The 55,859-nt window shown below is 73.0% G+C and carries 52 protein-coding genes (2 of these 52 running past the window's edge); 15 read left to right on the forward strand and 37 right to left on the reverse strand.

Annotation, left to right across the window (positions count from 1 at the left end):
* Positions 1-703 carry the 3' end of a hypothetical protein gene (locus tag QSK31_RS29650; RefSeq protein WP_285687779.1) on the forward strand. The gene continues 1,433 nt to the left of window position 1, outside the view, so 703 of the gene's 2,136 nt are visible here — the last part of the coding sequence; its start codon lies off the left edge, out of view; its stop codon occupies positions 701-703.
* A 21-nt stretch (positions 704-724) separates the two neighbouring features.
* On the opposite strand, the gene QSK31_RS29655 is transcribed toward QSK31_RS29650, so the two are convergent.
* Complete coding sequence (locus QSK31_RS29655; RefSeq protein ID WP_285687780.1) at positions 725-1,618, reverse strand: glycosyltransferase family 2 protein; 894 nt, start codon at positions 1,616-1,618, stop codon at positions 725-727.
* 120 nt (positions 1,619-1,738) lie between these two features.
* On the opposite strand from QSK31_RS29655, the gene QSK31_RS29660 reads away from it, so the two are divergent.
* The gene (locus tag QSK31_RS29660; RefSeq protein ID WP_285687781.1) at positions 1,739-2,248 is read left to right on the forward strand and encodes a hypothetical protein; all 510 of its coding nucleotides are present in this window, start codon (positions 1,739-1,741) and stop codon (positions 2,246-2,248) included.
* Positions 2,249-2,255: 7 nt separating this feature from the next.
* Here QSK31_RS29660 and QSK31_RS29665 read toward each other — a convergent pair whose 3' ends face one another.
* Together QSK31_RS29665 and QSK31_RS29670 are read right to left on the reverse strand one after the other, a co-directional pair.
* Entirely contained in the window at positions 2,256-2,948 is a 693-nt protein-coding gene (locus QSK31_RS29665; protein ID WP_285687782.1) for a response regulator transcription factor, read from the reverse strand.
* Positions 2,949-3,018: 70 nt separating this feature from the next.
* Entirely contained in the window at positions 3,019-3,747 is a 729-nt protein-coding gene (locus tag QSK31_RS29670; RefSeq protein ID WP_285687783.1) for an EAL domain-containing protein, read from the reverse strand.
* Between the two features lie 103 nt (positions 3,748-3,850).
* On the opposite strand from QSK31_RS29670, the gene QSK31_RS29675 reads away from it, so the two are divergent.
* The 3 genes from QSK31_RS29675 (at position 3,851) to QSK31_RS29685 (ending at position 6,653) form a co-directional block, all read left to right on the forward strand.
* The gene (locus QSK31_RS29675; protein WP_285687784.1) at positions 3,851-5,341 is read left to right on the forward strand and encodes a GGDEF domain-containing protein; all 1,491 of its coding nucleotides are present in this window, start codon (positions 3,851-3,853) and stop codon (positions 5,339-5,341) included.
* Between the two features lie 43 nt (positions 5,342-5,384).
* Positions 5,385-5,921, forward strand: a complete 537-nt coding sequence (locus QSK31_RS29680) for a GNAT family N-acetyltransferase (protein WP_285687785.1) — start codon at positions 5,385-5,387, stop codon at positions 5,919-5,921.
* A gap of 99 nt (positions 5,922-6,020) precedes the next feature.
* Positions 6,021-6,653, forward strand: a complete 633-nt coding sequence (locus QSK31_RS29685; protein WP_285687786.1) for an META domain-containing protein — start codon at positions 6,021-6,023, stop codon at positions 6,651-6,653.
* Between the two features lie 834 nt (positions 6,654-7,487).
* On the opposite strand, the gene QSK31_RS29690 is transcribed toward QSK31_RS29685, so the two are convergent.
* The 8 genes from QSK31_RS29690 to QSK31_RS29725 are packed head-to-tail and all read right to left on the reverse strand — an operon-like array spanning position 7,488 to position 14,181.
* A complete protein-coding gene (locus QSK31_RS29690) occupies positions 7,488-8,399 on the reverse strand; it encodes an amidohydrolase family protein (protein ID WP_285687787.1) in 912 nt (303 codons plus the stop codon).
* Positions 8,396-9,484, reverse strand: a complete 1,089-nt coding sequence (locus tag QSK31_RS29695; protein ID WP_502873028.1) for a vWA domain-containing protein — start codon at positions 9,482-9,484, stop codon at positions 8,396-8,398. Before QSK31_RS29695 ends, QSK31_RS29690 begins: the two co-directional genes overlap by 4 nt.
* Positions 9,477-10,322, reverse strand: a complete 846-nt coding sequence (locus QSK31_RS29700; RefSeq protein WP_285687790.1) for an AAA family ATPase — start codon at positions 10,320-10,322, stop codon at positions 9,477-9,479. Before QSK31_RS29700 ends, QSK31_RS29695 begins: the two co-directional genes overlap by 8 nt.
* A complete protein-coding gene (locus QSK31_RS29705) occupies positions 10,322-10,624 on the reverse strand; it encodes an EthD family reductase (protein ID WP_285687791.1) in 303 nt (100 codons plus the stop codon). Before QSK31_RS29705 ends, QSK31_RS29700 begins: the two co-directional genes overlap by 1 nt.
* Positions 10,624-11,631: a xanthine dehydrogenase family protein molybdopterin-binding subunit gene (locus QSK31_RS29710; protein WP_285687792.1), complete on the reverse strand. Its 1,008-nt coding sequence runs from the start codon at positions 11,629-11,631 to the stop codon at positions 10,624-10,626. The genes QSK31_RS29705 and QSK31_RS29710 overlap by 1 nt, the downstream gene beginning before the upstream one ends.
* Positions 11,619-12,944, reverse strand: coding sequence for a xanthine dehydrogenase family protein molybdopterin-binding subunit (locus QSK31_RS29715; protein WP_285687793.1), 1,326 nt, complete (start codon positions 12,942-12,944; stop codon positions 11,619-11,621). The genes QSK31_RS29710 and QSK31_RS29715 overlap by 13 nt, the downstream gene beginning before the upstream one ends.
* On the reverse strand, positions 12,941-13,411 hold the full coding sequence (locus QSK31_RS29720) for a (2Fe-2S)-binding protein (RefSeq protein ID WP_285687794.1): 471 nt from the start codon (positions 13,409-13,411) through the stop codon (positions 12,941-12,943). The genes QSK31_RS29715 and QSK31_RS29720 overlap by 4 nt, the downstream gene beginning before the upstream one ends.
* Positions 13,411-14,181: an FAD binding domain-containing protein gene (locus QSK31_RS29725; RefSeq protein ID WP_285687795.1), complete on the reverse strand. Its 771-nt coding sequence runs from the start codon at positions 14,179-14,181 to the stop codon at positions 13,411-13,413. Before QSK31_RS29725 ends, QSK31_RS29720 begins: the two co-directional genes overlap by 1 nt.
* Before the next feature lie 89 nt (positions 14,182-14,270).
* On the opposite strand from QSK31_RS29725, the gene QSK31_RS29730 reads away from it, so the two are divergent.
* Both QSK31_RS29730 and QSK31_RS29735 read left to right on the forward strand, forming a co-directional pair.
* Positions 14,271-14,936 (forward strand): GntR family transcriptional regulator, encoded by a 666-nt coding sequence (locus tag QSK31_RS29730; RefSeq protein ID WP_285687796.1) that lies wholly within the window; start codon positions 14,271-14,273, stop codon positions 14,934-14,936.
* Between the two features lie 258 nt (positions 14,937-15,194).
* Positions 15,195-15,863 (forward strand): NADPH-dependent F420 reductase, encoded by a 669-nt coding sequence (locus QSK31_RS29735; RefSeq protein ID WP_285687797.1) that lies wholly within the window; start codon positions 15,195-15,197, stop codon positions 15,861-15,863.
* Here QSK31_RS29735 and QSK31_RS29740 read toward each other — a convergent pair.
* Complete coding sequence (locus QSK31_RS29740) at positions 15,860-16,603, reverse strand: SDR family NAD(P)-dependent oxidoreductase (protein ID WP_285687798.1); 744 nt, start codon at positions 16,601-16,603, stop codon at positions 15,860-15,862. The two genes, QSK31_RS29735 and QSK31_RS29740, sit on opposite strands and share 4 nt — an antisense overlap.
* 100 nt (positions 16,604-16,703) lie before the next feature.
* On the opposite strand from QSK31_RS29740, the gene QSK31_RS29745 reads away from it, so the two are divergent.
* A complete protein-coding gene (locus tag QSK31_RS29745; protein WP_285687799.1) occupies positions 16,704-17,543 on the forward strand; it encodes a helix-turn-helix transcriptional regulator in 840 nt (279 codons plus the stop codon).
* Here the strand turns inward: QSK31_RS29745 and QSK31_RS29750 are convergent.
* Positions 17,527-18,300 carry an alpha/beta fold hydrolase gene (locus QSK31_RS29750; protein ID WP_285687800.1) on the reverse strand — a complete coding sequence of 258 codons (774 nt, stop codon included), beginning with the start codon at positions 18,298-18,300 and terminating at the stop codon, positions 17,527-17,529. The genes QSK31_RS29745 and QSK31_RS29750 overlap by 17 nt on opposite strands.
* 54 nt (positions 18,301-18,354) lie before the next feature.
* On the opposite strand from QSK31_RS29750, the gene QSK31_RS29755 reads away from it, so the two are divergent.
* Positions 18,355-18,756: a winged helix-turn-helix transcriptional regulator gene (locus QSK31_RS29755; RefSeq protein WP_285687801.1), complete on the forward strand. Its 402-nt coding sequence runs from the start codon at positions 18,355-18,357 to the stop codon at positions 18,754-18,756.
* Here the strand turns inward: QSK31_RS29755 and QSK31_RS29760 are convergent.
* Genes QSK31_RS29760 through QSK31_RS29800 form a run of 9 tightly spaced genes read right to left on the reverse strand, consistent with a single transcriptional unit; the run spans position 18,749 to position 29,566 of the window.
* On the reverse strand, positions 18,749-19,159 hold the full coding sequence (locus QSK31_RS29760) for an RpiB/LacA/LacB family sugar-phosphate isomerase (protein ID WP_285687802.1): 411 nt from the start codon (positions 19,157-19,159) through the stop codon (positions 18,749-18,751). The two genes, QSK31_RS29755 and QSK31_RS29760, sit on opposite strands and share 8 nt — an antisense overlap.
* A gap of 4 nt (positions 19,160-19,163) precedes the next feature.
* On the reverse strand, positions 19,164-19,856 hold the full coding sequence (locus tag QSK31_RS29765; protein WP_285687803.1) for a glycosyltransferase family 2 protein: 693 nt from the start codon (positions 19,854-19,856) through the stop codon (positions 19,164-19,166).
* Positions 19,853-20,464: a methyltransferase domain-containing protein gene (locus QSK31_RS29770; protein ID WP_285687804.1), complete on the reverse strand. Its 612-nt coding sequence runs from the start codon at positions 20,462-20,464 to the stop codon at positions 19,853-19,855. The genes QSK31_RS29765 and QSK31_RS29770 overlap by 4 nt, the downstream gene beginning before the upstream one ends.
* Complete coding sequence (locus QSK31_RS29775; protein WP_285687805.1) at positions 20,461-21,183, reverse strand: PIG-L deacetylase family protein; 723 nt, start codon at positions 21,181-21,183, stop codon at positions 20,461-20,463. Before QSK31_RS29775 ends, QSK31_RS29770 begins: the two co-directional genes overlap by 4 nt.
* Positions 21,177-22,079 carry an acyl-CoA dehydrogenase family protein gene (locus QSK31_RS29780; protein ID WP_285687835.1) on the reverse strand — a complete coding sequence of 301 codons (903 nt, stop codon included), beginning with the start codon at positions 22,077-22,079 and terminating at the stop codon, positions 21,177-21,179. Before QSK31_RS29780 ends, QSK31_RS29775 begins: the two co-directional genes overlap by 7 nt.
* A 51-nt stretch (positions 22,080-22,130) precedes the next feature.
* Positions 22,131-24,875, reverse strand: a complete 2,745-nt coding sequence (locus tag QSK31_RS29785; RefSeq protein WP_285687806.1) for an FtsX-like permease family protein — start codon at positions 24,873-24,875, stop codon at positions 22,131-22,133.
* A complete protein-coding gene (locus QSK31_RS29790) occupies positions 24,872-28,036 on the reverse strand; it encodes an FtsX-like permease family protein (protein ID WP_285687807.1) in 3,165 nt (1,054 codons plus the stop codon). The genes QSK31_RS29785 and QSK31_RS29790 overlap by 4 nt, the downstream gene beginning before the upstream one ends.
* A gap of 4 nt (positions 28,037-28,040) precedes the next feature.
* Entirely contained in the window at positions 28,041-28,706 is a 666-nt protein-coding gene (locus tag QSK31_RS29795) for an ABC transporter ATP-binding protein (RefSeq protein WP_285687836.1), read from the reverse strand.
* A 5-nt stretch (positions 28,707-28,711) separates the two neighbouring features.
* Entirely contained in the window at positions 28,712-29,566 is an 855-nt protein-coding gene (locus tag QSK31_RS29800; protein ID WP_285687808.1) for an ABC transporter ATP-binding protein, read from the reverse strand.
* Positions 29,567-29,600: 34 nt separating this feature from the next.
* Here QSK31_RS29800 and QSK31_RS29805 point away from each other — a divergent pair, with 34 nt between their 5' ends.
* Positions 29,601-29,780: a hypothetical protein gene (locus QSK31_RS29805; protein WP_285687809.1), complete on the forward strand. Its 180-nt coding sequence runs from the start codon at positions 29,601-29,603 to the stop codon at positions 29,778-29,780.
* On the opposite strand, the gene QSK31_RS29810 is transcribed toward QSK31_RS29805, so the two are convergent.
* A complete protein-coding gene (locus QSK31_RS29810; protein WP_285687810.1) occupies positions 29,758-31,248 on the reverse strand; it encodes a serine/threonine-protein kinase in 1,491 nt (496 codons plus the stop codon). The two genes, QSK31_RS29805 and QSK31_RS29810, sit on opposite strands and share 23 nt — an antisense overlap.
* Before the next feature lie 396 nt (positions 31,249-31,644).
* Here QSK31_RS29810 and QSK31_RS29815 point away from each other — a divergent pair, with 396 nt between their 5' ends.
* The gene (locus tag QSK31_RS29815) at positions 31,645-34,998 is read left to right on the forward strand and encodes a 3-keto-alpha-glucoside-1,2-lyase-like domain-containing protein (protein WP_285687811.1); all 3,354 of its coding nucleotides are present in this window, start codon (positions 31,645-31,647) and stop codon (positions 34,996-34,998) included.
* Between the two features lie 755 nt (positions 34,999-35,753).
* Here the strand turns inward: QSK31_RS29815 and QSK31_RS29820 are convergent.
* Positions 35,754-36,938: a hypothetical protein gene (locus QSK31_RS29820; protein WP_285687812.1), complete on the reverse strand. Its 1,185-nt coding sequence runs from the start codon at positions 36,936-36,938 to the stop codon at positions 35,754-35,756.
* The gene (locus QSK31_RS29825) at positions 36,910-37,440 is read right to left on the reverse strand and encodes a SigE family RNA polymerase sigma factor (protein ID WP_285687813.1); all 531 of its coding nucleotides are present in this window, start codon (positions 37,438-37,440) and stop codon (positions 36,910-36,912) included. The genes QSK31_RS29820 and QSK31_RS29825 overlap by 29 nt, the downstream gene beginning before the upstream one ends.
* 161 nt (positions 37,441-37,601) lie before the next feature.
* Here QSK31_RS29825 and QSK31_RS29830 point away from each other — a divergent pair, with 161 nt between their 5' ends.
* A complete protein-coding gene (locus QSK31_RS29830) occupies positions 37,602-38,129 on the forward strand; it encodes a sigma-70 family RNA polymerase sigma factor (protein ID WP_285687814.1) in 528 nt (175 codons plus the stop codon).
* A gap of 59 nt (positions 38,130-38,188) precedes the next feature.
* Here the strand turns inward: QSK31_RS29830 and QSK31_RS29835 are convergent, their stop codons facing one another.
* From QSK31_RS29835 to QSK31_RS29845, 3 genes are read right to left on the reverse strand one after another with little or no spacing between them, the layout of a single operon-like run.
* Positions 38,189-39,391: a hypothetical protein gene (locus QSK31_RS29835; RefSeq protein ID WP_285687815.1), complete on the reverse strand. Its 1,203-nt coding sequence runs from the start codon at positions 39,389-39,391 to the stop codon at positions 38,189-38,191.
* 9 nt (positions 39,392-39,400) lie between these two features.
* Positions 39,401-42,226: an AfsR/SARP family transcriptional regulator gene (locus tag QSK31_RS29840; protein ID WP_285687837.1), complete on the reverse strand. Its 2,826-nt coding sequence runs from the start codon at positions 42,224-42,226 to the stop codon at positions 39,401-39,403.
* 2 nt (positions 42,227-42,228) lie between these two features.
* Positions 42,229-43,140, reverse strand: a complete 912-nt coding sequence (locus tag QSK31_RS29845; RefSeq protein ID WP_285687816.1) for a methyltransferase — start codon at positions 43,138-43,140, stop codon at positions 42,229-42,231.
* A gap of 59 nt (positions 43,141-43,199) precedes the next feature.
* Here QSK31_RS29845 and QSK31_RS29850 point away from each other — a divergent pair, with 59 nt between their 5' ends.
* A complete protein-coding gene (locus QSK31_RS29850; protein WP_285687817.1) occupies positions 43,200-43,928 on the forward strand; it encodes a (2Fe-2S)-binding protein in 729 nt (242 codons plus the stop codon).
* 34 nt (positions 43,929-43,962) lie between these two features.
* Positions 43,963-46,326, forward strand: coding sequence for a glycoside hydrolase family 65 protein (locus QSK31_RS29855; RefSeq protein ID WP_285687818.1), 2,364 nt, complete (start codon positions 43,963-43,965; stop codon positions 46,324-46,326).
* Here QSK31_RS29855 and QSK31_RS29860 read toward each other — a convergent pair.
* From QSK31_RS29860 to QSK31_RS29880, 5 genes are all read right to left on the reverse strand, one after another.
* Positions 46,294-47,430, reverse strand: coding sequence for a S8 family peptidase (locus tag QSK31_RS29860; protein WP_285687819.1), 1,137 nt, complete (start codon positions 47,428-47,430; stop codon positions 46,294-46,296). The two genes, QSK31_RS29855 and QSK31_RS29860, sit on opposite strands and share 33 nt — an antisense overlap.
* Positions 47,427-48,212 (reverse strand): hypothetical protein, encoded by a 786-nt coding sequence (locus tag QSK31_RS29865; RefSeq protein ID WP_285687820.1) that lies wholly within the window; start codon positions 48,210-48,212, stop codon positions 47,427-47,429. The genes QSK31_RS29860 and QSK31_RS29865 overlap by 4 nt, the downstream gene beginning before the upstream one ends.
* Before the next feature lie 13 nt (positions 48,213-48,225).
* Positions 48,226-48,555 (reverse strand): hypothetical protein, encoded by a 330-nt coding sequence (locus QSK31_RS29870; RefSeq protein WP_285687821.1) that lies wholly within the window; start codon positions 48,553-48,555, stop codon positions 48,226-48,228.
* A gap of 56 nt (positions 48,556-48,611) precedes the next feature.
* Positions 48,612-49,274, reverse strand: coding sequence for a YbaB/EbfC family nucleoid-associated protein (locus QSK31_RS29875; protein ID WP_285687822.1), 663 nt, complete (start codon positions 49,272-49,274; stop codon positions 48,612-48,614).
* Positions 49,275-49,363: 89 nt separating this feature from the next.
* Positions 49,364-49,621 (reverse strand): hypothetical protein, encoded by a 258-nt coding sequence (locus QSK31_RS29880; protein WP_285687823.1) that lies wholly within the window; start codon positions 49,619-49,621, stop codon positions 49,364-49,366.
* 159 nt (positions 49,622-49,780) lie between these two features.
* On the opposite strand from QSK31_RS29880, the gene QSK31_RS29885 reads away from it, so the two are divergent.
* Positions 49,781-50,533 (forward strand): SDR family NAD(P)-dependent oxidoreductase, encoded by a 753-nt coding sequence (locus QSK31_RS29885; RefSeq protein ID WP_285687824.1) that lies wholly within the window; start codon positions 49,781-49,783, stop codon positions 50,531-50,533.
* A 10-nt stretch (positions 50,534-50,543) separates the two neighbouring features.
* Here the strand turns inward: QSK31_RS29885 and QSK31_RS29890 are convergent, their stop codons facing one another.
* The 4 genes from QSK31_RS29890 to QSK31_RS29905 form a co-directional block, all read right to left on the reverse strand.
* Positions 50,544-51,656, reverse strand: a complete 1,113-nt coding sequence (locus QSK31_RS29890; RefSeq protein WP_285687825.1) for a winged helix DNA-binding domain-containing protein — start codon at positions 51,654-51,656, stop codon at positions 50,544-50,546.
* 241 nt (positions 51,657-51,897) lie between these two features.
* Positions 51,898-54,174, reverse strand: a complete 2,277-nt coding sequence (locus QSK31_RS29895; protein ID WP_285687826.1) for a DUF4132 domain-containing protein — start codon at positions 54,172-54,174, stop codon at positions 51,898-51,900.
* Positions 54,174-54,470, reverse strand: a complete 297-nt coding sequence (locus tag QSK31_RS29900) for a hypothetical protein (protein WP_285687827.1) — start codon at positions 54,468-54,470, stop codon at positions 54,174-54,176. Before QSK31_RS29900 ends, QSK31_RS29895 begins: the two co-directional genes overlap by 1 nt.
* Positions 54,471-54,559: 89 nt before the next feature.
* Positions 54,560-55,859, reverse strand: partial view of a dihydrolipoyl dehydrogenase family protein gene (locus QSK31_RS29905; protein WP_285687828.1) — the 3' portion only. It continues 119 nt past the right edge of the window; the window shows 1,300 of its 1,419 coding nt (coding positions 120-1,419); its start codon lies off the right edge, out of view; its stop codon occupies positions 54,560-54,562.

The raw sequence follows: 55,859 nt of genomic DNA on the forward strand, positions 1-55,859 counted from the left end.
GCGCACCAACTCGGTGTCCCGCCGCACCGCGTACGTGCAGCGCCTGGTCGCGGCGGGCGGCGCGGGCCACTTCGGCCGGCTGGTCGCCCCGCTCGGGATCCGCTACGTGGTGCTCGCCCGGGACCGGGAGGCGGACGGCTACACGTGGCTGGGGCGGCAACCCGACCTCCGCCGGGTGATGCGGACCCCGAACCTGGACGTCTACCGGGTACAGCCGACCGGCACCGGCCGGGTCGTGTCCGCGCGGGTGGCCGGCCACGACGAGGCGGTGGCGCTGGCCGCGCGAGGCGAGCTGGGCACCGAGGCGCTGCTCCCGGACGACATGGCGGGCGCGGACGGCCAGGCGGCGGGCGTCGTGCCCTCGGCGGCGGCCGGCCGGATCCAGCGGATCAGCTCGACCCGCTGGCGGGTGGCGCCCGGCTCGCCGGGCTGGGTGGTGCTGCCGGAGGAGTGGTCGGCCGGCTGGACGGCGGGGGAGGCGCCGACCCGCCCCACGGTCGCGGGGACGGTCGCGGTGCGTGCGGGTCCGGGCGAGGTCACCGTCACGTACGAGCCGTGGCGCCGGCTGCGGATCGGCCTGGGCGTCTCGCTGCTCGCACTGGCGCTGCTGATCGCGGCCGGCCTCGTCGAGCACCGCCGCGACCTGCGCACGTGGTGGACCGACGACGGTGGTAGCTCAGCGCGCTATCCAGGCCCCGGATAGCGCGCTCAGCTACCACTTCGGTCAGGCGGCCTCGGCGACCTGGGTGGCGGTCCAGGCCGGGGCGGCGAACTGCGCCGGGCGGACCGCGACCGGGGCGACCGGGCTGTACTGCGCGCCCAGGTGCAGCCGGGCGAAGATGACGAAGGTGTCGCGGATGGTGCGCAGGATGGCCTTCGAGGTGACCGTGGAACCTGCCACGCGCTCCTCGAGCTGGACCGGCGCGGCGGCGAAGTCGCGGATCCCGGCGGCCTTCGCGGCGACGAAGAACTCCAGGTCGAAGGCGAAGCGGCGCTCGCGCAGCCGGGGCAGCAGGTCGGCCAGCACGTCGCGGCGCAGCACCTTGCAACCGGTCTGGGTGTCCCGGATGCCCAGGACGAAGAGCAGGCTGACCAGCGTCGAGTAGAACAGCGACACCAGCTTGCGGAACGCCGACGACGCGCTGACCGAGGCGGCGTGGCGCTTGTCCGCGTACACGCCGGCGTGGTTGCCCTCGCGCGCCTGGCGCAGGAACGTCGCCAGGTGCCGCGGGTCGATGTCGCCGTCGGCGTCGACGAACCCGATCCACGCGCCGCGGGCGGCGGCGAAGCCCAGGTGCAGCGCGGCGCCCTTGCCCTGGTTGACGGGGCTGACGATGACCCGTACGCGATCAAGGCCGTTGAGGGTGTCGGCCGAGCCGTCCGTGGAACCGTCCGACACCGCGACCACCTCGAACGCCACCTGCTCGGCGGTCAGGCTCGCGATCAGCTTCTCGACCGTCGGCCGCAGCGACGCGCCCGGGTTGTAGAACGGCACCACGACAGTCAGCTCGACGGTGGGGTCGGCGGCCGCCCACAGCCGGGAGACGTTCACGAGCTGGGCCTGGCGGGCCGGGAACGTCGTGGCCGGGCCGGTCGTCGAGTGCAGCGTGTCGGTCATGCCCGTGTCGATCGGCGGGCAACCTCAATGCAACCTCTAGCCCGCTTCAAGCCAGCGGCAAGGTTGCCGGCAGGTTGTGCACGGCGCTTTCAGCAACTTTCGGGTGTCACCATCGCAACCATGACCCGACGTCCCGCCGCAGCTCTCGTGCTCGCCGGCGCCGTGCTGGGCGCGGTGCTCGCGCCGGGCGCCGCGCTGGCCGACGGTCCCGGTTACGGCGGGACCGCCGACTCGCTCACCGTGGAATGGCAGGCCCAGAAGGCCAGGCCTGAGCTGGCGGTCTACGCCGTCGGTTTCAAGGGCGGGTCGCCGGTGCGGCTGCGCGTGGGTTCCGGCACGGAGGAGTCGATCGCCGCGGACACCGCGGGCGCGCTGAAGATGCTGGTGGCCCAGGCGGGTGGCCGGCTTGCTCCCGGCACGAGCGTGGTCGCGGTGGGCAAGACCCCGGCAGGAGCTTTGCGTACGCTCGTGGGCTCGGTCCCGCCACCTGCCGCGGGCACCGGGCTCTCGGACATGGCGCCCTGGACGGCCGCCGTGGCACTGGCCGGAGCGGCCGTCGCGGCAACGGTCACGCGATCGAAGCCGGGCAGGCACCGGCCCGGGAAGCACCGGGCGACGGCGGTGGCGTGAGAAGGGTCTACGGCTCGAAGCGGTAGCCGACGCCGCGCAGCGTCTTGATGTGCCGCGGCGTCGAGGCCGACTCGCCCAGCTTCTTGCGCAGGTTGCCGACGTGCACGTCGATGATGTGGTCGTCGCCGTACCAGTTGTCGCCCCACACGTCCTCGAGCAGCTGGCCGCGGGTGAACGTGCGGCGCGGCGCGGACGAGAGCAGGTCCAGGATGCCGAACTCGATCTTGGTCAGGTCCAGCACGACGCCGTCCCTGGTCACCTCGCGCACATCCGGGTCGATGCGCAGGCCGCCGTACTCGCGGACCTGCGAGGCACCGCCGGACGGAGTGCCACTGCGCGGCCGGCGGCGCATCGCCTGGATCCGGGCGGCCAGCTCACGCGGCGAGAACGGTTTGGTGACGTAGTCGTCGGCGCCCACCGACAGGCCCACGACCTTGTCCAGCTCGTCGGCGCGGCCGGTCACCATCACGATGTACGCGTCGGTGAAGAGCCGGATCTGCCGGCACACCTCGATACCGTCCAGGTCGGGCAGGCCGAGGTCGAGGATGGCGAGGTCCGGGCGGTCCTTCTGGGCCCGGTCCACCGCCTGCTTGCCATCGGTCGCCACGATGACGTCGAAGCCTTCCCGCTCCAGCAGATGCTGGCAGAGCAGGATGAACTCCGGCGAGTCCTCGACGACGAGAGCGCGCGGCCTGGTCATCGTTCCTCCTGTTGCGCTGCTCGTGCTCTGCGGGGCGGACGAGTCACATATCGGTCGCGCGTACGGGGAATCAAAGGTTCTGAGGAAGCGGCCCGGGCCGCGCCATGAAGTAGCCCTGACCCAGCTTGACCCCGAGCGACCGCAGCTTCTCGTGCTCGTCCTCGGTCTCGATGCCTTCGGCGATCAGGATGGCGCCGATGTCCTCCGCGAAGCCGACCAGCGAGCGGGCCAGCGCCATCCGCACCGGATCGGTGTCGATGCTGCGGGTGAGCGTGATGTCCAGCTTGATGATGTCGGGACGCAACTGAAGGATGTGGCTCAGGCTGGCGAACCCGGCGCCGGTGTCGTCCACGGCGATGAGCATCCCGGCCGCCCGCAGCTGATTGGTCACGTCCACCAGCGCGCGATAGTCGGTGACCTGGGCGTGCTCGGTCAGCTCGACGGCGACCCGGCTGCTGGCGTGCCGCAGCAGCGTCGCCGTGACCCGCGGCGTGAGGAGAGCCTCCACCGACAGGTTCGCGCTCATCCAGGTGTCGGCCGGGATCCGGTCCAGGCTCTCCAGCGCCCGGTCCAGGGCGACCAGCTCCAGGTCGACGCCGATGCCGGCCCGGGTGGCCGCGGCGAACGCCTCGGCCGGGCTGGGAAACTGCTCCTTGTCGAAGCGGGCGAGCGCCTCGTACGCCTCCACGCCGCCGTCCGAGAGCCGCACGACCGGCTGGAACGTCGGCCGGATCGCCTGCGAGTCGATGACCTCCTGGAGGTCGCGGACGGCGGGCGCGGTGGCCGAGGTGTTCGTCATGCCGTCACGTTCGGCTCGGTGTCTCAAGGCGGGCTCAGGCCGCGGTCAAGAGATCGGCAAGCCGTTTCCTCAACAGTGTGCCCCGGAAGCCGACAAGACCTCTGTGCCGTCCCCGCTGAGCCGTACCCGGATGATCGCCTACCTGGCCTCGTCCGCGGTCCTGGCCGCGCACGTCGTGCCGGTGCTGGCCTCGGACGCCCGGGTCGGCTGGACGGCGCTCGCCCTGACCGCGATCGCCGCGATGCTCGGCGTAGTGGCCTGGGCGACCTTCCGCGGCCGGCTGCTGCCCGGCGAGCCGGTGCTGACCCCGGTCCTGCTCGTCGTCGCCGGTGGCGGGCTCAGCGGCCCGGTCCGGATCATGACGATCGGCATCGCCGTGTTCGCCGTCCTGGCCCTGCACGGGTCCGTGCGCGCCTGGGCGGTCCGTTCCGTCCTCGGCCTGGCCGTGCTGCCCGGCGGCACCGCCCTGGCCGCGATCACCGGGGCGAACGACCTGTCGTGGCGATCGGCGGCCGTGCTCAGCCTGGTGCCGTTCGTGGTGCCGGTGGGCCTGGTGATGCGCAACATCAACCGGGTGCTCACCCAGCAGGAGACGGTTTCCGCCCGGGACGCCCTGCTCTCCTCGGCGGGCGGCCGGATCCTCGCCGCCCAGCAGGTCGACGAGGTGCACCGGATCGGCATCGACCTGGGCAACCGCATGATCGCGCTGGCCCCCGGCGTGGTCATGATCATCGTGAAGGCGCGCGGCGGACAGCTGACCGTGGCCCGGTCCATCGGCCTCGACGAGCAGCTCCACGGGCGCCTCCTGCCCGACAGGGTGCTGGACGATCCGGCGACCGTCTTCGCCGACATGGTCCCCGGCCATCGGTACTGGCACATGGAATATGTGGTGGACCGCCACCTGCTGCTCGGCGGAACCCGCCCGATCACGGACGCCGAGGTCGACGCCTACCGCAACCTGGTACACCAGGTCGTGCTCGGTGAACGCAACCTGATCAGCCGCGCCGAGCTGCTGCACCGCGCCCACCACGACTCGCTGACCCAGCTGGCCAACCGCGAGTACTTCTTCGACACCCTCACCGACGCGGTGACCAGCGCCGCCGCCGGCTCGGTCGCCGTGATGACCGTCGACCTGGACGACTTCAAACAGGTCAACGACACCCACGGCCACGGCGCGGGCGACGACCTGCTGGTCGAGGTCGCCCACCGGCTACGCGCCGGCGCCGGCCCGAACGGCGTGGCCGCCCGCCTCGGCGGCGACGAGTTCGCGGTGCTGCTGACCGGCCTCACCGACGCACACGAGGCGGAACGGATCGCCTGGGACCTGCGGGACCGCCTGATCGCCCCGATCCGCGTCGGCGGCGCCGTCGGCCACGTCCTGCACGTCGGCGCCAGCATCGGCATCAGCGGCGCCCGCCGCGACGCCGCCGAGCTCATCCACCTCGATGGCCCCGACGCCGACCTCGTTCGCGTCGGTGGCGCCGGCCCCGACGCCGCCGAGCTGATCCGCGAGGCCGACCTGGCCATGTACGCCGCCAAGGCGGCCGGCAAGAACCGCGTCGAACGGTTCACCCCGGTGCCGGCGCCCCGCTGATCCCGGGCCGGCCGGGTTGATCCGATCTGATGTGATGGCCGGCATGACCGAGCTCGGACCCGTCACGTGGCCACCCGATCCGATCCGGACCGAGAGACTCGTGCTCCGCCAGTCCGAGGCCCGGGACCGTCCGGCGTTCATCGAGCTGATGTCGTCGCCCGAGGTGAACACCTACCTGGGCGGCCCCCGGCCGCGCGCCGAGCTGGAACGCGAGCTGCCCGAGACGCCCGAGCGGTGGCCCGGCAGTTTCGTCGTCGATCTCGACGGGTCGATGATCGGCCAGATCCTGCTCAGGAGGCAGGCCAGGCACCGCCCGGCCGCCGTGGGGAAGGTCGACCTCGGCTACCTGTTCCTGCCGCGGGCGTGGGGATCCGGGTACGCTACCGAGGCATGCGCGGCGGCCCTCGACTGGTTCGACCGAGCCCTTCCCGGCGAGCCGGTGGTGCTCGCCACCCAGACCGCCAACACCGGATCGATGCGCCTCGCGGCGAAGCTGGGCTTCACCGAGGTGGAGCGGTTCCACGCCTGGGACGCCGACCAGTGGCTCGGCCTGCGGTCCCCGGTCACGCCGCCCGCTTGAGCCGATGGCTTGCGCGCGGCATCCTGTCGGAGCGGTCCTGCCGGTTGTCGAAGGAGCGCGGCGGCGCAACTCCGGACGCCGCGGACCCGTTCACCTGACGTGACTGATCCTTCTCCCGGGCGTGGCCGCCGGGCCGTCCCGCTCCTGGCCGCCGCCGGCGTCCTCGCCGTTGTCGTCGCCGGCGTCCTGCTGGCCGCCCACCAGCAGGACCGACCCGAACGCCCCGCCGTCACCCCGCTGCCACCGCCGTCGCCCGGTGTCGTCAGTGCCGGCTACGTGGGCAGCCATTGGCGTCTCACCGCCGTGGCCGACCGTCGCGGCACGACCGCGATCCCCGCGACTGTCGACGCGTGGCTGGAGCTGGCCGCCGACGGCGAGTTCCTCGCCTCCGACGACGTCAACACGATGAACGGTCGCTTCACCCCGACGAGCGCCGGCTTCGACGTCTCCGACACGATCACCACGCTTGCCGGGTACGACGGCAACGACCCCGTCCGGTCGGCCGCCATCACCGGGATCGGCTCGATGACCTTCGTCCCGCCGGCCCCGTCGAGCAGCCCTTCCGAGGCGCCGCCCGCACACGTCACCTTCCTGTCAGCGAACCGCGAACACCTGGTCGTGCAGGCCGCCGGCGTGCGTCTCACCTTCACCCGGAGCGGCCCGGCCGGCAGGCTCACCGCCGACCTGCCACCGGTCACCGGCTCGGCCGACGTCCCTGAACAGCACAACTAGAGATCTCGCGGTGGAGGTCTGGTGAGGGCCCGGGTCCGCCGGCGCGGTGAGGGTTCGCATTGCCGGGTTTTCTGGTGCGTGCCCTTGCTGCCGGCGCTTTCGCCGAGCGCGGGGCAGGCCGGGTTGCCAGGCGGCCGGGGTGCTCACTCACGGTGGTTGCCGCCGCTCTCGCGGTGTTCCGGTCACTCGAGGCGGTTGCGCCGCGCGCGGTGGTTCGGCCGCTTCCCGGCGGGGAGCCAGGCACGAGTGTGTAGCCCAAGGCGCCTCGTCCCACCACTCACGCGAGCGTTGGTAGCTCAGCGCGGCGTTGGTAGCTCAGCGCGGCGTTGGTAGCTCAGCGCGGCATTTCGGCCCGGATGCCGCCCTGGCCCACCACTACGTGCCCGCTCCTACCACCCGTGCCCGCTCCTACCACCCGTGCCCGCTCCTACCACCCGTGCCCGCTCCTACCACCCGTGCCCGCTCCTACCACCCGTGCCCGCTCCTACCACCCGTGCCCGCTCCTACCACCCGCGCCCGCTCCTACCACCGACCGCGCCCGGCCACGGCCGCGAGCGGCGGCAGCGACAGTGAGTGGGCACCCGGGGGCCTGGCGGACCCGGCCGAGCCCCGCGCTGGCCGCGAGTGGCGGTAGCGACGGTGAGTGGGCATCCGGGGGCCTGGCGGAGCCCCGAGCTGGCCGCGAGTGGCGGCAGCGACGGTGAGTGGGCATCCGGGGGCCTGGCGGAGCCCCGAGCTGGCCGCGAGCGGCGGCAGCGACGGCGAGTAAGCCCGGCCGCCTGGCGCACACCGGCCGAACTCGCACCGACCAGGAGCGACAGCGGTGACAGGGTGTCAGGCCGCGGGGAGGGAGTAGACGCGGCGGGCGGTACGGCCGAGGACGTCCTGGCGGATCTCCAAGGGGTGGCGGTCCAGGACGCGGCGCCAGGTGGTGAGCAGGGTGGGCAGGTCGGTCCAGAGTTTCTCGATCGGGAAGTTGCTTCCCCACATGCAGCGGCGGGAGCCGAACAGGGCCAGGCACTGCGAGGTGACCAGGTCGATCAGGGGTTCGTCGACGCGGTGCACGAAGGTGCCCTGGCCGGTCAGTTTGACGACCACGTTGGCCTGGTCGGCGAGCAGGCGCAGGCCTCGTTTCCACGCCGCCGTGTCCGAGGCGTCGACCAGCATGCCGGCGTGGACCAGGACGAAAATGGTGGACGGGAACGCGGCCACGAAATCGGCGGCGTCGACCATCTGCTCGGGGAAGACCTGGAGCTCGAAGAGCCAGCCCAGCTCCGCCAGGACCGCGATGTTGTCGCGGAAGACCGGGTCGTTCATCCGGGACGGGCCGGAGGCGAAGCGGAACTCGGGGCGGTCGTGCCAGTGCAGTTGGAGCCGTACGCCGCGGATCAGCGGGGACAGCGCCGCCTGGCGGCGCATCACGTCGGCGGCGCCGGGGGAGAAGAGGTCGGCCGAGGCGATCACCGCGGTGGGCCAGCCGGCCTCGGCGTGCACGTCGTTCAGCCAGCGGACCTCGTCCTCGCTGCGGTCGAGCGGCCAGTTCGTCTGGACGTACACGGAGGATCGGATGCCGCAGGCCGTCGCCTCGGCCACGTATTCGCCGATCGGGTAGTCGCGGCGGATCGGCTCGTAGGGGCCGAAGATGCGCGGGATCATCTCGCCGCTCAACCACGGCAGGTCGGCCCGGCGCCAGATGTGGTGGTGGGCGTCGACGATCTCCACGTCGGGAGCGGTCATGTCGGTCATGTCCAGTGTCTCCAAGCGGATCGGCGCGGGCCGGCGGTGACGGCCGGCAACATCAGAACCTGGTCAAGGGCAGAGCTTTCATCGCGTACGCCGCCCAGCTGGTCCAGGTGTCCGAGCACGGCGGCCATGCCCCGGGTCACCGGACGGTAGGAGGGCGCGCAGGCCAGCGGCGACCACCAGATCAGCCGGTGCCCGAGCCGCGCGAAGCGTTCGACGGCCTTGACCATCGGCGTGCAGTCGCCGCGTTCCAGCCCGTCGGAGATGACCACGATGAGCGCGCCGCGGGCGAGCGCCAGATATCGCGGGTTGTCCTGGAACTCCTGCATGGCAGCGCCGATCGCGGTGCCGCCGTCGGCATCCGGCACGGTCCGGGACACCGCCTGCAGCGCGCGCCCGGCGTCGGCGGTGGCGAGTTCGCGGGTGATCCGGGTGAGCCGTGTGCCGAACGTGAAGACCTCGGCCGGCGCGGCGTGCGCGATCCGGAGCAGCGACGGGGTGTGTTCCTTGAGCGACCCGGACACGTCCAGCAGGATCAGCATCCTCCAGGGACGCTGGGGGCGGGTGGTCCAGTGCAGGTCCACGATCTCGCCGTCGGTGCGCCGGGCCTGCCGCAGCGTGCGTCGCATGTCCAGCACCCGCCCGGACCTGGCGGGACGCCGCCGCCGTGACGGCACGGCCGGCAGGTTGGCGGCGAACGCGGCCCGCAACGCGTGGGCGGGCCCGGCGCCGCCGAAGTCCCGTCGTTTTCGCACGGACAGGGCGCTCGCCTCGATGCCGCCGCCCTCCCGGGGATCGCCCGAGGGAAGGTCCTGCCCGCCGGAGGAGGCCGCCGGCGCCGAGCCCTCATCGTCAGAGAGCGACGGCAGCTGGGCGCCGCCCCGGAACCACGCGTCGAAGACCCGATCGAACACCGGCAGACCGGCGACGTCGCCCAGCAGCGTGATCCGGGCGTACCAATAGAGCCGGTGAATGTCTGGGGGTGTCGAGGTCGCGACGGCGCGCAGGAAGTCGGCCTGCTTGCCGGGTGGGGCCCCGATGCCCGAGCGCCGCAGGTCGTCCAGGAAGCCCCGGATCAGGTCACGGATGGCCGAAGATCTCCTCCGAACGGGCGGCGAGCAGGCGGGTGTCCTCCTCGTCCTTGATGAGCAGGCCCAGCGACCGGCGCAGCGCCGCCGGCCACGCGCTGCCCTCCGCCGCCAGGGCAGCCGCCCCGCGGGCCCAGTCCACCGACTCCGCGATGCCGGGGCGCTTGAGCAGCGGCAGCGTACGGATGTCCTGCACCGCCCGGACCAGAGCGCCGGCCGCCGCGTCCTCGAGGCCGGGCACGTGCGCGTCGAGGATCGCCCGCTCGCGTTCGGCGGACGGGAACTCGATCCAGTGGTAGAGGCATCGCCGGCGCAGCGCGTCGTGCAGTTCCCGGGTGCGGTTCGAGGTGAGCACCACGACGGGGGTGTGCTTCGCCCGCAGGGTGCCGAGCTCGGGGACGGTGACCTGGAAGTCGCTGAGGAACTCCAGCAGGAACGCCTCGAACTCGCTGTCCGCCCGGTCGATCTCGTCGATCAGCAGGACCGCGCCGTGCTCCGAGCGGGTCGCCCGCAGCAGCGGGCGGGCGAGCAGGAACTCCTCCGCGTACAGGTCGCCGATGTCCTGGCCACGCGCCTCCGCCGTGCGTACCCGGAGAAGCTGTTTGGGGTAGTCCCACTCGTAGAGCGCCTGGCCGGAGTCCAGCCCCTCGAAACACTGCAGGCGGATCAGCTCGCGGCCGAGGACCCGCGACAGCACGGACGCCAGCTCGGTCTTGCCGACGCCCGGCTCGCCCTCGAGCAGCAGCGGCCGCCCGAGGAGCAGAGCCAGGTGTACGGCCGTGAGCAGCCCCTCGTCGGCGAAGTAGCCTTCGTCGCGCAGGGCCGGTGCGAGATCCACTACAGCTGCTGGTGCTCGGTGGTCAGCAGGTGCACCCGGTTGGAGGTGTGCGCACCGGCGTCGGCGGCGGCGGCCTTGCCGTGCTCCGACGCGAACGCCGCCACCCGCGCGTCGTCGTCGTCGAAGTAGAGCTCGTTCACCGCGTCGAACGCCGGATCGTCGCCGCCGCTCACGTTCACCACGTACTTGCGCAGCCCGGGCAGCTTTTTCGCGAACTCCAGGTGGTCCTCGACGACCCACTTCGCGAAGTCGTCCTGCGACAGACCCTCGGCCCGCTTCAGCAGCGAGATGACCTTCAACATCAGGTGGTTCCCTTCAAGGCGTCCAAATCCCGCAGCACTCGCTCGGGGGTGAAAGGCATGGTTTCCACGCGTACGCCGCACGCGTCGAAGATGGCGTTGGCGATCGCCGGGATCGGGGCGTTGGCGGTCATCTCGCCGATCCCCTTGGCGCCGAACGGCCCGTTGTCGGCCGGGCGTTCCAGGATCACGCTGTACTGCCGGGCGATGTCCGCGGGCCCGGGCATCAGGTACTCGGTGAAGTCGGCCGGACCGTGGTCGCGGGCCGGGTAGTACGGCTCGGTGGCCTCGAACAGCGCGTGCGACATGCCCATCCACGCGCCGCCCTCGACCTGCTGGGTGACCATGGCCGGGTTCAGGGCACGGCCGATCTCGTACGCGTTGTGCATCTCCAGCACCTCGACGACGCCGGTCTCGTCGTCCACCTCGACCACGGCGACCGTGCACGCGTGCGCCTGGCACGAGTCCGGGTCCATCTCGCCGGTCTCCGGCACCACGGTGCTCTGTTCCTTGAGGAAGATGCCCCGCCCCGAGATGGTCCGGCCGTGCTTGAAATGCGCGGCGAGAGCCAGGTCGGTGATGTGGATCCGCTTCTCCTCGGCGCCCTTGACCGCGATGAAGCCGGTGCCGTCGGTCTCCAGGTCACCGGGGTCGACTTCGAGCTCGTCGGCGGCCACCGCCAGCATCACCTCGCGGGCCTCGGCGGCCGCCATGATGACCGCGTTGCCGACCCGGTGCGTGCCCCGGCTGGCGAACGTGCCCATGCAGTGCGGCCCGGTGTCGGTGTCGGCGGTGTCGATCAGGATGTTCTCGAACGGCAGCCCGAGCACCTCCGCCGCGCACTGGGCGACCACCGTCTTGAGGCCCTGCCCCAGGTCCACCGAGGACAGGCTGACCACGAACGTGCCGGTGGTGGTGGAGTGGATCAGTGCTTGCGACGGGTCGCCGCCGAGGTTCATGCCGGTCGGGTAGTTGACCGACGCGTACCCGCGGCCCTTCAGCTTTGCCATGACGACATCTCCTGGAACTCCGCGGGCAGGTCGTGGCCGACCATCTCGGCCGCCTTCTGGATGACCTCGATCAGCGCGGTGCCCTCGGCCGGCTTGCGGTGCGCGGTCAGGTCGCCGTCGCGGTAGGCGTTGATCAGCCGCAGTTGCAACGGATCCATGTCCAGCGCGCGGGCGATGCGGTCCATCTGGGACTCCAGCGCGAAGTCGGCGATGGTCACCCCGAAGCCGCGCATCGCGCTCGACGGGGTGCGGTTGGTGAAGACGCAATGGCAGTCGGCCCAGACGTTCGGGATCGCGTACGGGCCGGGCAGGTGGGCGGCGGCCTTGGTCGTTCCGTACGGGCTGTGCCGCGCGTACGCCCCGGAATCGACGTAGAGGGTCACCTGGCGGCCGGTGATGCGCCCGCCGGACATCACGGCGTCCTTGATGATGATGCGTTCGGCCGCCCGCGGCGACGACACCTGCATCTCCTCGCGGCGGTTGTAGACGAACTTCACCGGCCGGCCGGTCAGCATCGCCGCCACGCAGGACACCGGCTCGACGACCACGTCCACCTTGCCGCCGAAACCGCCGCCGACCGTGCCGCCGACGATGCGGAGCTTGTTGAACGGCGTACCCAGGATCAGGGCGGTGTTGTCGAGGGTGAAGAAGCAGGCCTGGGTGTCCGAGTGGATGCGCAACCGGCCGTCGGCCTGCGGGACGACGATGCAGCCGGTGGTCTCGGTGGGGGCATGCTCGATCGGCGCCGACTGGTAGCGCCATTCGAAGACGTGATCCGCCTGTGCGAACGCCTGCTCGACGTCGCCGAACCGGATCCGGCGGCAGTGGTGTCCCTCGTACGTGAAGAAGTTCGTCCGCTGGTGCTCGTTGACGATCGGGGCGCCTTCCCGCAGCGCTTCCTCGACGTCGAACACCGCCGGCAGGTCCTCGTAGTCGACGACCACTTTCGCAGCGCCTTCATAGGCGGCCGCCTCGGTCTCGGCGATCACCGCGCAGATCGGCTCGCCCCGGTAGCGGACGGTGCCCTCGGCCAGGATCGGCTCGTCGTCGGGCTCCACGCCGATCAGCTTGAGCGGGGTGAAGAGGTTGTTCGGGATGTCGTCGGCGGTCAGGATGCGGACGACGCCCTTGGTCTTCTCCGCCTCGCTGGTGTCGATGCCGGCGAGGCGCGCGTGGTGGCGCTCGGAGCGGGCCATCTTCAGGTGCAGCAGGCCCGGCGGGTTGAGGTCCTCGAAGAACTCGGTGCGGCCGGTGACATGGCCGAGGGCGTCCGAGCGCTGGACGGCCGAGCCGATGACCTTGTAGCCGGTCATTTCCGCCTCCCTGCCGCGTCGAGGATCGCCGCGACGATCGCGCGGTAGCCGGTGCACCGGCAGACGTTGCCGGAGATGGCCTCGACCACCTCGTCGTGTGTGGGATCCGGGTTCTCCGCGAGCAGCGCCTCGGCCGTCATGATCATCCCGGCGGTGCAGAAGCCGCACTGCGTCGCGAAGCCGTCCAGGAACGCCTGCTGCACCTCGTCCAGGCGCTCACCGTCGGCCACGCCCTCCAGGGTGCGTACCTCGGCGGCCTCGATCGTCTCCACCGCGACCAGGCAGGACATGACCGGCTTGTCGTCGACCAGGACCGTGCACGTGCCGCAGCTGCCCTGGGCGCAGCCGCGCTTGGCGGCCATCAGGCCCAGCCGGTCGCGCAGGCTGGTCAGCAGGGACTCGGCGGGCCGGGCCAGGAACTCCTGCTCCCGGCCGTTGACGGTCAGGTTCACCACGCTCGACGGCATCAGGCCTCCTCGTTCTGGAACGCGCGGCGTACGTGGACCGGGAGCACGCGGCGGCGGTACCAGGCGCTGGCGTAGGCGTCGTCCCGGGGATCGATGTCGGCGAGGGCTGCTTCTCCGGCGGCGTCGAGCACGTCGCGGGTCAGCTCCTGTCCCCGCAGGACCCGTTCGGCCGCGGGGGAGCGGACCGGTCCGGGTGCGACGCCGCCCAGCGCGACGCGGACCGTGTCTCTGTCGACGACCGCGGCGACCGTGACGATGGCGGCCGAGTTGAGCTTGCGGCGCATGGCCTTGTGGTAGAACCACGTGCCCTCACGGGGGACGGCGAAGCGGACGGCCGTGACAATCTCGCCAGGCCTTCTGTTCCACTCGGCGATCGGTGTCTCCTGGCCTTCCGCGATCTCGACGGTCGCGTCCAGGGCGAGCAGGCAGACCGCGAAGTCGCCGTACGGCTGGGGAACGAAGAGGTTCCCGCCGACGGTGGCCAGGTTCCGGATCGTCGGCGAGGCGAGCGTCCTGATGGCCTCGCTCAGGAAGCCGAGCCCGCTCCGCAACTCGGCGAACGTCGTGGTCGCACCGACCCGGGCGACCCCTTCGTTCACGGTGATGCCGGACAGGCCCGCGTGGCGCAGGCTGATCAGCTCGGTGTCGGCGACCGGGCCGGTGTTCACCTCGGCCATGACGACCGTGCCACCGGCCATGACCCGCCCGCCCCGCGCGGCGGCCTCGGCGGCGGCCTCGGCGGACTCCGGCATGCGCACTGCGGTGATCATCGGCGCCTCCCGCGTGATCGACTATCGATAATTGATACTTGTCCGGGGTGGTCGCCGAGTCAACCCCGTCGCGTGACTACCATGGGCGGATGACCTCCCTGTCGCGGCTGACGCTGGCGCAGCAGATCCGCGACATGCTCGTGGTCGACATCGTGTCCGGCGACATCCCGCCCGGCGAGCGGCTCGTCGAGACCAAGCTGGCCGCCCGCTTCGGCACCAGCCAGGCGCCCGTGCGCGAGGCGCTGCGCGAGCTCGAGGCCATGCGGATGGTCGAGACCAGGCCCCGGCGCGGCACCTTCGTCCGGCACTTCGTCCAGCAGACGTTGCGCGAGAGCTACGTGGTGCGCGCCGCCCTGGAGGAGACGGCCACCCGCCTGGCCATGCTGGCCGGCACCGTGCCGGTCGCCGCCCTGCGGGCCACGGTCACGGAGATGCGGGCGGCGGCCCGCACCGGCGACGACGAGGCGGCGGCCAAGGCGAGCGTCGCCTTCCACCGGCACATCATCGAGGCCGCGCACAACGAGTTGCTGCGCCTGTCCTGGGAGGCCTTGCAGATCGAGGCTCGCACGGCGGTCACGATGGTCGCCGCCGAGGTCAAGCTGAAGGACGTCGTCCACGACCACGCCGCCCTGCTGGCCGCCATCGAGGCCGGCGACCTGGAGACGGCCTGCCGGCACGCCCGCGACCACCAGTGGCACTACGCCGACCTGCCCCACGACGCCCACGGGCGGCTCCGCGACGCCGCGGTCTCCTGAGGCCGCGCGATTCAGACCTCGCAAGGGCCTCCGTCGCTTCTGAGGCCGCGAGATTCAGACCTCGCAGGGGCCTCCGTCGCTCCTGAGACCCGGAAACTGCCGACTCGCACCATGTTGCCGCCGTCACACCCTCGGCGCGGCGGAAATGAGCGCCGGGGTGCGCGAGTTGTCGGCCAGTGGTAGGCAAAACCGGCATCCGCCGTATGAATGCCCGATTTGCCTACCACTATCTGATCCGACGGCGAGGACTGGTGGGGCATGACGACGGTGGGATTCATCGGGAGCGGATCGATCGGCGGGACCGTCGCGCGGCTGGCGGTGGCCGCCGGGCATGACGTGGTACTGAGCAACTCGCGCGGCCCGGAGACCTTGCGCGGACTGGTGACCGAGCTCGGCGACCCGGCCCGGGCGGCCACCCCGGCCGAGGTGGCCGCGGACGCCGACCTGATCGTGGTGAGCGTGCCGTTCCACGCCCACACGAAGCTGCCGGCCGAGCAGCTCGCCGGCAAGGTCGTCCTCGACACCGACAACTACTACGTGGCCCGCGACGGCAACGTCACCGAGCTCGACGAGGGCAAGCTGACCAGCTCGGAGCTCGAACAGCAGCACCTCGGCTCGGCGCGGCTGGTCAAGGTCTTCAACAACATCTACTTCCAGCACCTGCGCAACCTGGCCCGCCCGGCCGGCGCGGCGGACCGGACGACGCTGACCATCGCCGGGGACGACGCCGAGGCCAAGCGGGTGGCCACCGAGTTCCTCGACTCGATCGGCTACGACGCGTACGACATCGGCTCGCTCGCCGACTCGTGGCGGGTCGAGCCGGGCCAGCCCGCGTACGGCCCGCCCTACGGCACCCCTGACGACCAGGCCGGCACACCCGCCTCGGCCGACAAGGTCCGTGCGGCGGTCGAAGCGGCCGGCCGCTAACCCAGGCGGGTGGCGGTCATGCCGCCGTCGACATCCAGGGTGGCGCCGTGCACCATCGCGGCGCCGTCGGAGACCAGGAAGAGCACACCGGCCGCGACCTGTGACGGCTGGACGGGCACGCCCGCCGGGGTTCCGGACGCCATCTGAGCGACGGCCTCGGCGGCGTGCTCGTTGCCGGGAGTCGCGGTCGCGCCCGGCGCCACCGTGTTCACCCGGACGCCACTCGGACCGAACTCGGCCGCCCACGTGCGGGTCATCTGCTCGATCGCGGCCTTCGTCGCGGTGTACATCGCCGCGAACGGCACCCCGACCCGGGCCATCCACGAGCCAACGTTCACGATGGCCCCGGTGCCGCGTGCGGCCATCGCCGGAGCCAGTTCCGCGACCAGCACATGCGGCGCACGGACGTTCACGGCCAGCATGGCGTCGAGGTCGCCGTCGGGAAGGCCGGCCGTCGCGGTCGCCGGGTAGAGGCCCGCGTTGTTGACGAGAATGTCGACGTGCCCCGCTCTGGTGGTGAAGGCCCGCAGTTCCGCGTACGAGCCGGCCAGATCCACCGCGACGAAGTCCGCCGTACCCCCGGCCTCGCGGATCGCGCCGATCACCTTCTCGCCGCGGGTGGCGTCACGGCCGGCGACGACGACGCGCGCCCCGGCCCCGGCCAGGGTCTGTGCGATGGCGGCGCCGATTCCGCTGGTGGCGCCGGTGACGAGGGCGGTACGCCCGTGAAGTGAGGTCATGACCCCAGGCTGCGGCGGTCCCGGCGAGCGGGCCAATGCATGTGCTGCCTGGGCATGGCAGGACCACCCTGGCCGGGCCCGGCCCGCGTACGGTCGGTCCGTGGGGTCTGATCGAGCGGAGCTGGCAGCCTTCCTGCGGTCGCGGCGTGACCGGCTGACCCCGCACCAGGCCGGCATCGAGCCGTTCCCGGGCGCCCGCCGCGTGCCCGGCCTCCGCCGCGAGGAACTGGCCGTGCTCGCCGGCCTCAGCCCGGACTACTACAGCCGCCTCGAGCAGGGCCGGCAGGCGAACATCTCCCGCGAGGTCCTCGACGCCCTGGCCCGCGCGCTGCGCCTGGACGACGTGGAACGCGCCCACCTGCACGATCTCGCGGCGCCGGCCACCACCCGGCACGTCGCGGCGGCGGACGTGCCGCAGCGGGCCGATCCCGGCCTGCTGCGGGTCATGGGCGCCCTGGACCACGTACCCGTGGTGCTGCTCGGCCGGCGCGCGACGGTCCTGGCCAGCAACGCGCTGCTCCGCGCCGTGCTCGGGCACCCGATGGAACCGGGCACGTCCTTCGCCCGCTTCCTGCTGCTCGACCCGGAGGCACGGCGCCGCATCCTGAACTGGGCGGACTTCGCCCAGGCCATGGTCGCCGGGATGCGCCGGGAGGCCGGGCGGTACCCGCACGACCGCCGCCTGCACCGGGCCATCGCCGAGCTGCGCCGGGCCGACCCGGACGTGGCCCGCTGGTGGGACGATCACGCCGTCCGGGACTACGCGTCGGCGATCAAGCGCATCCGCCACCCGATCGCCGGTGACCTGGTCTTCAACATCGAACTGGTGGCCGCCCCGCAGCAGCCCGACCAGCACCTGATCATCTACACCGCCGAGCCGGGCTCCACGACCGCCGGAAACCTGCCTCTGCTGGCGTCCTGGGTCAGCGATCGTGGTTGACCAGGATCCGGGTCAGGGCGTCCGGGCGGTCCAGCGGCACGATGTGCCCGCAGCGTTCGAGGATCTCGCCGGTCAGGTCATCCGCGTGCGGCTCGAGCTGCCGGTGCAACCGCGACCCGACGACGCTGCCACCGAGTGCCACCACGGGCATCCTGAGCCGGTCGGCGGCGACTGCCGCGCGGATCAGCGAGGCGTTCTCCTCCATCGCCCGGTAGAAGCCGAACCCGGCCGCGAGCCGCCCCCGGTAGCCCGCCACGAACGCCGCCCGCAACGCCGGATCCTCGACGGCGCGCAGGAACCATCCCAGATAGACGTCCTCCCGTCCCTCGACGACGGCCTCGGCCAGGCCCGGCACGGCATGGAACCCGAACCACCACGGTGGCACGTCGAACCCGCCCGGCAGCCCCGGCAGCGTCCCCTCCATCAGCACCAGCCGCCGCACCCGCCAGGGATGCCCCATCGCCAGCAGGAACGCGACCGGCACCCCGGCGTCGACGGCCGCGACCTCGACGGCACCGACGCCCAGCGCGTCCAGCACCCCCAGGACGTCGGCCGCCTGGGTCGCCGCGTCGAAGCCGTCACTCGCCGGCGCGCTCTCACCGACCCCGCGCAGATCCGGCGCGATCACCCGCCGCCCCGGCAGCAGCACCTGCTCCCACACGCGCCGGGTGTGCGGCCAGCCGTGCAGCAGCACGACGGGCGGCCCCGACCCGGTCACGGTCACCGCCAGCTCGGTCCCGTTGCTCGCGATCCGCACGCCGGCCCTCCTCGGTAGGCTCGTTCCCCTGCACAGAACCCTGGAGCGCGCGCGATGGACGATCAAGAGAGCACTTCACGGGTACGCGGTGACCGCGAGGTAACCGCCGGCGACCTGTTCAGCCCGGAGTGCCCGACCCGGCAGCTGCTCGATCGCATCGGCGACAGGTGGACCTCGATGCTGGTGAAGGTGCTGGCCGAGGCGCATCCCGCCGAGCGTGGTTTCGCCGAGCTGCGGCGCGCGATGCCCGGCGTCTCGCACAAGATGCTGTCCCAGACGCTGCGCCGGATGATCGCCGACGGCCTGGTCACCCGCCGCGTCGAGCCGTCGGTGCCGCCGCGCACCTGGTACACGCTCACCTCGCTCGGCCTGACCCTGGACGCTCCGCTGGCGGCGGTGCGGGCCTGGGCGGAGGCCAACATGCCCGCCGTGCGGGAGGCCCGGAAGATCAGGTGAGCTTCGCGATGGTGGCGGCTTCGCCGGGGTCGGGCTCCGGAGTTTCCAGGTACGCCCGGAGCACCTCGACCGCCACGTCCGGCGCGAGCCGCTTGAGGCTCATGGCCAGCACGTTCGCGTCGTTCCAGAGCCGGGCGCCGCGGGCGACCCACGGATCCCAGGCGAGCGCCGCCCGGACACCGGGGACCTTGTTGGCGGCGATCGCCGTGCCGGTGCCGGTCCAGCACATCACCACGCCGTGGTCGGCGCGGCCGTCGACGACCGCCTGACCGACGAAGCGGCCGAGGTCCACCCAGTCCGGCGAACCGTCCGGCCGTAGGATCTCGTGCCCGTCGTCGTCGATGGCCTCGACCACGGCCCGGGTCGTGTCGTTCTCGTCGTCGCTGGCGAACGCGATCCGCATGCCGTCAGCCTATGCCGACCGATTCCACGGCCAGGGAACTCAGGTGGGCGGCGAAGCCGTTCGGGGCGCGGCCGCGGGGACGGGAGCTGGTGCGCACCGGGCAGGCCGGGTCGGCCACCACGCGGGCGCCGGCGGCCAGCGCCCGGGAGATCAGGTCGCGGTCCTCGTCGAACCGGCGGGCCGCGAAGCCACCGGCGGCCAGGTAGGCGTGCGCGGTCAGGCCGAGGTTCGCGCCGTGCACGTGGCGGTGCGACTGCGAGGAAACGCCCGCGCGGTAGCGCTGCTCGTAGGCCGCGGACAGCCCGGCCGGCCAGGCGGCCCAGTCGTCCACCTCGACCGTGCCGGCAAGCAGGTCCGCTCCGGACGCCTCGTGCCGCAACTGCCAGCGCAGCCAGCCGGGTGGGACCAGGCTGTCGGCGTCGGTCGTGGCCAGCCAGAGCCGGCCGGGACCGTGCCGCAGCGCATGAGCCATACCGGCGGCCCGGGCGGCCCCGACGCTGCGCGCGGCGACCGTCAGCACAGTCGCGCCCGCGGCGGCGGCGAGCGAGGCGGTGTCGTCCGTGCAGGCGTCGGCGACCACGATCCGTTCCACCGGCAGGGGCGCCACCTCGGCGGCCGCCACCGCGATCGCGGCCAGGCAGGCGGGCAGCAGTTCGCGCTCGTCGTGCGCGGGCACCACGACCGCGACCCGCCTCACGCGAGGCCCTCGCGCTGGGCGACGGAGAGCGCCGGTGGTGGCGTACGCGTGAAGACCTCCAGGAGGAAGTCGGCCTCCTCGTGGCGGGCCGTGCGGGTCAGGCCGGGCAGCGACGCGAGGGCGGCGTGCACCTCGTCGCCGGGGCGGGCGTGCTCGGTCACCGGCCAGCGCCAATGCACCGCGACCAGGTCGCCGCCCGGCTCGAGGGTGGCGACGGCGTGGTCGAGCAGGCGGGCCAGGTCCGCGTCGTCGAAGTAGTAGCCCAGCTCGGACAGGACGATCAGGTCGAAGGTCTCGCCGGCCGGCCACTCGTGGGGCATCGCCGCCCGGTGGACCCGCACGCCGGGACGGTCGGCGACCCGCTCGGCGGCCGTCGTGACCGCGGCGTCCACCGCGTCGACCGCCAGCAGACGGTCGCAGCGGGCGGCCAGGCGGGCCGTCAGCATCCCGGTCGAGCAGCCGGGCTCGAAACCGGAACGGTAGCGCCGCCGGGGCAGCGCCGCCACGGTCAGATCATGTTTCCGGGCGTCGTACCAGCGGGTGTCGAAGCTCCACGGGTCGGCGCTCTCGGCGTACATCCGCTCGAAGAAGTTGACCGGTGTCGTCATGCGAAGAGCACCTCGAACGGGCGGGCGAACCGGGCCAGCACGTGCGGCGGGAGGATCGCGGCGTCCGCCCCAGCGGGTCCGAGCGGCGCGATCTGGCTGGGGAAGGCGGAGATCGCGGCCGCCTTCGCCGCCTTCGCCGCGGGGGTCAGGTCGATCACGTGCGCCCGCTCCCAGGGGACGCGCGGGTCGTCCGGTTCGGCCCAGTGCCAGGCCCAGATCGGGTATTCGAGGAGGCGGGCCCCGGTGGCCGCGCAGGCGCGTGCCGCGGCCCGGCCGACCATCTCGTGGTCCGGGTGACCGTCCTCGCGCCACGTGGTCAGGCACCAGCGGCCCGGCGTGAGCAGCGGGACCAGCGCCCGGGCCACCGCCTGCTCGTCGATGCCGCCGTCGGGCTGGCCGAGCCGGTGGATCGTCGACGCGCCGAGGCCCAGCCGGGACATCGCCTCGTCCGTCTCGGCCCGGCGGATCGCGGCCAGCTCCTCCCGGGTGTGCACGGTGGACCCCGGGTGGGAGGCCTCGCCGTCGGTGACCGCGACCAGGTCGGCGGCGCCGAGCATGGCCATCAGACCGGCCACGCCGAGGATCTCGTCGTCCGGGTGCGGCGCCACCACCAGCGGCGGGCCCGGCGGGTCGAGCGGCAGCGCCGGCCAGGTCTTCATCGCGGGCCAGGTCGACCACGTGATCTCGTCGGTGCCCGCGCCCTCGATCGGTCTCACCATGTCGGCTCCTCCTCCGCCAGCAACCGGCCGAGCTGTTCCAGGTCGCCTTCGGCGTGGCTCTGCCTCAGATAGACGGTCAGGTCGGCGACCCGGCGCGCGTGGGCGGCGTCCCGGCAGAGGGGTCCGGCGCCGAGCGCCCGGCCGACCCGGTCGAGGACCTCGGTGGCGGTCGCCTCGGCGGTGGCGCGTACCCGCAGCGCCAGCCGGTGCGCGCCGGCCTCCGGCTCGGCGTCGATCGCGGCGGCCGCCTCGGCCAGCACGGCGCCGGCCGCGCCCAGGGCGACGTCGACCGCGCCCAGATGGGCGAAGGCGTGCGGGCCGAGGTCCTTGCGGCCGGCGGCGGCGCGGAGGGTGTCGGCGACGCCCAGCGCGCCGCCGTACCAGCAGGCGGCCACGCCGATGCCGCCGTGCCAGAAGCCGGGGCGGCCCACGTAGTCGCCGGGGCCGCCGACCGGCTGGGCGGGGGCGTCGGTGAAACGGATGGTGCGGCTGTCGCTGGCGGCCATGCCCACGGCCGGCCAGGTGTCGTCCAGCGGGGCCGCGTGCGGGACCTCGTTCGCCACCGCGAAGAGCCGGATGCCGCCCGGTGCGGCGGCCGTGACCAGGGCGTGGGTGCACCAGGCAGCTCCGGAGCACCACGGCCGGTCGCCGGTCAGACGCCAGCCGGCGGGGCCGTGCTCCGCGCGTACCGAAGAAGGAACCGCGGCCCAGACACCCCAGCGTTCGCCACCGCCGGGTTGATCGGCGCCGAGCTCGGCGCTGATCGCCACCGCGTCCAGATGGCCCTCGGCGAGCCGCGCCACCACCGGATCCCGGCGGCCCAGCTCGGTCAGCCCGCGCAGACGCTCGGCGGTGCGACCGTGCCCGGGCAGAGGCAGGTCGGGGATCTCGAACATGATCACGGGTGCCTGATGCCCGGGAAAGGGCGGCGTTATGCGCCCTTCCGGCTAGGTGCCGCCCACGCGGAGCAGCTCGCCCAGGCCCTGGCGGCGGCGCAGGGAGGCCTCGGCGGCCCCCGCCACCGGCACCGCGGCCAGGAAGACCACGGCCAGCGCGAGCAGCGTCCACCACGGCACCGTCAGCGGCGGGTCGCTGTCCCAGCCGACCAGCAGCCGCAGCGCCAGCGAGCCCGTGGTGAGGTGGGCCAGCAGCACGCCGAGCAGCGGACCGCCGACCGCGGCCATCAGCACCGGCGGCAGGAGCTCGCCTGCGGCGACCGTACGGGTGTCGCGCAGCCGCAGCCCGAGCGTCCGCAACCGCCCCATCGTCGCCCAGCGCTGCGGCGCTCCGGCGGACGCGCCGAGGGCGAACCCGAGCAGCCCCAGCGCACCGAGCATGATCGCGGAAACCCAGGTCAGGGCGAAGAGACCGGCGGTCACCGGGGCGGCACGCCGCTCCCCGGCCACCTCGGCGCGCAGCGTGACGCTGATGCCCTGCACGCCGTCGAGGGCCTTCGCCGCGCCGGGACCGGACACCCACAGGGTGGTCGGCTCGACCGGGACACCGGCGGCGGTCAGAGCGGCGGCGTCCACGTACATGGCGTCGCCGCTGTCGCCGAGGACGGGCGCCGCACCGACCGCCGTGAGCGCGATCGGGGTCGCCTCCTTGCGCGGGAACTGGAGCGCCATTCCCGGCAGCAGGCTGCCGTCGGCCGACCGGACCAGGGCCGGCACCCCGCCGGTGCCGCCCGCTGTCAGGTCGCCGAGCGCGGGCACGTCCGGCAACGGGGTGTCGCCGAGCACCCGCCGGTACGCCGCCGCGTCCAGGACGACCAGCCGCGCGGTGACCAGCTTGGACTGGTTCGCGATGCGGGCGCCCTCGGTGATCTGGCCGGTGGCGACGTGCTCGACGCCGGGGGCGGCGGCCACCTTCCGGGCCAGCGCCACCAGGTCGACGCCGGCGGCGGGCACGGTGTCCGCCCGGACGTCCGCGCCGACCGTCCGCCAGGAGGCGTCCTCGAGGCCGCGGCCGGCGGTGGCGCCGAGGCCGAGTGCGAAGGTCGCCAGCGCGGCCGCGGCGGTCATGACCAGGACCGGCAGCGTACGCGAGGCGCCGGAAGCCGCCTGGGCGGTGCCGAAGACGACCAGCGGGCGATCGGAGCGCAACGCCCGCCGCAGCACCAGCCGCAGCGCGGGAGGCAGCAGCCGCAGCAGGACCAGGGCCCCGGCGATGACGCCCAGCGAAGGTGCGCTCGCCGCCAGCGCGGAGGTGCTCTCCTGGCCGGTGAACGGGTCGAGCGCCCCGGAGGTCGGCCCGGCCGAGGCCGGCAGGATGCCGCGCTGCCGCAGCGCGATCACGGCCAGCGCCGCGGCCACCAGGACGGCGCCCTCCAGCGTCGCGCGGCGCAGCAGGGCGGCGCGGTGGATCCGGCGGCGTGCGGTGCGGTTGGCGGGCACGCGCCGGTCGCGGGTGGCCCGGGCGGCGACCACGACGCCGTACGCGGGACCGGCCAGGGCCGCCGCGACGACCACCGGTACGGCCCACCGCCAGGCGATCCCGGGCGTGACGACCCGGGCGGCCGCGAGACCGGCGGCGGCCGACACGAGCGCCACGGCCGCCGACTCGATCAGCAGCTCGGCGGCCAGGCCGGGCAGGCCCGCGCCGCGCTGCCGGGCGCCGATCAACGCCGGGGCGCGGCGGCGGGCGAGCAGCGCCGCGGCGAGCAGGAGCACCAGGACCGTGCCGGTCAGTACGCCGGCGAGCAGCACCGAGGCCTGGGCGGTCGCGGCGTTGACCCGCATCTGCACGGTGCGCAGCACGTTGTCGAGCTGGGTCTGCCACTGCAGCGAGGCGTCGCCCGCGGTGAAGGCGCTGGAGGTGGCCTGGAGCTTGACCAGCAAGGCGGCGATGTCGCCGGCGGTCGCCGAGGAGAGGGCCGCCGGGTCGGGCTCGAAGTAGACGGCGCGATCCATCTCCTCCTGGTCGACCGCGAGCCGGGCGTCGGGCAGCGACTCGGGCGAGAGCAGCCCGCCCAGCCGGGTGGTGCCGACGCCGTCCAGGCCGGGGGAGGGACGCAGCAGCCACGGGGCGAGACGCCAGGCGGGATCGGCCGGGTCGGTCGCCCGGAACACGCCGCTGATCGTGACGAGCTTGACGCGCAGGAACTGGTCCTTGAGCGGGATGCGGTCGCCCGGCTTCAGTTTCAGCGCGTCCGCGTCCGCCTCGGAGAGGCCGACCTGGACCGGCCAGGGCGGGCCGCTGCGCGGGACGACGGCCTCGGCCGCGGAGGCCCGCGGCGGGCCACCGGCCACCCAGGTGACCCGGCTCGCGCTGAACGGGCCGCGCTCGTCGGCGAGGTAGGTGAACTGGAAGGTCCGCAGGAGGCTGCCGTCGGTGATGTCGAGGCTGAGGCCGCTCGCGGTGGCGATCGGCGTGTTCAGCACGTCGCTCAGGTCGGGGTCGAGGGACGAGTCGGCGCGTTTGCGGAAGGCGTCGACGTCGTCGGCCAGCTTCGGTGCCCGGGACCTGCCGCCCAGCACGTCGTCGTACTCCCAGTTCGAGTGCGCGATGACCTGGGCGTCGTCGCCGGCGTCGCGGACGGCGTCGCGGATGGCGGCGTCGGTGGTCGAGCGCAGGAGTGCCGGGGTGGCGCCGGCCAGCATCGAGATGATCGCGACCACGACGGCGACCAGGGCGAGGAGGCCGGCGTCGGCGCGGGCTCGGCCGCGGACGCTGGGCCAGTGGAGGGTCATGTCGCCACCCGCAGGTGAGCGGCGTCCGCGCGGCGGGTCTGCGCGATCACCACGACGGTCAGCGCGAGCAGGCAGGAGACCACCACGACGCCGAGGAAGGCGGCTTCGGCGGCCCACGGCCAGATGCCGAACGCGGCCGGGATCGGCGCGGCGCCGGTCTCGGCGCGGACCATCGGCGGCGCCACGATCCGGGTGGCGAGGGCCCCGACGAGGACACCGGCGATCAGCAGGGGCAGCAGCACCCCGGCGTGCTGGCCGAGGAGCATGGCCCGGACCTCGCGGCGGGTCACGCCCAGGCCGCGCAGCCGGGCCACCTCGACCGCACGGACCCGCAGGTCGCTGCTGACGTGCAGGATCACGTCGGCGAGCAGCAGCAGCGCCGCCACCAGGACGAGCAGGCGCAGCGCGGGCGTCACCCCGGCGCGTGGCGGGCTGCCGATCAGCCGCGCGGCCGTGGCGTCGCGGGCGGTGACCTGGCCCAGATGCAGGGCGGTCACGCGTTCGGCGGCGCCGGCCCGCGCCGGGTGCGCGACCCACCAGGCATCCGCGGGATACCGGAGATCGCCTCGCAGGATCAGCGACCGGGACAGGGTGTCGATGTCGGCGAGGACCGCCGGGGTGCCCGGCGCGGCCGGGACCTCGGGCACGATCTCGGCGACCGCCATCGGCACCGGCGTGATGCCCATCGGCATGCTGAGCCGCGCGCCGCGACCGATCCCGAGCTCGTCGGCGACGCGGGCCGCGATGGCGACCGGCACCGGCCCGGGGTCGCCGAAGGTGCTGGCCATCAGCGTCCGCGCGGCGGCCTGCGAGCTGACCAGCTGGACACCGGCGGACATCGTGAGCCGGCTGCCGTCGGCCGTGACCTTCGGGTCGCTGAGCTGGCTCTCGAAGGGGGGCGTGGAGGTGGCCGTCCACGCCGGGCCGGTCGCCGGACCCGGCATCGTGACGGTGACCGCGACCGAGGTGGTGGCCGTCTCCGCGAGTTCCGCCGCCGGGTCGGGGGTGATCGGCAGCGCGATCGCGACGAGTTGCTGCCCGGCCGTGGTGGCGCAGTCCGGCAGCCGGTGCGTGGCGCCGTCCAGCAGCACCCGGTCGCCGATGCAGGTGCTGCGCAGGCCGGTGGTGGAGTCCTGCAGCACCAGGCGCGGCGAGACGAGGATCGGGACGTCGCCGGTCGCGGTCCCGCTGATGGTCAGCGCCGCACCGGCCGGCACGGCGACGCCGTCCACCCGGTCCCGTGGCGCCAGTGACGCACCCACCCGCGACCAGCTGCGGCCCTCGGGCAACCGGCCGCGCAGCAGGTCGCCGGCGCGTCCCATGTCGGTGGCGACCAGCCGTGGTGGCTGGGCCGCACCGCCGGTCCACTGGCCGATTCCGACGCCGCGGTCGGCGGCCGGGCTGACCGATCCGCCGGTGGCCGCGGCGATCGCGGGACCGTCCCCGGCGCTCGCCAGCCCGGTCACCGCGGCCCGGAGGTCGGTGCCCACCGCCAGATCGGCCTGATCGTGCTGCGAGCGTTCCCAGGTGGCCGAGAACGCGACCCCGAAGGTGCCCGCCGCGCAGGCCAGGCTGACCAGCAGACCGGCGGCGACCGCGTGCGGCCGGCGGGCGGCCTCGAAGGCGGCCAGCGGCAGCACCAGCCCGCGTGCCCGGCGGGCCAGCCGGTCGAGGCCGCGCAGGGCCGGCGGGACGACCCGCAGGGCGAGCGCCGCGCCGGCCGTCAGGATCAGCGCGGGCGCGGCGACCCGGACGACGTCGGTGCGGGTGGTGGCCACGTCGGGCTGCCCGGCCAGCTGCCACCAGCCGATCGCGGCGAACGCCACGAGCAGCAGGTCGACGCCGGACCGGGCGACGAGCTCGGCGCGGCGGTGGCGTTCGCCGGGCGCGACGACCGGGCGGATGGTCAGGACGGCGAGCACGACCGCGAGCGCCAGCGCGCCGCCCGCGACGGCGGCCAGCTGGGTGGCGGTCACCACCGGGCCGGTGGCCAGCCCGGCACCGGCCAGCGGCGGGAGATGGGTGAGGGCGGAGTGCAGCGCGGCGGAGGCCGGTACCGCGATCAGGGCGGCGATCACGGCCAGGACGGCGGTCTCCACGCCCGCGGCGGCGGCGAACTGGCCGCGGCTGACGCCCAGCGCCGACAGCAGCGCGGTCTCGTCGGCGCGTACCTCCGAGGTCAGCCGCCCGGCCAGGACCAGGGCGGCAGCGGCCAGCCCGCAGCCGAGCACGGCCACCGCGACGACCACCGCGGCGGCCACCCGGCGCTGTTCGCGAGCCTGCGCCATGGTCACCACCAGGCGGGCGTCGACGCGGTGGATGCTCACCCGGTCGCCGAGGCGGCGGGCGAGCAGCCGGTCGGCGTCGCCCAGCCGGCTCACGGCCGCGTTCAGTTCCCGGACGTCGGCGCCGCGCATGTCCGGCACGGCGACGACCTCCAGCCGGTCCATCAGCGACGCGGTGGCGAAGAGGTCGCTCAGGTCGACGATGAACGGCCCGTACGCGAGAACCGGCTGGTCACTGCTGCCGTCGGAGAAGAAGCCCACCTCGTAGCCGATGCCGCCGAGGGTGTCCCGCTCCCAGCCGGTCGCGGGGAGCGGCCGGACGGTGCCCACGACCGTGACCTCGACGGCGGGCGCCCCGTCGAAGGCCTTCTCCTGGCCGAGCAGCACCCGCTGGCCCACGCGGATGCCGAGCATCCGGGCGGTCGTCTCGAGCAGCACCGACTCGACAGGTGCGGCGCCGGCCCGCGGCCACCGCCCGGTGACCAGGGCGGCGCGGCTCTCCAGACCGTCCATGCCGGACAGATAGGTCTCGGCGGGCAGGCCGTTGGCCTGCGGCGCGGACTTCAGCACGCGGGTCCGGGACGACGCGCGCACCGACGTGCTGATCGGGAACGGCGCGAACGCCTCGGTGAGGACCGCCCGGGTGTCCGCGGCGACCGACGCGGACCGCGCCGGGGCGACCTGCACGGTGTACGCGGTCGCCTTCACCTCGTCGGCGGTGCCCTTGGTGGCCACCGACTCCAGCGCCTGCTCGCCGGTACGGGTGACCAGCAGCGCGCAGGCGCCGGCCACGGTCGCGCCGATCGCCAGCAGAGCCAGCAGCGCGGCGAGCACCGGCCACTGCGTGCGGACCCGCCGGACCAGGAGCGCTAGCACGCGATCACGCGTGGACCTGCCCGTCGTGCATCCGCAGCACCCGGTCGGCCAGCGCCATCATCACCGGGTCGTGGGTCGACAGCAGCACGGTGACGCCCTCGGACTCGACGACCCCGCGCAGCAGCGCCATCACGGCCAGGCCGGTCTCGGCGTCCAGCTGCCCGGTCGGCTCGTCGGCGATCAGCAGCTTGGGCGAGGCGGCGAGGGCCCGGGCGATGGCCACCCGCTGCTGCTGGCCGCCGGACATCTCATCCGGCCGGTGCCGGGCATGATCGGCCAGGCCGACCAGGTCGAGGAGCAGCTCGACGCGCCGCTCACGCTCTTTCAGGGGTACGCGCGCCATCCGCAACGGCACGCCCACGTTCTCGGCCGCCGACAGCACCGGGATCAGGCCGAACGTCTGGAACACGTACGTCGCCTTCTCCCGCCGAAGCTTCGACAGCCCGTCGTCGTCCAGCCCGGTCACCTCGGTGCCGTCCACGACCACGGTCCCGGTGTCCGGGCGGTCCAGCCCGCCGACCACGTTGAGCAGCGTGGTCTTGCCCGACCCGGACCGGCCGACCAGGGCGACCATGGTGCCCGCCTCGACGTCGAACGAGACGTCGCGCAGGGCGTGCACGGCCGCCGGGCCCTGACCGAAGGTGCGGTCGACGCCGCGGACGCTGAGCAGGGAGGTCACTGGTCGCTCCGGATCTCCACGCGGTCGGCCTCCAGCACGAGCCGCACCCGCCGGGTCAGCTCCAGGGCCGTGCGGTAGTCGCTCGGGATCTGCACCCGCCCGGCCCGGTCCATCACCGCGTACTCCTCGGCGATCACGTGTTCCTCGCCGTTCTCGTGGGAGGCCGTCCGGCGCAGGACCTCGGAGCTGGTCCGGCCGTCGCGGATGGCCACCGTCCGCTCGACCCGGCCGCTCACCTCGGGGTCGTGCGTGACGATCACGACGGTGACACCGAACTCGCGGTTGACCGTACGCAAGGCCTCGAAGACCTCTGCCGAGGTGGCGGTGTCCAGCTCGCCGGTCGGCTCGTCGGCCAGCAGCACCTGCGGCCGGTTGGCCAGAGCCACGGCGATCGCGACCCGCATCTGCTGGCCGCCGGAGAGCTGACCGGGCCGGCGGTCCGCGCACGCGCCGACGCCGAGGGTGTCCAGCAGCTCGGCGGCCCGCTCCCGCCGTTCCGAAGCCGGGGTCCGGGCCGCGGTCATCGGCAGGTCGACCATCTGCGCCGCGGTCAGGTAGGGCACCAGGTTGCTCGCGGTCTGCTGCCGGACGAAACCCACGGTGTGCCGCCGGTAGCGCACCCGGTCGGCGCGGGTCATCGCCAGCAGGTCCCACTCACCCACATGCGCCTTGCCCGCGGTCGGCGCGTCGATGCCGGCCAGGATGCTCAGCAGCGTCGACTTGCCCGACCCGGAGGCGCCCACCACCGCGATCATCTCGCCGCGGTCCACCGCGAGGTCCAGGCCCTGCAACGCCTGCACCTCGATCGAGCCGGTCTGGTAGATGCGCACCAGACTCTCGCAGACGATCATGGCTCTCCTTTATCGAGCCGGAATCCTCGTGCCGATGATCGCAGCCGTCAAGTCGAACCTCTTTACCGTTGATCATGATCACCCACGCCGGCGGCCGGATGCCGGCTACGCCTGTCTCCGCTCGGAGCGGCTGGGGGAGCGGTTCGCCCGGGAGTTCGCCGCAGGCGCCGCGCTGACCCCGGGGGAGGCGTTCACCGCGGCCGGAAGCTCCTGAAGATCAGGTCGAGGTCGTCGCGCGCGCCGGCCCAGGAGGAGTCGGAGGTCTGCCACCAGATGCCGTAGGCCTGCTTCTTCGAGGTGACGAAGCCGCGGTTGTTCACGTGCTGCCGGGTGCCCGAGCCGTTGAAGGTGAACTCCCAGTCGGCCGCCTTCTGGAAGTAGTCGACCTTCTGGATGTGGATCTGGCGGTAGCCCGGGAAGTCGCCGCGGCCCTTGCGGTACTCGGCCTTGCCTTTCCAGTCGGCGACCGGGTCGGGCTGCGGCGTGCGGGTCTGGCCGATGCCGAGCACCCGTCCGTCACCCCGGAAGTAGACCATCGTGCCCTCCTCCGAGCGGTTCCAGCCCTCGGGCACGTACACCCGGAAGCCGGTCGGGTCCTTGTAGTCGCGCCAGCCGGCGGGCAGCTTGGGCAGGGCGCTGCCGGTGGGGGCCGCCGAAGCGGGAGCGGAAGCAGGCGTCGAGGCGGGAGCCGAGCCGGGCGGGTCGGCGGGCGCGGAGGAAGGCGGCCCCGCTGACGGTACGAGCGCCGGTGCCGCGGCGGGGGGCTTCTGCGGCTGCCGGGGTGACGAGATCGCCCACATGGCCACGGCGGCCGCCGCGATGAGCACGACCGTCGCCGCCGCGAGCCAGAACGGCCATCGGCGCCGGGCCGGCCGGGCCAGCACCGCGCGCAGCCGGCGTCGCGCCTCGGCGGCGTCGATCCGCTTCTCCGGGTCCTTGCGCAGCAGCCCTTCGATCGCCGGGAGGAGCGCGCCGGCCTGCTGCATCGGCTCGGGTTCGTCGGCGGCGATCGCGGTGACGGTCTCCATGACCGAGGCCCTCTGGTACGGCGGACGCCCCTCGACCGCCGCGTACAGGGTGGCACCGAGCGACCACAGGTCGCAGGACTCCCCGGCATGACCGTCGCGGATCCGTTCCGGGGCCATGTACTGCGGCGATCCCACCACGAGGCCGGAGCTGGTGGCGATGCTCTCGCCGTCCACCGCGGCCACCCCGAAGTCGGTGAGCACGACCCGGCCGTCGTCGGCGAGGAGCACGTTGGCCGGTTTGACGTCGCGATGGCGTACGCCCGCCGAGTGCGCCGAGGAGAGGGCGGCGAGCACCGCGAGGCCGACCCGCGCGGCCTGTTCCGGCGGCATCGGCCCGTCGGCGTCCAGCACCTGCTGCAGCGAGCGCGACGGCACGTACTCCATGACGATCCACGCGCGGCCGTCGGTCTCGAAAGCGTCGTAGACCCGGACCACGTTCTCGTGGCTGAGCCGGGCGCTGGCCCGGGCCTCGAGCAGCATGTGCCGGCGTAGCGAGTCGCGGTCGTCCATCTCGTCCGGCAGCAGGATCTCCTTGACCGCGACGTCGCGGTCGAGCGTCTCGTCGCGGGCGAGCCAGACCCGGCCCATGCCGCCGGCGCCGAGCTCCCGGCCGAGGCGGTACCGGTCCTGGACGGTGGCAGGCCGGGTAGTCATGAAGCTTGATGTACCCGGGCCGCGCCCGGTCCACGCGGCCGGAGCGGAAATCTTACCGATCGGTGGCACACCCGCACCGGCCCCCGACGCGCCCATCCGGACCGCGCGGCACCCCGTAACAGGTCACGGCCGTCCCACCCCGGGGTCGTGCCTGCCATCGACGAGGAATCCGGACGAGAGCGGGAGTCCACAAGGTGAGACTGGCGGCGCCGGCGGCGGCAAGGACTCCGCGGAAGCGCGGATCCCGTCCAATCTGGCCGGTGACGATAGGGCGGGGTCGTTCCGATGCGACCCCGCCCAACTTTCGCCACACGAAGCAAAAGTTATGGACATCTATTCGAAACAAGCCTAACCTTTCTGCCCATCGACATATGTCGATCGGATGCTGGAGGGTCCATGAAGAGACTCGTTCTGCTGTCAGCCGCGGCCGTCGTCGCCGCCCTTCTTCCCGCACTCCCGGCGCAGGCCGCCGTCCCACCCCAGGAACCCGGCGTCACGCTGCGGACTTTCGACCTGCAGACCGCGCGCACCGCGATCTGCCAGCTGAAACCCGGCCAGACCCCGAACGTCGACAAGTTGATGCCGACGATCAACTGGACCACCGCGGCGGACTTCGGCGTCGAGGACAACTTCCAGACCGAGGCGATCGGCAACATCAACATCACCTCGGCCGGGACGTACGGCTTCCGCCTCACCAGCGACGACGGATCCCGGCTGCTGATCGACGACGCACTGGTGATCAACAACGACGGCCTGCACGGCGCCACCGCCGTGGAGGGCGCCGCCAACCTGACCACCGGATACCACTCGCTGCACATCGACTTCTTCGAGCAGGGCGGCGGCCAGCAGCTCACCCTCGAATGGCGGCCACCGGGAGCGAGCGCGTACGCCCTGGTCCCGAACTCGGTGCTGAGCACCGACTCCGGCGTGGTCCGGGTGACCGCCCCCGGCCGCAAGGAGTGCGAGGCCTCCGGGGACAGCCCGGGCGACGGCCTGCCGCTGACCTCGGTGCACCCCGGCTACACACTGACCAACCTGCGCCCGTCCGGCTTCCAGCCGCAGGTCAGCGCGATGGACTGGTTCCCCGACGGCCGCCTGGCCATCGCCACCTGGGGCGGTCAGGAGACCAGCGTCGGTGAGGTCTACGTCCTCAGCAACGTCACCGGGGCCACATCACCCAGCCAGGTCACGTACCGCCGGATCGCCACCGGCCTGCGCGAGCCGATGGGCCTGAAGATCGTCGACGGGAAGATCTACGTCTCCCAGAAGCACGAGCTGACCGAGCTCAACGACACCAACGGCGACGGCGTCATCGACCAGTTCCGCCGGGTCGCCACCTGGCCCTTCGACGGCAACTTCCACGAGTTCGCCTTCGGGCTGCTCTACCAGGACGGGTTCTTCTACCTGAACCTGTCGGTGTCGATCAACCTGGGCGGCGCGACCACCGAGCCGCAGGGCTCGCCCAACCGCGGCACCACGCTGAAGATCAACCGGTCGACCGGCGCGGTGCAGTACGTCGCCGGCGGCCTGCGCACCCCCAACGGCATCGGCTACGGGCCCGAGGGCGACATCTTCGTCCTCGACAACCAGGGCGGATGGCTGCCCGCGTCGAAGCTTGTCCAGGTCAAGCAGGACCGGTTCTTCGGCCACTACACCAACCCGGACGGCCCGTTCGACAACCAGCCGGTCACCCAGCCGGTTCTCTGGCTGCCGCAGAACGAGATCGCCAACTCGCCGAGCACCCCGGTGATGCTCAGCGCCGGGCCGTACGCCGGTCAGATGCTCTTCGGCGACGTCACCTACGGCGGTCTGCAACGCGCGTACCTGGAGAAGGTCAACGGCCAGTACCAGGGCGCGGTCTTCCGGCTCACCCAGGGCCTGGAGATGGGCGTGGTGCGGCTCAGCCAAGGTCCGGACGGCGCGCTCTACGTCGGCGGGCTCGGCGCGGGCGGCAACTGGGGCCAGGAGGGCAAGCTGACGTACGGCCTGCAGAAGCTCACGCCGAACAGCACCAGCGCCTTCGACATCAAGGCCATGCGGGCGATCGCCGACGGGTTCGAGTTCGAGTACACCCAGCCGGTCTCGACGGCGACCGCGGCACAGCTGGCCTCGCGCTACCGGGCCAAGCAGTGGCGGTACGTCTCCACCCCGGCGTACGGCGGCCCGAAGGTCGACGAGGAGAACCTGACGGTCACCTCGGCGACGCTGTCCAGCGATCGGCTCAAGGTGACGCTCAAGCTCGGCGGGCTCAAGCCCGGCCGGGTCGTGCACGTCCGCTCGCCGCGCCCGTTCACCTCGACGTCCGGCACGTCGCTGTGGAGCACCGAGGCCTGGTACACGCTGAACAGCCTGGTCGACGGCACCACGCTGAAGACCGGTCAGGTGGAGGCCGAGAACTCCGGGCTCAGCGGCAGCGCGGGCGTGGCCTCCGACCACTCCGGGTACACCGGTTCGGGCTTCGTCGCCGGGCTCGGCTCGGCCGGCGCGGCGGCCACCTTCACCGTGAACGTGCCGACAGCCGGCTCGTACCCGTTGTCGCTGCGCTTCAGCAACGGCCCGAACCCGGCGCCGGGCGCCAAGACGATCAGCCTCTACGTCAACGGTACGAAGATCCGGCAGATCAGCCTCGCCGACACCGGCAACTGGGACACCTGGGCGGCCAAGGCCGACACCGTCACCCTGCGGGCCGGCGGCAACACGGTCGCGTACAAGGTGGACTCCGGCGACAACGGCAACGTCAACCTGGACAGCCTGACCGTCGGTGGCGGCGCCGCCGCGGCCGGCTCGGGGACCGGAACCATCACCGGCATCGCCGGGAAGTGCCTGGACGTGGACGGCGCGAAGACCGCCGACAAGACCAAGATCCAGCTGTACACCTGCAACAACTCGACCGCGCAGAGCTGGACCCGGGAGGGCGACACGCTGCGGGCGCTCGGCAAGTGCCTGGACATCGACAACAGCGGCACCGCGGACGGCACCAAGGTGCAGCTGTACACCTGCAACAACAGCGCCGCGCAGCGATGGCAGGCGCAGGCCAACGGCTCGCTGCTCAACCCGCAGTCCGGCAAGGTCCTCGACGTGGCCGGCGGGGCGACCGCGGACGGCACCCAGATCCAGATCTACGGTTGGGCCGACGTGGCGCAGCAGCGCTGGACGCACAACGGGACCAGCCGGGTCACGCTGTTCGACGGCGGCAACCTGAACGCCTTCCAGAACTCCGACGGCAGCGCGGTGACCTGGCCGATCTCCGGCGGCTCGGCCGAGGTGCTCGGCGGGGACATCCGGACCAAGCAGCAGTACGGCGACTTCAAGCTGCACGTCGAGTTCTGGCTGCCGAACCTGCCCTCCGACGTGACGGGCCAGCAGCGCGCCAACAGCGGCGTCTACCTGCAGGACCGGTACGAGCTGCAGGTCCTCGACACGTTCGGCAAGGCGGTCCTGGCCAACGACGACAGCGCCGCCATCTACCAGAAGCGGGCGGCCACCAGCAACGCCGGCACCGCGCCCGAGACGTGGCAGACCTATGACGTCACGTTCCGGGCGGCTCGCTGGAACGGCTCCACGAAGACCGAGAACGCCCGGGCCACCGTGGTGTGGAACGGCGTGACCGTGCACAACAACATCGAGATCGACGGCCCGACCGGGGCAGGCGCGGCGGAGAGCGCGGCCGCCCTGCCGATCCGCCTCCAGGACCACGGCGACGCCGGCGCCAACGTCCGCTACCGCAACATCTGGATCGAGCCCTCCTGACCCGTACGACGAGGGACGGCGCCGGCCTCAGGGCCGGCGCCGTCCGCCGTTCCGGGCACCTGCCGGGGTCTCGTCCAGCCTTGATGCCGGTGTTTCCGCTGAGTATGGAGCCGGGTGCCTGCTCGTCGTCGCTGCTGCGGCTTGTGGTGGTCGTGGGGTTCGGCTTGGGTTTGCCAGGCGTCCGGGTGCCTGCTCGCCGTTGCTGCCGCCGCTCGCGGCCGTGGGTGGGCGCTGCCGACGCTCGCGGCCGTGGGTGGGCGCGGTCGGTGGTAGGAGCGGACGCGGGTGGTAGGACCTGGCGCGAGTGGTGGGACAGGGCGGTATCGGGGTCGAAATACCGCGCTGAGCTACCACGGTTCGCGGGCGTGGTAGCTCAGCGCGGGGGAACCTCGGTGGATGGCGCCCGGTCCTACCACCGGTGGCCCGGTGTCGGCGGCTCGCAAAGGCTGGGCCGTCAACGCCGCGACCGCCGCCGCCTTCAGCTACCACTGCCGTGCCCGGCTACCACTGCCGTGCCCGGCTACCACTGCCGTGCCCGGCTACCACTGCCGTGCCCGGCTACCACTGCCGTGCCCGGCTACCACCGCGAGCGGCGGCAGCGACGGCGAGCAGGCACCCGGGGGGCCTGGCAGACCCGGCCCGACCCCATACCCAGCGGAAACGCCGGCAGTGGCGCTGCTTACCGGCAAGGTCGGCGGTGGCGCCGCCTACCGGCAAGCCGGCCGATCAGACCTTCACCATGAACGGTCTCGGGGCTAGGTGAGGGGCTTCCAGGTGCCCTGGTCGGCGAGCTTGGCGAACTTCAGCTCGCGGAGGATGCGCCGCACGTCGTCCATCGACAGGCCCTTGCCGACCTTCTGGAACTCGGCGAAGTACTCGCGGTCGATCAGCATCGTGCAGTAGCCGTTGACGTCGGCGCACTTCATGGACCCGCCGGTGGCCGGCGTGTTGCTCGTCTTCGGCTTGCCGTGGAAGATCCGCAGCTGTCCGCCGCCGGGGTAGGTGTCCACCGGTTGGACCAGGTCCGCGCCGGTCCGCAGCTTCCTGTCGAGGTAGACGGTGGAGACGATGTCGTTGTCGTCGGCGGCGTACTGCTCCGCGGCGGTCACCCGCCAGCCGTCCGGCAGCCAGCCGAACGTGTACGGCGCCCGGATCGGCTGGGCGGCCTGCGGCTTCAGCGCGTCGATGATCGCCAGGGTCTCGTCCCGGCTGAGCGGCGGCCGGCTGGTCCACGGCACGAACGTCGCCCAGGCCGTCCCGTCGAATTTCCAGGCGACGGCCGTACGGTTGAAGAGCTCGGTCTTGATGCTCGGGTCGTTCGGCTTCATCCGCGGGTTCGCCCTGAGCTTCGCCCGCATGTCCGCGAGGACCGGCAGCTTGTAGGTGAGCTGCCGCTCGAGGCCCGGGCGGCCGGCCACGGTGACGTCCGTGGCGGGCCCGTAGATCTCGCTGGGGACCTCGGAGACGCCGAACTGCTTGATGTCGTACGCGCCCGGGCGGTAGAGGACGATGTACCCCTCCGGGAACGGGTACGGCACCCCGTCCACCTCCATCGTCTCGCCGTCCCGGTAGACCGGGATCTGCTGGTAGCCGTAGGTCGCCGCGCTGGCCGGGCCGACCTGGAACTTACCCACCCGGGACGTGCCGACGGTGACCTCCAGCTTCGCCGGCTGGGTGAAGTTCTTCGGCGCCGCCGCTTTCGACGGGGCGGGGGTGGCGGCGGCCGGCGGGCTCGGGCTCTGGGCGCGGGGGATCGAACCGGTGATCCCGGCGACCACCGCGACCGTCACGATGGCAGCGCCGCCCGCCCCGGCGACGGCGGCCCACCGGCGCCGGGCCTGGATCCGGCGGGCGCCGGTGATGATGTCCGCGGTGCTGGTCCGCGGTGCGGGGGCACCCTCCTGGACGGACTCAAGCACGTCCTCGATGCGATACGACACGGTCATCTCCCTTCTCGATGATCTCTGCCGCCAGGACGGCGCGCAGGGTGGTCAGGCCGCGGCTGGTCTGGCTCTTGACGGTGCCCGGTGAGCACCCGAGCACCTCCGCCGTCTCGTCGACGCTCAGCCCTTCCAGGAACCGGAGCACCAGGGCGGCCCGCTGCCGGGGCGGCACCTGACGCAGGGCGGCCCGCATCCGGAGCCGCTCGTCGACGTCGCCGGACCTGTCCGGGACGGCCACGTCCGGGAACGCCTCGCCCACGGCGCGCTCCCGATGCCATGGCCGGCGCCTCTCCCCGATAGCGGCCCGGATGACCGCGGTCCGCGCGTACGCCTCCGGCGAGGCCACCTTGTCCCACTTCAGGTAGAGCCTGGACAGCGCGCCGGACACCGCGTCCTCGGCGGCCTGCCAGTCACCGCAGGTCACGTACGCGAGCGCGCGCAGTGGCTGGAACCGGGCCCGGGCGAACTCCCGGAACCCCTCCATAGATTCGGCATTCACCAGCCGAACTCCTCTCGTCGCGACCTAGAGGAGATGACGAGGGTCCAGGGTTGCATCCGGGGCGAAAAGTCTCCCCACTGATCCTCCACTGGATTGCCACAGCCCGGAGATTGACTTCTTGTCAGCCGGTCCGCCCGGGACCGACCGACCGTAGGGTTCGCATGACGACGCACGTGTGTGACGACCGGCTCGACGCGGAGGCGCGGATGACCGCGCTGCACGCCGAGCACGCGCCGGAACTGCTCCGGTTCCTGGTCCGCCTCAACCGGGGCGAGCGGCAGACCGCGGAGGACATGCTGCAGGAGACGATGCTGCGGGCCTGGCGGCACCTCGACTCGCTGCCCGCGGCGTACGACGACGCGCGCCGCTGGCTGTTCACGGTGGCCCGGCGGATCGCGATCGACGCGATCCGCCGGCGGCAGACCCGCCCGGTCGAGGTTGGCTTGACCGACCTGACCTGGGTGGCGGACCGGGACGACTCGATCGCGGCGGCCGTGGCCGTGCACGGCTTCCGGAACGCGTTCCGGTCGCTGACCGCCGCGCACCGGACCGTGCTGACCGAGATCTACCTGCGCGGTCACGAGGTCGACGAGGTCGCCGACCGGCTCGGCGTCCCGGTCGGCACGGTCAAGTCACGCGCCCACTACGCCCTGCGCTCGCTGCGTACCGCCCTGAACCAGGGGTACTAGCGACCAGGGGCATCGGCCAGGTGCCCGCCACCCGCTGAGGGGGCGGGGTGGCGGGCACCTCACATCTCCTCCGCGATCGTGTCCCGGGCCGCGCTCAGCAGCCCGGGCACCGGATCCCGGCTGGTGTAGAGCAGGGTCAGGTTGCCGCCGATCGTGTTGACCCCGACCACGTGCTCGTTCTCGAACCCGACCATCCCGGCCGGTCCCCACATCTCGTCCAGCCGCAGCGCCCCGTACCGCAGGGGCATCGGCAGCGCGCCCAGGTTGGTCAGCAGGATGTCGTACGCGAGGGTCTGACCGATCGCCCGCGTCCAGCCCGCCGGATCGTCCCGGTCCGGCAGCCCGCGCCCGATCACGGAGAGCTTGGCCAGCGCATCGGCCACCCGGCGCGGCTGCCGGAAGATGTCCAGATCGTCCTTGAACCGCTGCGCCGACGCCCACAGCCCGGCATCGCGCGCCGGGCTGGGCCCGACCACCGGGATCGAGTAGAAACCGACGCTGTCGCCGATCTCCGGCAGGGTCCGCCGCAGGTGCACCTGGCTGCCGAAACGCAGCTCCCGCGCGGCCGAGAACGGGTGCATCGCCGAGGCGAGGGCGGCGGCCAGCACCATGTGCACGGTCACGCCCTGCTGGTGCGCGCGATCGCAGACGAGCTCGGTCAGCTCCCGGCCCAGCGAGAGCCGATCGACCCGCGGTGGCCGGGCCGCGGCCAGCATCCGGGCGTCGAACGGCTCCGGGCGCAGCGGCGCCCCGGAGGTGTCACCGACCGCCAGGAAGTCCTCCATCGGCAGGCCGTGCGTGGCGCCGTGCAGGTCCCGGCCGGCCATCGCCCGGAGCAGATCGCGCAGCACGATGGCCACGGATAGCCCGTCCACGGCGGTGTGCCCGGTCAGGATGACCACGCTGCGGCGCGGGCCGGGCAGCAGCCGGGCGCGCAGGATCGGGGCCGGCCCGGTGGAGAAGGGCTCGGTCACCTCGGCGACGAGCTCGGCGGTCCAGTCCCCGTCGGTCCCGGTCACCACCTCCAGCGGGATCGGGACCTCCGGCAGGGCGGTGAACCGCGGGCCGCCGGGCCCCTCGACCACGCCGGCGCGCAGCAGCGGGTGGCGCTGCTGCACCCGGGCGAGCCCGGAGCGCCAGCCGTCCGGGCCGGGCGCGCCGGACACCACGGCGACCATGGTGAAGTGCAGCGGCATCGGCCGCCGGGCGAGCGCGCGAAGCGCCTGCTCCATCATCCCGAGGGGGCGTTCCGGTGACGTCACAGCCAGAACCTAGTCATCGTCAGTGCCGATTCCGTGGAGTACCGGTGGAAGCTTGTCCAGCCGCTCGCGGATGACCGCGGCGGTCGCCGACCGGGTCTCCTCGTGGATCCGGAGGCTTTCCGTCCAGGCGGCGCGCGCCTGCTCGGCCCGGCCCTCGTCAAGCCGGGCGTGCCCCAGGGAGAGCAGCGCCGCGGCGGCCCCGGCCTGGTTGTTCGCCTCGCGATAGAGGTCCGTGGCCCGGCTCAGGCAACCGGCCGCGCGGCCGCTCTCGCCCGCCCGCCGGTACAGGTCGCCCAGTCCCAGCCAGCAGTCCGCCTGGATGATCGGGTCGTCGCAGTTGCGGCCGATCGCGAGCGAGTCGCCGAACAGCCGGATCGCCTTCTCCCGCCGCCCCAGCCGCCCGGCGCAGGTGGCCAGTCCGTGCAGCGCGTCGGCCTGGCCGCGGCGGTTGCCGGACCGGACGTGCATGCGCAGCGCCCGCTTCTCCTCCTCGACGGCCAGGCTGAAATCGCCCGCCTCGCGCAGGACGGAGGCGAGCCCGCAGTGCACGGAGGCCACCTCGGCGTCCCGGTCCAGCAGGATGTAGATCCGCCGGGCGTTCTCCAGGTGGACCTTGGCGCGGTCCAGGTGGCCGAGGTGGTGGTAGGCGGCGGCCAGGCTGCGGTGCGCGTGCCCCTGCCCGAGCAGGTCCGGGGTGGACTGGGCCGCGCGCAGGGCGGTCCGCATGGTGCCCGCCCAGTCGTGCCAGAGGCCCCGGCTGCGGTAGAACGGCTCCAGCGTCAGCGCGAGCTGCCAGGCGGAGGTGTCCGCGTCCTCGTCGGTGGCGCGCAGCACGGCGGCGCTCAGCACGGCGTGCTCGGCGGCGAACCAGGCCAGCGCCGCCGCCCGGTCACCGGCGACCTCGGGCACGACGCCGGGTGGTGGGTCGCCCGGGGGGATCGGCTCGCGCTGCGGGGCGAGCAGGAGATGGATTCCGTACGCCGAATGCCGGTAATGCGCGAGCAGCCTGGTCACGGCGGCCTGCCGGTCGGTCGTCCCGTCATCGGTCAGCTGCTCCGTCGCGTACGCCCGCACCAGGTCGTGGAAACGGTAGCGACGGGGCTGGTGCTCGACGATCAGATGCGCCTGGGCGAGGTCGGTGAGCAGCCCCCGGACGACGCGCCGCGGCTGCCCGGCCAGGCTGGCGGCCGCGGACAGCGAGATGTCCGGCCCGACGTGCGTCGCGAGCAGCCGGAACAGCCCGGCGGCCGGCTCGCTGAGGACCCGGTACGACCAGGAGAACGCGGCCCGGACGTCCACCCCGCCGTCGGCGAACACCCCCAGGTCGGTGTCCGCCTCCCGCAGTTCCTCGGCGATCGCCGTCAGCGGGAAGTGCGGTTCCGCTGCTGCCCGGGCGGCGACCAGGGCCAGGGCCAGCGGCAGGCGCGCGCACGCGGCGACGATCTCGTCGGTGGCCGCCCGGTCCGCCGCGGCCCGTCCCGGTCCGAGCCGCCGGGCCAGGAACTCGCCGGCCTCCTCCGCCGTCGGCACCGCCAGGGTGAGCAGCCGCGCGCCGCCGGTCGTGGCCAGCCCGGTCAGCCGCCGCCGGCCGGTCACGATCACCGCGCAGCCCGCGGTGCCGGGCAGCAGCGGCCGCACCTGGTCCACGTCGTACGCGTTGTCCAGCACGATCAGCACCCGCCGGCCGGCCAGCAGGCTGCGGAACAGGCCGGTCTGCGCGGCGATCCCGGCCGGCACGGCGTCGTCCCGGACGCCGAGCGCGTTGAGGAACCCGCGGATCGCCTCGCCGGTGCCGATCGGCGACCCGGCGACGTCGAAGCCGTTCAGGTCGATGTGCAGCTGACCGTCCGGGAAGTGCGGGGCGAGCAGGTGGGCGAGGTGGACGGCGAAGGTGGTCTTGCCGACGCCGGGCATCCCGTCGACGGCCAGCACGGCGGGTTCCCCGTCGGCGGTGAGCGCCTCCCGGGCGGCCGCGAGCTCGGCCGCCCGGCCGGTGAAGATGCCCAGGTCGGGCGGCAGCTGCGCGGGCCGGACGGCGCGTTCCCGCAGGGTCGGCGCGGGCGCCGCGGGGCGTGGCCGCAGCACCGCCAGGTATGCCGCCTGCAGTTCCGGCCCCGGGTCGACGCCCAGTTCCTCGGCCAGGAACGCGCGTTTCCCCTCGTAGAGCGCGAACGCCTCGCTCTGCTTACCGTCCGCGGCCAGCAGAATCATCAGCTGGGCCTGGAGCGCCTCGTCCAGCGGGTTGAGGTCGGCGATCGGCCGGAGCACGGCGAGCATCGCGCCGCCCTGACCGGCCGTCGAGGCGGCCTCGGCGGCGGCGCGGGCGACGGCGGCCACCTCGCGGTCCACCGCGGTGAAGGCGGCGTGCCGGCGGCCGCCGCTCAGCTCCCCGGTCGCGCACGACCCCTGCACCAGCCGCAGGGCGTCGGTGTAGTGCCGGGCCGCCGCGGCATGGTCGCCCCGGCGGCCGGCCGCCCGGCCCTCGGCGGCGTGACCGCGGAAGAGCAGCAGGTCAGAGGCCTCCGGCGCGACGGTCAGCCGGTAGCCGGCCCGGGACCGCGCGAGCCACCGGCCCGCCGAGCGGGTCGGCAGGTCCGGTTCGAGCACCCGGCGCAGCACGCCGATGTAGCGGTGCACGCTGTTCACGGCGCTGGACGGCGCGTCCTCGCCCCACAGCAGCTCGACGAAATCGTGCAGCCCGATCGGGCCGTTCGGGTGCGCGAGCAGCAGGGCGAGCATCAGCCGCTGCTGCCGGGCGCCCAGGTCCACCTCGGCGTCGTCCCGCCAGGCGCGCAGCGGGCCGAGCACGGCGAAGCGAGGCGCGTCGTGGACCATCGTCACTTCACGCCCATGATCGCTGACCACCCGTGCCCCAGATCCTCGGTGGTGACCTCGCGCAGGCCGGCCTCGGTCAGCAGCCGCCCGCACTCGGCGACGGTGCTCTGCCGCCCGGCCGGGGTCTCCAGCAGCAGCCCGAGCGAGCTGAGCAGCCCGGTCGTGTTCCGCCGCCGCTCGTCGTCGAGCATCGTGTCGTACACGATCACCATGCCGCCGTCGGACAGGGCCGCGCGGAGCTCCGCGAGCAGGGCCGGCCGTTCCGCCGCGCCGAGCCGGGACAGCACTCCACCCAGGACGTATGCGTCGGCCGGCGGCAACGTGGCGAAGGCCTCCAGGCGGTCCGCGAGGAACAGCCGCTCGACGTCACCGGCGTACTCCGGCGCCGCGCCCAGGACACCACCGCTGACGTGCGGGTACGCCTGAGCCAGCTGCACCGACAGGGCCCCGCTCCCGCCGATCTCCACCACCCGCCGGACCGCGCTCCAGTCCAGCCGCTCGACGAGGATCCGCGGCTCCGGCATCCCCACCTGGCCACCCTGCTCGGACCGCGGCTCGCCGTCGCGCAGCGCCTCGGTGAGCGAGGCCCACCCCTCGTGGTTGAGCCGCTCCAGCAGCCCGCCGACATAGGTCGGCTTCTCCCGGTCCAGGTAGAGGTCCGCGTCCGGGCCGTTCCGGTACGTGTCACCGTCACGCCGCAGCAGGCCGAGCGAGACCAGCGTGTCGAGGAAGTCGGCGGCGCACCGGGGGTGCAGACCCGTCTCGGCGGCCAGCCGCGCCCTGTCGCGCGGACCGTCGCCGAGACGGGTGAACACGCCAAGCTGCACGGCGGCCAGCAGGACCCTCGCCGTCATGAAGCCCATCGCTACGGAAAGTAACGAGTCCAGCCCCGTCTCGCCGGTCTCGCTCGTCATGCAGATACGAACGGACGCCGGGTACCCCAAGTTCAGATGCCAGGTGAGATCGTAGAAGCATGTCCGCGATTACAGCGTTGGAAGCCGCGGCGACCCTCGGCCCGTACTTCACGTGGGAGCCTTGGGACGGTGACGCGGCGTGGCGGCCGCTGGACGATCTGCTTGATCCGGACGTGGTCGCCGAGCGCGTCGACGTCGCCCGGCGGACCCTGATGCGGATGTCCGGGCTGGGCCGCGAGGAGATCGGCGAGCGGGAGGTCGCCTCGATCACGTTCCTCGGGCTGGCGTCCCGGCTGCTGTCCCCGCCACTGGCCGCCGCCGCGGTCGCGGGCACCCCGGTCGCGGCCGGCCGGTTGTGGTGGCGCGCGGTCGAGGGCGGTCCGATCCCGATCGCGTACGCCGATCCGGTGCTCACCGGCGACGGCCCGGACCTCGGCAGGGTCACGCCGATCCTCGCGGTGTACCGCCGCCGGTTCGCCATGTCGCCGCAGGTCCTCTGGGGCAACGTGGCGTCCGCGCTGGGCGGGGCGGCCGGGATGATCGCCGACGGCGCGCCGGCCCACGCCGCCCGGGCCGCGGCCCTGGTCGGAGGGCTGCTAGCCGTGCCGCCGCTGCGGGGGAGCGCCGACCTGGTCCGCCCCGACCCTAACCTGGCGCGCTGGTTCCTGGTCCGGCGCAACTGCTGCCTGTACTACCGCATCCCCGGCGGCGGCACCTGCGGCGACTGCGTGCTGACCCCCGCCGACGTGCGGTCGCGGCAATGGCAGGCGATCCTGGACCGGCGTTAACCTCGCGTTCATCGACTGAAGTGAGCCTGTCCGCATGCTGGAACAACAGAACTTCGGCATCGAGCCGTGGGCGATCCGGGAGACCGGACTCGACGTCGGCTCCCTCGGCCACGCCGAGTCCGTCTTCGCGCTGGCCAACGGTCACATCGGGCTGCGCGGGAACCTCGACGAGGGCGAGCCGCACGGCCTGCCCGGCACATACCTGAACTCGTTCTTCGAGTACCGCCCGCTGCCGTACGCCGAGGGCGGGTACGGCTACCCCGAGTCCGGCCAGGCCATCCTCAACGTCACCAACGGCAAGGTCTTCCGGCTCATGGTCGACGACGAGCCCCTGGACATCCGGTACGGCGACCTGCGCTCCCACGAGCGCGTCCTGGACTTCCGCGCCGGCACCCTGACCCGCGAGTTCGAGTGGATCTCGCCGGCCGGCAAGGCGGTCCGGGTGCGATCCGAGCGCCTGGTGTCCCTGGCCCAGCGGGCCGTCGCGGCGATCCGGTACACCGTGAGCGCCGTCGACCAGCCCATCCTGGTGGTCGTGCAGTCGGAGCTGGTCGCCAACGAGGACCTGCCGTCCGGCGGCAACGACCCCCGCGTGGAGGCGGCGCTGGTCCACCCGCTGCGGCCGGAGGCGCACTTCGTCGACGACTCCGGCGTCACCCTGCTGCACCGGGTGGAGCAGTCCGGCCTGCGGATGGCCGCCGCGATGGCGCACGACATCGACGGCCCGGACGGCTTCCAGGTGACCTCGTCGGCGTCGGAGAACATCGGCCGGACCACGGTCATCTGCCGCCTCCAGCCCGGCCAGCAGCTGCGCATCGTCAAGCACCTGGCGTACGGCTGGTCGTCGCAGCGGTCCATGCCGGCACTCAACGACCAGGTCCGGGCGGCCCGCACGGTCGCGCGCTACCACGGTTTCCAGGGCCTGCTCGACGAGCAGCGGCGCTACCTGGCGGACTTCTGGGCCAGCGCGGACGTCGAGATCGACGGCGACGCGCAACTCCAGCAGGCGGTCCGGTTCGCGCTCTTCCACGTGCTGCAGTCCGGCGCCCGGGCGGAACGTCGCGCGGTCGCCGCCAAGGGCCTGACCGGACCGGGGTACGACGGCCACACGTTCTGGGACACCGAGACGTTCGTGCTGCCGATGCTCAGCCACACCGTCCCGGACGCGGCGGCCGACGCGCTCCGCTGGCGGCAGGCCATCCTGCCGCTGGCCAAGGAACGTGCGGAGCAGCTCGGCCTGTCCGGCGCGGCCTTTCCCTGGCGTACGGTCCGTGGTCAGGAATGTTCCGGTTACTGGCCGGCCGGCACCGCCGCGTTCCACGTCAACGCGGACATCGCGGACGCCGCCATCCGGCACGTCGCGGCGACCGGTGACACCGGCTTCGAGCGCGAGGTCGGGCTGGAACTGCTGGTGGAGACCGCGCGTCTGTGGATCTCGCTCGGCCAGCACGGACCCGGCGGCGCATTCCGCATCGACGGCGTGACCGGCCCCGACGAGTACAGCGCGGTCGCCGACAACAACCTCTACACCAACCTGATGGCGCAACGGAACCTGACCGGCGCCGTGGAGGCCTGCGACCGGCACCCCGACGAGGCCCGGGAGCTCGGCGTCGGCCACGAGGAACTGGCCGCCTGGCGGGACGCCGCCGAGGAGATGACGATCCCGTTCTCCGTCAAGCTCGGCGTGCACGAGCAGTCCGAGGGCTTCACCAGCCACGCGCTGTGGGACTTCACCGGCACGGCCGCGGACAAATACCCGCTGATGCTGCACTTCCCGTACTTCGACATCTACCGCAAGCAGGTCGTCAAACAGGCCGACCTGGTGCTGGCCATGCAGCTCTGCCCCGAGTCGTTCACCCCCGAGCAGAAGGCCCGGAACTTCGCGTACTACGAGCGGATCACCGTCCGGGACTCGTCGCTGTCCGCCGCCACACAGGCGGTGCTCGCGGCGGAGACCGGACACCTCGATCTCGCGTACGACTACCTGTGCGAGACCGCGCTCCTGGACCTCGGCGACCTGGCCGGCAACACCGAGCACGGCCTGCACATCGCCGCGCTGGCCGGCGCCTGGAACGGGGTGGTCGCCGGTTTCGGCGGGCTGCGCCACCTGTCGTCCGGCCTGGCTCTCGCGCCCCGGCTGCCGGAGGCGCTGACCCGGATCGCCTTCCGTCTCCGCTGGCGGGGCCGCCGCCTCCAGGTGACGATCACCCCCGGCGAGGCGGTCTACCGGCTGCTCGACGGGAAGGAACTCGAGCTGCGCCACCACGGCGAGCCGGTGACCGTGCCCGAGGGCGGGTCGGCGACGCACCCGATCCCGCCTCTGGACCCGGCCGAGCCCGTCCGCCAGCCGCCCGGCCGTGAGCCCCTAGCGCGTCGGGTGCGGGGCCACCAGGTGTGACCTGCGGCGGCGGCTCCGGATCATCACGATGGCGAGCAGGGCCGCCGCCAGGACCACCACGACCACGCCGACGATGGCGATCAGCCACCAGGAGAGCCACGTCGAGCGGGGCTCACCCGGGTCGCCCAGCGGGTTCTGAGCCGCCGGGGGAGTGTCCGTGGTGAGCGCCTTCTCCGCGTCCACCTCGCCGTATCCGTACACCGCGTCCTTGCCCGGATCGCCCAGGTCGGTCGCGGTCCTCAGCAGACGGTCGATCGCCGACGGCGCGGTCATGTCCGGGTTCTTCGCGCGGACCAGCGCGACCACGCCGGTGACCAGCGCGGCGGCCGAGTCGTCGCCGGGCAGGATGATCGGGTGGCCGTAGCCGCCGGGCGACTTCGGGTCCAGCGTGACGATCTGGTCGGCGGGCGAACTGAACACCGGGTCGCCGCCGGGCGCGCGCACCGTCACCCGGCTGTCCGGGTCGCCGTCACCGGCCGGTTTGTGGTCACGGTTGGAGCCACCCACCAGGATCACGCCGGTACGCAGATCGGCCGGCATCTCGGCGCCGTCCTTCAGCGCGACGACCACCACGACGTCTTTCGCCAGGGCGTACCGGATGCCGTCGAAGTCCGTGCCCAGCGCGGTGAACAGCGCCTGGCTCAGGTTGATCACCTTGGCGCCCTCGTCCACCAGCCAGCGCATGCAGACCTCGGTGTCGTCGGCGACGCCGGGGCAGATGACCGGCTGCACCTTCGCGCCCGGCGCCACCCCGAGCAGGCCCTCGCCGCCGCCCGCCGCCATCAGGCCGATCCGGGCCGACGCGACGTCGTCGTCGAGCGGATAGTCCCGGGGCGCGTCCACGACGCTCGGCCGGAGCCCGCCCTTCAGACGCTTCACCGGCAGCGTGGCGGCGGCGATGTCCGGGTGTGCCCGCGGGAAACCGTTGGTGAGCAGCCCGATCGTGACGCCGTCACCCCGGCTGACCTGCTGGGCGGCCGGCACCTTCATCGCGTCGAGGTACCACTGCTGGTCCCGCGGACCGGCCAGGGCCGGGGCGGCGGGCAGCAGCGTCGCCATCGCGGCCACCAGGGCGGCCGCGATGCTCCTGGTCAGAACCGTCACAGGGTGACCATCTGCGGCCAGCTGTCGCCGAGCTCGCCCTGGATCTTCTTGGCCTCGACCATCTTGTTGATCACGCCGGTGACGTGGTTGGTCGCGTTCTCCAGCTGCTCGTACAGCGAATTGATCGCCGTCTGCACCAGCTCGCCGCACTTACCGAGAGCCTCCAGCGCGCCCGCGATCGTGGCCGCGTCGACCACCGCCGCCGCGATCACGCCGGCCATGTCGAAGAGCGGCTTGAAGCACGACACGATGTACGCGGCGTTCGCGGCGGCCAGATCGGACAGCCAGAGGGCCATCTCGCCCGCGGCGCCGGCCAGCCCGTCGATCGCCTTGACCTGGATCGGCACGCGCTGGTCGTACGCCCGCTTGGCCGGACCGTCCCAGTTGTTGAAGTTGGCCGTGAACTGGGCGGCGGTGTCGGACATCGCCCCCACCGGGGCCTGCACCGTGTTCAGCCACGCGAAGGCCTTGGTGATCAGCGAGATCACCGGCACGCCCTTGTCCAGGATCTCCTTGACGACCTTCAGGATGTCCTCGATCTGCTTCTTGATCTTCTCCATCAGGTCGTGCACCTTGCCGGCGTACTTGTGCGCGGCCCAGGCGCCGCCCAGGCCGCCCAGCCAGGACCAGTCGCTCAGCTTGTTCATCGCGCCGTTGACCGCGTCGATCAGCCGGTTGAGCTCATCGCCCACCTTGGAGTGCTGCTCGGAGACCTGCTGCGAGGCCTTCGTCAGTTGCTGTTCCGACTCGGTGACCTGGCCGGAGCCGTCGGGTGGTGGCATTTCGAAATCTCCGTCAGCTGCCGTAGATCTTGGACAGGTCCGTGGCGTTCTTGCCCTCCACGGCGGTCTGGTCGTCGTGCGCCCGCTTGAGGGCCTCGCCGACCTGGATGAACTCGGCCTCGGCCTCGGTCGCGTGCTTCTGCACCAGCGCCAGCACCGGGTCGTACGCGTTCTTGGCCAGCATCGCCGTGCCGACCGGCCCGGCGAAGAACGCCGACACGTACAGGGCGAGGTCACTGATCCCGGTCTTGACCTGCGCCATGTCCTCGGACAGCTTCTGCCATTTCGCGGCCTCGTCGAGCAGGGCGTCCTTGACGATCTTCAGCTCGTCATTCCCCGGCATGGAATCCTCCCCCGTTGGTTCTCTGTGTTCCGGCTCAGCGCTTCTTCGTTCCCGGCTCAGCCGAGGTAGCCGGCCGCGGCGTCGAAGGCGGCCATGGCCTCGCGGGCGATCGTGCCGTTGGTGCTGTCCGCCGGCAGGCGGCTGGCCATCACACGGAGGTCGGCGATGCGCCCGTCCCGCACGGTGATCAGGACGAACTCGTGCGGCCCCGCCACCTCGACCTCGCTGGGGACCCGCGGCGCGGCGTGCGGGTCATCGGCGTACCGCAGCAGCATGTCGTTCTGTTCCAGCTGGCGGGACGTCTGGTAGCGCACCTCGTCCATGTCGACGTAGTTGTCGTACGGCCGGGCGGGCGTCCGCGGCTCGTCCCGCGGCTCGGCCTCGGCCAGCGCCTCCGCCTCGTCGTAGGCGGCGCTGCCGGCATCCAGAAGAGCGATGACCGCCTGCGAGTACGCCGAGGACAACGCCTCACCCAGCTCGGTGCGCCGCAGCCGCTCGTCCCAGCGCATGTCGACCCGCACGTCCTGGACCCGCTGGCGCCCGTCCATCACGACCGTGACCGTGCCGGTCGGGTCGCTGCCCTCGTACCGCGCGTCGGGCCTGCTCGCCGCCTGCGCCGCCCGGCTCACGGTGCCCAGCTCGGCGCTGATCCGGCGCAGCTGGACGAGGGGGTCGTCGTCCTGCCCCGTCGAGCCGTACCCATTCAACGAATATGTCACGATCTGTCACCGGCCCCCGTGTCACAGGGCAGGTGCCGCCCTGGCAGACGACGAGAATACGAGAAATCGGCGTTCGCCGCTGCCCCGGGTCAGCGCTTACGACGCAGGCAGAGCAGCTTGCCGCCGGAATCCACCGCGACGACCTCCCACCCCTGGTCGGTCAGAATCTCCGCGGCCGAGAGCAGCACGTCGACCCGCGGCAGATCCGACGGGTGGATCTTCACGTCGGCGTAGTACGACGAGAACGCGATCACCAGGTAGATCAGATTGAACGGGTACTGCTCCAGCGAGACGCGACCGGAGAGAATGTCATCGGCCTCGAAAACACGAGGGGGGCGCGGCATCATCGCACCAATATCGCATCGCCCGGCCACCCCGGCCGCTTCGGGCCGTCCACACCGACCATCGTCTTCACCCCTCGGCGTCCACACGACCATCGTCTTCACCCCTCGGCGTCCCACGACCATCGCCTTCGCCCCTCGGCGTCCACATCGACGGAGGATCCGATGACACCAACCGTCCTGATCACCGGCGGAGGCTCGAAACGCGGCATCGGCCGGGCCACCGCCCTCAGGTTCGCCGCGCTCGGCTACGCGGTCGCGGTCCTCGACCTGGACGACGCCGGCGCCGAGGAGACCGCCCGTGAGGCGACGACGGCCGGAAGCCCCGCGGTGTTCGCGGCGCACGTGGACGTGACCGACCAGTCCTCGGTCACCGCCGCCGTCCGGGCCGCCGAGGCGGCGCTGCCTCCGGTGACGGTGCTGGCGAACATCGCCGGCATCTCGTCACCGACCCGCTTCGAGAACATCACCCTCGAGGAGTGGGAACGGATCTTCGCCGTCAACGTGCGCGGCACCTTCCTGGTCACCCAGGCCGTGCTCCCCGGCCTGCGCGAGCGCGGCTACGGCCGGATCGTCAACATGTCCTCGGTGTCCGGCCAGCGCGGCGGCGGCGTCTTCGGCGCCTCGCACTACGCGGCCAGCAAGGCGGCCATCCTCGGCCTGACCAGAACCCTGGCCCGGGAGACGGAAGGACAGGGCATCACGGTCAACGCGGTGGCACCCAGCATGGTGGACACCGACATCACCCAGGGTGCGATGACCGAGGAGCGCAAGGCCGAGCTCGCGGCGACGACTCTGCTGGGCCGCCTGGCCACCCCCGCCGACGTGGCCGGCACGATCGTCTTCCTGGCGTCCCCCGACGCGTCCTACCTGACCGGCGCGACGATCGACGTCAACGGCGGCTCCCACCTCCACTGATCCGCCCACATCAGCTGAGCGTCAGGCGCAGATCCCTGCCGAGAACGACCGCGAAGCGGCTGACCTCCCGCTCGATCGCCTTCCGCGGCCGGCGTCCCTCGTCGAGCCACTCGACCGAGATCCGGTCGCCCTGCCGAGCCCAGGTCCCGCGCACCACACCGCCGGCGATCACCGGGTTGGCCTTGCGCGTCATGAGCTCCCTCCGCGCCGCCGGGGTGACGTGCTCATCCTTGGTACCAGGACCCATCACCCACTGGTCGTGCCCCGGAAGGAATCGCACCGCGTCCGACGGCCGCGCGGCCTCGAGATCGTCGAGGTCCTCGCGCGCCGCAAGAGTCGCGCTCCCCTCGACGTCGACCTCGACCAGCCGGTCGCCGAGCCCTCCGACCCAGGCGTCGAGCCGCTTGCGCCCCGCGCTCAGGCCCTTGCCCAGCCAGTAGCGGAGGTTGTCGACCGTCGCCGGCCCATACGTCCGGAAGTACGCCAGCACGGCCCGCGGTCCCGCCTCGTCGAGGTCGGGGATGCCCTGCCACCGGGGATTGCCGTCGAGGAGCTGGAAGGTGGACCGCCCGTCCCGCGGCGTACCGAAGCTCAGGTCGCCCTGCCAGGACAGCGGCTTGATCAGCGTTCCCGCACCCTCGTCGAACACCGGCTTCAGATGCCGGTACGCGCGGTTCCTGGCCAGCGCCTCACCCAGCTCGCCGACGGTCAACGGCCCGGTGCCGAGGGCCGCGCGCACCGCGGCCCGGAAGTCCGGCCAGTCCCCGGGCGTGAGCCGGTAGTGGTCCACCCAGCTCGGCAGCTCCCACTGCCGCCCGGCCGCCCGGATCGCGAGAAACACGCCGCCCTCCTCGGGGGAGAGGTAGTGCACGGACCCGCGGAACGCGAACCCCTTGATCACCTCCCCGCCGGCGAGCGCCTCGGCGAGTGCACCCGGCCGCGATGCCGAACACCGGGTCCGGACGGCCAGCTCGGCAAGCGACTCGTCCATCGAGAGCACCGCACCGAGCCGCCGCACGACCTCCGCGACCGAACCATCCCCGACCGGATCCAGCAACTGCCGCCGCATCCGCCAGGCCAACGCCTGAGGCCAGGTGACCGAGGCCTCGGTTTTCCTACTCACCAGGTCACCCTCGCACCTGTACCGGACGAACAACGACCGGATCCGCGAAGCAACCGCCGACGCGATCCGAATCCGCGATGGGCGGTGAAGGGCTGGACCCGCCGGCCGGGCGGGAGTCACGCGGCACAGCGACCTGGGTCCGGGCGGCCCGGCCGGATCCGGCGGAGGCCATGGACACGGTGGCTTCGGCGATCATGATTTCGGCGGGCACGACCTTCACGGATCGCTGTGAGGGACACGGTCAGAGGCGGCTCCGGTGGAGCTGGCGGGTGATCGAGGGGTCGGTGATGCGGTCGTCGGCGGCCAGCATGATCGCCTTGGAGAGGATCACGGACAGGATCGGGTCGTCGTCGAAGGGGAGGCTCAGCTTCTTGGCCTTGGCCCGGTCGGGGACGATGCAGAGGTAGGCGTCGTCGGGCTCCATCAGGATGTTGCCGGAGCCCAGGTGGATGCGGTAGGCGCCGAGCTTGCCCTCGACGCGCAGGAAGCGGCCGTCCAGGGTGCAGCGCGGGCCGACGGTCAGGCGGGGGAGCAGCCGGGTCAGCACGTCGCGGCGGACCTCGGCGCCCGGGGTCAGCTCGGCGAAGGCCGCGGTGCCCCAGTACGCGTCGAACCGGTGCTCGCCACGGTCGCGCCAGCCGTCGTCGGCGGCGATCGACGTCACGCCGACGAAGAGGTCGACGTCGCGCATCGCCTCGGTGAGGACCAGCGGCGGCACCTCGGCCAGCGGGGTGGCCGCCCATGCCCGCCCGTCGCGCCGCCCGAAGCGCACCTGATCGGTGGTGCAGTACGGCTGTTCCCAGGTCGACTCGACCCAGTCGTGGAAGAACGAGGCCCGCCACCCGCCGGCCGCGAACTCCTTGGTGGCCTCGCCGTGGCGACCGGCGCCCCACTCACCCAGGTAGTTGGCCGACCAGCCGCGTTCCCGCATCAGCGCGTTGGCCTGCCGGTAGTGCAGGATGTGCGCGGCGAACCGGTTGGAGTACGTCCCGGTCTGCTCCTCGGCCGGCGTCAGCGCGTAGACCTCGCGGAACGCCTGTTTGATGGGCTGCCGCAGGCCGGCGGCGAGAACCCGGTCGCGCCACCGGGCCACGTCGTCGGCCCCCGCGCGAGCCGGATGCCACAGCCGCACCTGCCAGCCGGGGCCGGGGGAGGGGTCGGGCGAGGCCAGGGCGGGCAGCCCGGACGTCCAGGTCGTGCCGTCGGGGGAGAACTCCCAGATGAGCTCCCGCGCGAACACCCGGACGATGGGATGCGCCAGGTACCGCTCCGCCCAGGTCTCCCAGGACCAGAGCCGTTCCTGGGACAGCAGTCCCTCGATCCGCAGCCGTTCCACGGCCAGCGTCTTGTTGATCTCGGAGACGGCGGCTCGTGCCGGCGCCAGCGCGTCTTTCCACCCGGGCGGCACCGCCCGCAGTGCCGAGCCGTCGCGATAAGCACGCAGACGAGCCCGCCCGCCGGCGGTCTCGACGACGCCGGCCGCCCCCTCGCCCATGGGCCACGTACACCGCCCGTCCGGGTCGAGGCCGTGGTCGTCGACCGTGAGTTCGAGCGCCTCGCCGGGCGCCCAGGCCCGGTCTCGTCCCAGCCGTTCGAGTGCGGCCCGCACCCGGGGCCGGAAGGACTTGCTGCGCACGGTCAGGCTGAGCCGGGCCAGTGCCCGGATCGGCGCGTCGCCGGAGCGCGAGCCGAGCACCTCGACGGCCGCGACTGCCGCCTTCGGTGCGACGAGCCGGGCGCTGCCGCGGCGCTCGGGCGCCCCGAGGACGGTCGCGACGTCGCTGAGCAGGGCGGTGCTCTCCTCGCCGGGCGTGCGTGACTGCACCCAGATCAGGCCGCGGAGCAGCGCGTCGACGTGGTCGTCGACCGGGCTCACGGCGGACCGGTAGCCGGCGAGCAGCGCCGTGGCGGCCTCACCGGCCCGGGGCGTGGCGGCGATCATCTCGTCGGTCGTGCGCAGCCAGGCCTTCGGCGGCACGGGTTTGGCCAGGTCGGCCGCATGCCGGAGGAGAGGGTGCACCGCGGGGTCGGGGAGCAGCGTCCTGACCTCGTCCGATAGGACGGCGATGGCCGCCAGCAGGTCGGCCGGCACTCCGCGGTACAGCGGCGCCATGGCGTTTCCGTAGAGCCGCGATAGCCGGCGCGCCGCCTCGGCGGGCATGTCGAAGCCGTGTTGCAGAGCCCTGAAGGCCTGCGCCAGCTCAGCCTTGAACCCGGTGAGGTCGGCCGGGTCGAGGGAGGCGGCGATCAGCCCGGGCACCCAGAACGGCCCGTCGGACAGCGTGTCCGTGTCGGCGAGCAGCTGGCCCAGCGACTGCGTCAGGTCGTCGCGGGTGAACGGGACGGACAGCCCCTCCAGATAGGGCAGACCCCGGTTGACCCAGTGCAGGAGGGTGCTGTCGTTGCGGATGAAATAGGCGTGCAGCTCCAGGAGCGCCTCGCGCCGGGCCGGGGGATCGAGGTCGGCCACGCCGGTGTAGTCGCCGCTGGAGAGGCCCTCTTTGATCGCGTCGTGCATCAGCCACCGGCCAGCGGGGTCAGGCGGATGAACGACACCACGTGTGCCCGCTCGAGGTCGATGGCCTCGTCCAGGTCGTCGATCTGGTGGTCGCCGGCGATCAGCACGAACGCGTTGTGCGCGAACGCGGCGCAGGCGGCGTCGGCCTCCGCCTCCCAGCCCGGCCGTCCGTAGGACTCGCGCACCCGCAGGCGCACCAGTTCCCGCGCCGTAATGCTCGCCGGCAGGTCCGGCAGGACCCACTCGGCGACGGCACGCCCCGCCATCGTCTCCTCGCGCACGACCACCGCGGCCATGACACCTCCCCGTCCAACGTGTACGGCGCATCATGCCGAACGGGTACGACAATTTCCCCCCGCGGGGAAGTGGCTCAAAGCAAGGACGTCTATCTTCCGTACGCCTCCAGCAGGCGCAACCAGACCTCGCTGACGGTGGGGTAGGAGGGAACCGCGTGCCACAGCCGCTCCAGCGGTACCTCGCCGACCACCGCCACCGTGGCGGAGTGAAGCAGCTCGGCGACGTCCGGCCCGGCGAACGTGACGCCGAGCAGCACCTTGCGGTCCTCGTCGACGACCATCCGCGCCGTGCCCGTGTAGCCGTCCGCGTGCAGCTTCGCCCCGGCGACCGAGCCGATGTCGTAGTCGACCACGCGGGTGCGGTAACCGGCCTTGCCGGCCGCCGCGGCGGTCAGGCCGACGGACGCGACCTCCGGCTCGGTGAAGACCACCTGAGGTACGGCCCGATGGTCGGCCGTGGCGACGTGCTTGCCCCAGGGCCGGTCGTCGAGCGTCGCGCCGGTCACCCGGGCCACGATCGCGTCCCCGGCGGCGCGGGCCTGGTACTTGCCCTGGTGGGTGAGCAGGGCGCGGTGGTTGATGTCGCCGGCCGCGTACAGCCAGTCCTCGTGGGCGAGCAGCGTGTCGTCGGCCGTCAGCCACGACCCCGGCTCCAGCCCCACGGTCTCCAACCCGAGATCTTCACTGCGAGGCGTACGCCCGACCGCGACCAGAACCTCGTCGGCCAGGATCTCCTCGCCGCCCGGCAGCGTCAGGTGCACGACACCGTCGTCGTCGCGGCGGGCCGCGGTGGCCGTCGTGGAAGTCCGCACGGTCGCGCCGGCCCCGGTCAGCGCCTTGGCCACCAGCTCCCCGGCGAACGGCTCGTTGCCCGCGAGCAGCCCGCTCCGGGCGAGCAGCGTCACCTCGGAGCCGAGGGCGGTGTAGGCGGTCGCCATCTCGGTGGCCACCACCCCGCCGCCCAGGATCGCGAGCCGCCGGGGCACGTGCTTGGCCGCCGCCGCCTCCCGGCTGGTCCACGGGCCGGCGCCGGCCAGGCCCGGGATGTCCGGCAGCAGCGCGGCGGTGCCGGTGGCGACCACGACGGCGTGCCGGGCGATCAGCTCGACCGGGGCCCCCTCGGGACCGGCCACCTCAACCCGGCGGGGCCCGGCCAGCCGCCCGTGCCCGCGGACCAGGTCGATGCCCGCGCTCTTCAGCCAGTCCACCTGGCCGTCGTCCTGCCAGTTCGAGGCGAACTCGTCCCGTCGCCGCAGCACGGCCGCCGCGTCCAGGGCGCCGGTCACCGCCTGCTTCGCGCCGTCCAGGTGCTGGACCGCGCGCAGGGCCGCTGAGCTGCGCAGCAGGGCCTTGGTCGGCATGCACGCCCAGTAGGAGCACTCGCCGCCG

The organism is Actinoplanes sp. NBRC 103695 (assembly GCF_030269485.1).
Taxonomy (GTDB): domain Bacteria; phylum Actinomycetota; class Actinomycetes; order Mycobacteriales; family Micromonosporaceae; genus Actinoplanes.

Bases quoted from the DNA above. Each gene is read 5' to 3' on its own strand.
- QSK31_RS29730 (WP_285687796.1), top strand. From the start codon at position 14,271: ATGACCTCCCTGTCGCGGCTGACGCTGGCGCAGCAGATCCGCGACATG.
- QSK31_RS29715 (WP_285687793.1), bottom strand. From the start codon at position 12,944: ATGACCGGCTACAAGGTCATCGGCTCGGCCGTCCAGCGCTCGGACGCC.
- QSK31_RS29660 (WP_285687781.1), top strand. From the start codon at position 1,739: ATGACCCGACGTCCCGCCGCAGCTCTCGTGCTCGCCGGCGCCGTGCTG.
- QSK31_RS29760 (WP_285687802.1), bottom strand. From the start codon at position 19,159: ATGCGGATCGCGTTCGCCAGCGACGACGAGAACGACACGACCCGGGCC.
- QSK31_RS29770 (WP_285687804.1), bottom strand. From the start codon at position 20,464: ATGACGACACCGGTCAACTTCTTCGAGCGGATGTACGCCGAGAGCGCC.
- QSK31_RS29900 (WP_285687827.1), bottom strand. From the start codon at position 54,470: ATGGCCGCGGTGGTCGTGCGCGAGGAGACGATGGCGGGGCGTGCCGTC.
- QSK31_RS29880 (WP_285687823.1), bottom strand. From the start codon at position 49,621: ATGATGCCGCGCCCCCCTCGTGTTTTCGAGGCCGATGACATTCTCTCC.
- QSK31_RS29775 (WP_285687805.1), bottom strand. From the start codon at position 21,183: ATGGTGAGACCGATCGAGGGCGCGGGCACCGACGAGATCACGTGGTCG.
- QSK31_RS29720 (WP_285687794.1), bottom strand. From the start codon at position 13,411: ATGCCGTCGAGCGTGGTGAACCTGACCGTCAACGGCCGGGAGCAGGAG.
- QSK31_RS29865 (WP_285687820.1), bottom strand. From the start codon at position 48,212: ATGCCACCACCCGACGGCTCCGGCCAGGTCACCGAGTCGGAACAGCAA.
- QSK31_RS29830 (WP_285687814.1), top strand. From the start codon at position 37,602: ATGACGACGCACGTGTGTGACGACCGGCTCGACGCGGAGGCGCGGATG.
- QSK31_RS29845 (WP_285687816.1), bottom strand. From the start codon at position 43,140: ATGACGAGCGAGACCGGCGAGACGGGGCTGGACTCGTTACTTTCCGTA.
- QSK31_RS29895 (WP_285687826.1), bottom strand. From the start codon at position 54,174: ATGCACGACGCGATCAAAGAGGGCCTCTCCAGCGGCGACTACACCGGC.
- QSK31_RS29815 (WP_285687811.1), top strand. From the start codon at position 31,645: ATGAAGAGACTCGTTCTGCTGTCAGCCGCGGCCGTCGTCGCCGCCCTT.
- QSK31_RS29850 (WP_285687817.1), top strand. From the start codon at position 43,200: ATGTCCGCGATTACAGCGTTGGAAGCCGCGGCGACCCTCGGCCCGTAC.
- QSK31_RS29855 (WP_285687818.1), top strand. From the start codon at position 43,963: ATGCTGGAACAACAGAACTTCGGCATCGAGCCGTGGGCGATCCGGGAG.
- QSK31_RS29680 (WP_285687785.1), top strand. From the start codon at position 5,385: ATGACCGAGCTCGGACCCGTCACGTGGCCACCCGATCCGATCCGGACC.
- QSK31_RS29705 (WP_285687791.1), bottom strand. From the start codon at position 10,624: ATGTTGAAGGTCATCTCGCTGCTGAAGCGGGCCGAGGGTCTGTCGCAG.
- QSK31_RS29840 (WP_285687837.1), bottom strand. From the start codon at position 42,226: ATGGTCCACGACGCGCCTCGCTTCGCCGTGCTCGGCCCGCTGCGCGCC.
- QSK31_RS29780 (WP_285687835.1), bottom strand. From the start codon at position 22,079: ATGTTCGAGATCCCCGACCTGCCTCTGCCCGGGCACGGTCGCACCGCC.
- QSK31_RS29755 (WP_285687801.1), top strand. From the start codon at position 18,355: ATGGACGATCAAGAGAGCACTTCACGGGTACGCGGTGACCGCGAGGTA.
- QSK31_RS29785 (WP_285687806.1), bottom strand. From the start codon at position 24,875: ATGACCCTCCACTGGCCCAGCGTCCGCGGCCGAGCCCGCGCCGACGCC.
- QSK31_RS29870 (WP_285687821.1), bottom strand. From the start codon at position 48,555: ATGCCGGGGAATGACGAGCTGAAGATCGTCAAGGACGCCCTGCTCGAC.
- QSK31_RS29655 (WP_285687780.1), bottom strand. From the start codon at position 1,618: ATGACCGACACGCTGCACTCGACGACCGGCCCGGCCACGACGTTCCCG.
- QSK31_RS29800 (WP_285687808.1), bottom strand. From the start codon at position 29,566: ATGATCGTCTGCGAGAGTCTGGTGCGCATCTACCAGACCGGCTCGATC.
- QSK31_RS29690 (WP_285687787.1), bottom strand. From the start codon at position 8,399: ATGACCGACATGACCGCTCCCGACGTGGAGATCGTCGACGCCCACCAC.
- QSK31_RS29710 (WP_285687792.1), bottom strand. From the start codon at position 11,631: ATGGCAAAGCTGAAGGGCCGCGGGTACGCGTCGGTCAACTACCCGACC.
- QSK31_RS29725 (WP_285687795.1), bottom strand. From the start codon at position 14,181: ATGATCACCGCAGTGCGCATGCCGGAGTCCGCCGAGGCCGCCGCCGAG.
- QSK31_RS29810 (WP_285687810.1), bottom strand. From the start codon at position 31,248: ATGACTACCCGGCCTGCCACCGTCCAGGACCGGTACCGCCTCGGCCGG.
- QSK31_RS29885 (WP_285687824.1), top strand. From the start codon at position 49,781: ATGACACCAACCGTCCTGATCACCGGCGGAGGCTCGAAACGCGGCATC.
- QSK31_RS29665 (WP_285687782.1), bottom strand. From the start codon at position 2,948: ATGACCAGGCCGCGCGCTCTCGTCGTCGAGGACTCGCCGGAGTTCATC.
- QSK31_RS29740 (WP_285687798.1), bottom strand. From the start codon at position 16,603: ATGACCTCACTTCACGGGCGTACCGCCCTCGTCACCGGCGCCACCAGC.
- QSK31_RS29735 (WP_285687797.1), top strand. From the start codon at position 15,195: ATGACGACGGTGGGATTCATCGGGAGCGGATCGATCGGCGGGACCGTC.
- QSK31_RS29670 (WP_285687783.1), bottom strand. From the start codon at position 3,747: ATGACGAACACCTCGGCCACCGCGCCCGCCGTCCGCGACCTCCAGGAG.
- QSK31_RS29805 (WP_285687809.1), top strand. From the start codon at position 29,601: ATGATCGCAGCCGTCAAGTCGAACCTCTTTACCGTTGATCATGATCAC.